The sequence below is a fragment of the Vibrio antiquarius genome (genome assembly GCF_000024825.1).
GTDB classification, from domain to species: Bacteria; Pseudomonadota; Gammaproteobacteria; order Enterobacterales; family Vibrionaceae; genus Vibrio; species Vibrio diabolicus.
This window is the reverse complement of record NC_013456.1, coordinates 2,997,254-3,054,924: the sequence shown is the minus strand read 5'-3', so window position 1 is coordinate 3,054,924 and position 57,671 is coordinate 2,997,254. Positions and strand designations below refer to the sequence as shown.

Sequence of the window (57,671 nt, the reverse complement as noted above, 5' to 3'; positions counted from 1 at the left end):
TCGGCACATTAGAAGAAGCGGTTGAAGATTGCAGTCTCGTGGTGGGCTCCAGTGCTCGCTCTCGTACATTAGAATGGCCAATGCTTGAGCCACGTGAATGTGGTGAGAAATTTGCGGTTGAGGGTAGAAAACACCCTGTCGCGCTCGTGTTTGGTCGTGAAAGAACTGGTCTAACAAATGAAGAGCTGCAAAGGTGTCACTACCATGTTTGCATTCCTGCTAACCCTGAATATAGCTCGCTTAACCTAGCGATGGCCGTACAAACTCTGAGTTACGAAGTACGAGTTGCGCATTTGAACTTAGAGCAAAGCCAGTTTGCCCCAAATGAGCCGGAAGAGTACCCACGTCATAGAGAGCTCGAAATGTTCTTCGAGCATCTTGAAAAGGTGATGGTTGAGACCCAGTTTATCAATAAAGAGCAACCAGGACAGGTGATGAATAAATTGCGTCGCTTGTTCTCTCGTGCTCGGCCAGAAACCCAGGAGCTCAATATTCTACGCGGCATTTTAACCTCGATAGAAAAGAAGTTCTGAATAAAGAATAACCGCTTTAGGTGTAAGGATGAATACCTGAGTAAAATGGTCAAATAAATACTTGACCAAATTACTCAGGTATGGAAAAATCTTAACCATTATAAACCATGTGGATACGGTGTGGTATGAAACTTACATCTAAAGGAAGATATGCGGTGACAGCCATGCTGGATGTGGCACTGCATTCGCAACAAAACCCTGTGCCTCTTGCTGACATCTCAGAGCGTCAGGGGATCTCGCTCTCTTACTTAGAGCAGCTATTTTCAAAATTGCGTAAAGCAGGTCTCGTTGCCAGCGTTCGTGGTCCTGGTGGTGGTTACCGACTTGGTGCCGAAGCACACAGTATAGCTATTGGTACCGTGATTGCAGCCGTTGATGAGTCAGTCGATGCAACCAAATGCCAGGGCAAAGGAGATTGCCAAGGTGGAACACGTTGCCTTACTCACACGCTATGGCGCGACTTAAGCTCTCGCATTAGTGACTTCTTGAATAACATCACTCTTGGTGAGTTGATGACAGACAATGAAGTCCTCGAAATTTCTGATCGTCAGGACATTGATCTGGCGGTAACCCATGGGCTATCAAACAAAAATACAACCGCCGCGCCCATCGGTGTAAACGTCCGCTCTTAGCGGTCAGCTTTTTACATTGGAGTAGAGAATGAAACTGCCGATTTATCTTGATTATTCCGCTACATGTCCAGTTGATCCACGTGTTGCTGAAAAAATGGTTCAGTACATGACAATGGATGGCACATTTGGCAACCCAGCGTCGCGTTCGCACCGTTACGGCTGGCAGGCAGAAGAAGCGGTCGATACTGCTCGTGAGCAAATTGCTGACCTTCTAAATGCAGATCCTCGCGAAATCGTATTTACATCTGGTGCGACAGAATCAGACAACCTTGCTATTAAAGGTGCAGCGCACTTTTACTCGAAGAAAGGCAAGCACGTAATCACTTGTAAAACAGAGCACAAAGCCGTTCTTGACCCATGTCGTCAACTTGAGCGTGAAGGCTTTGAAGTGACTTACCTTGAGCCAGAATCAAATGGCTTGATCGATCTAGAGAAGCTTAAAGCGGCAATGCGTGATGACACAGTGCTTGTGTCTATTATGCACGTAAACAACGAGATTGGTGTGGTTCAAGACATTACAGCGATCGGCGAATTGTGTCGTGAGCGTAAAATTGTTTTCCACGTGGATGCAGCGCAATCTGCAGGTAAATTACCAATCGACGTTCAAGAGATGAAAGTTGACCTAATTTCGCTTTCTGCTCACAAAGTTTATGGCCCTAAAGGCATCGGTGCACTTTACGTTCGTCGTAAGCCTCGTATTCGTCTTGAAGCGCAAATGCACGGTGGCGGCCATGAGCGTGGTTTCCGCTCTGGTACACTTCCTACCCACCAAGTCGTTGGTATGGGTGAAGCATTCCGCATTGCAAAAGAAGACATGCAAAAAGATTACGATCACGCTTTAGCGCTTCGTAACCGTCTTTTTGATGGCGTGAAAGACTTAGAAGCAGTGACGGTAAACGGTGACCTTGAGCAACGTGTACCACACAACCTAAACATCAGCTTCGCATTCGTAGAAGGTGAATCACTACTAATGTCGCTTAAAGATCTAGCGGTATCTTCTGGTAGTGCTTGTACGTCTGCAAGTCTTGAGCCTTCTTACGTTCTTCGTGCCCTAGGCATGGATGATGAATTGGCTCACAGCTCGGTTCGTTTCTCGTTTGGTCGTTTCACGACTGAAGAAGAAATTGATTACGCAATTGAACAAATCCGCGTTGCAGTGACTAAGCTACGCGACATGTCTCCTCTATGGGATATGTACAAAGAAGGGATTGATTTGAGCACTGTTGAATGGGCTCACCATTAATCTCAGGGATTGAAATAGAGGATTCGAGGTAATTTATCATGGCATACAGCGAAAAAGTAATTGATCACTACGAGAACCCACGTAACGTTGGTTCATTCGATAAAGAAGACCCATCAGTAGGTAGCGGCATGGTTGGCGCTCCAGCTTGTGGTGACGTAATGAAGCTTCAAATCAAAGTGACACCTGAAGGTATCATCGAAGATGCGAAGTTCAAAACATACGGTTGTGGTAGTGCAATCGCATCAAGCTCACTAGTAACTGAGTGGGTAAAAGGCAAGTCAGTTGATGAAGCAGCAGCAATTAAAAACTCTGAAATTGCTGAAGAGCTAGAGCTTCCACCAGTGAAAGTTCACTGTTCAATTCTTGCTGAAGATGCAATCAAAGCAGCGGTTGCAGACTACAAGAAAAAACACCAAGAATAATTATTCCGTAATATAATGGGAGCTTTGACGCTCCCATTCCAATCGAAATTTAGACAGACTAAGGTGCAGTATGGCCATCACAATGACAGAATCAGCGGCAAGTCGCGTAAGAGCATTCCTAGATAACCGAGGCAAAGGTATCGGTTTACGTCTTGGAGTGAAGACGACTGGTTGTTCAGGCATGGCATATGTACTTGAGTTTGTTGATGAGCTTAACGAAGAAGATGAAGTTTTTGAACTCTCTGGAGTGAAAATCATCATCGACAAAAAAAGCTTAGTGTACCTAGACGGTACCGAATTGGATTACGTGAAAGAAGGGTTGAATGAAGGTTTTGAATTCAACAACCCTAACGCGAAAAGTGAATGTGGTTGTGGTGAAAGCTTCAACGTCTAATTGATTGTCCTTCTGGGCAAGCGAGTCCGGAAGGCTTTACTAGGACCCGAACTTAATGAATCACTTTGAATTATTTGGGCTACCAAGTCAGTTTAAGCTGGATGGTAGCCTTCTTTCTTCTCAGTTCCGAGAACTACAAAAACGCTTCCACCCGGATAACTTTGCAACGGGATCTGAACGTGACCGTTTGATGGCGGTGCAAAAGGCAGCGCAAATCAACGATGCCTATCAAGTTCTGAAAAATCCTATCTCCCGTGCCGAGTACATCCTCGCAGAGCAGGGAGTTGAGATCCGAGGTGAACAGCAGACAATGCAAGATCCAATGTTCTTAATGGAGCAAATGGAGCTGCGCGAAGAACTGGAAGAAATTGCTGACAGCACCGATCCTGAATCGGCGCTTTTTGACTTCGATTCTAAGGTCAGCAAAATGTACAAACAGCATCTGGCAAGCGTCGAGCAAGAGCTTGATGATGGTCTTTGGGCTGAAGCCGCAGACCGAGTTCGTAAGCTAAAATTCATTGCCAAACTAAAGAACGAAATTGAACTAGTCGAAGACAAACTCCTCGGCTAGTTAGCGTGACAAGGACCTATCATGGCACTACTTCAAATCGCAGAACCGGGCCAAAGCTCGGCACCTCATGAGCATAAGTTAGCAGCGGGTATCGACTTAGGTACTACCAACTCTTTGGTTGCTTCTGTACGTAGCGGCGATGCAACTCCACTTGCGGACGAGCAGGGCCGTACTATTTTACCTTCAGTCGTTAATTACACTGAGGAAACGTTAACGGTTGGCCACGAAGCCAAAGCCAAAGCAGAGCTTGAACCAGAGAACACTATTATCTCTGTAAAACGTTTGATCGGTCGTTCATTAAAGGACATTCAGTCCCGTTACTCTTCACTTCCTTATCGTTTTAGAGAGAGTGAAAATGGTCTTCCAATCCTGCAAACGCCTCAAGGTGACAAAAACCCGATTGAAGTATCTGCGGACATTCTAAAAGCGCTAGGTAAGCGAGCAGAAGAAACGTTAGGTGGTGAGTTAGCGGGTGTTGTGATCACTGTTCCTGCTTACTTTGATGATGCTCAGCGTGCAGGTACGAAAGACGCCGCGAAATTAGCAGGTCTTCATGTGCTGCGTCTGCTTAACGAACCAACCGCCGCGGCAATTGCTTATGGCCTAGACTCAGGCCAAGAAGGGGTGATTGCGGTTTACGATCTAGGTGGCGGTACATTTGATATCTCTATTCTACGTTTGTCGAAAGGCGTATTTGAAGTATTAGCAACAGGTGGTGACTCTGCGTTAGGCGGTGATGACTTTGACCATCTGTTAGCGGATTACCTAATGGAGCAAGCGGGTCTCGAAGCCCCACTTTCTGCTGAAATAAACCGTACGCTACTGAACATTGCTACTGCGACTAAGATTGCTTTCTCTGAGCAAGACAGCGTTGACGTTGACGTGTTTGGTTGGAAGGGCACCGTTACTCGTGAGCAGTTCGAAGATCTGATTCGCCCATTAGTGAAGAAAACACTAATGTCTTGTCGTCGTGCATTAAAAGATGCTGATGTTAACGCAGACGAAGTACTCGAAGTTGTCATGGTTGGTGGTTCAACACGCACATTGCTGGTTCGTGAAATGGTAGGCGAGTTTTTTGGCCGCACACCGCTAACAAGCATTAATCCTGATGAAGTTGTCGCAATCGGCGCGGGTATCCAAGCCGACATTCTAGCGGGTAACAAGCCTGATTCAGAAATGTTACTTCTTGACGTGATCCCACTGTCGCTTGGTATTGAAACCATGGGTGGTCTGGTTGAGAAGATCATCCCTCGCAATACCACGATTCCTGTTGCGCGTGCGCAAGAATTTACCACATTCAAAGATGGCCAAACGGCCATGAGTGTTCATGTGGTACAAGGTGAGCGTGAAATGGTTGATGATTGTCGTTCACTGGCTCGTTTCTCATTGAAAGGCATTCCACCGATGGCGGCGGGTGCGGCACATATTCGTGTGACTTACCAAGTTGACGCTGACGGTCTTCTTTCTGTTACGGCAATGGAAAAGAGCACCGGTGTTCAGTCAGAGATTCAAGTAAAACCTTCTTACGGGTTAAGCGATAATGAAGTGGCGGATATGCTGCGTGATTCAATGACGCACGCTAAAGAAGACATGCAAGCTCGTGCGCTAGCGGAGCAGCGTGTTGAGGCCGACCGTGTGATAGAAGGTTTGATTGCAGCGATGCAAGCTGATGGTGACGAACTACTATCAGAACAAGAGAAACAAGACCTGATAAAAGCCATCGAAGCCTTGATTGAGCTGCGTAATGGTGATGATGCAGATGCGATTGAGCAAGGCATTAAAGATACCGATAAAGCGAGCCAAGATTTCGCATCGCGCCGTATGGATAAATCGATTCGAGCTGCGCTGTCAGGTCAATCAGTAGACGATATATAAGAGATAAGTAGTTATGCCTAAGATTATTGTATTACCACACGACGATTTGTGCCCAGAAGGCGCAGTGTTGGAAGCAAACACTGGTGAAACCGTTCTGGACGTAGCGCTAAAAAATGGTATCGGTATTGAACATGCGTGTGAAAAATCATGTGCTTGTACCACCTGTCACGTGATCATCCGTGAAGGTTTTGATTCGCTAGAAGAAAGTGAAGAGCTGGAAGACGACATGCTGGATAAAGCGTGGGGTCTAGAGCCTGAATCACGTCTAGGGTGTCAGGCGAAAATTGCGGATGAAGACTTAGTAGTAGAAATTCCTAAGTACACGCTGAACCACGCTTCAGAAGATCACTAAAACTATCTTCCCAATATAGGGAAGAAGCAAAAGGAAGATGAGCAATGAAATGGACAGATTCTCGCGATATCGCGATTGAACTTTGTGACAAGTTTCCAGATGTTGATCCGCAAACGGTGCGTTTTACCGATCTTCATCAATGGATCATGGAGTTAGATGAGTTTGAAGATGACCCAAACCATTGTAACGAAAAGATTCTGGAAGCCGTTATCATGTGCTGGATGGATGAAGCAGACTAAGTCTGTAAAACACAGCCTAGTTAACAATTCTTAATAAAAAAAGCGGACCTTTAGGTCCGTTTTTTTATCCAATTGACATTTTTGCCCTACATAATGCTAACATCCGTGAGTTATTAAAAAGAAGCAGCGTAGGCAACGCTGCTATAAGACAAGGAGAAACCATGTCTACACAGATGTCTGTATTTTTAAGTCAAGAGTCGGCAGCACCACATTGGGGTGAAAAAGCACTGCTTTCATTCGCTGAAAACGGCGCAACCATTCATTTAGGTGAAGGTCACGATCTTGGTGCAATTCAACGTGCAGCTCGTCAGCTAGATGGCCAAGGAATTCGTTCTATTTTTCTTTCCGGTGATAACTGGGATTTAGAGAGCGTTTGGGCTTTCCACCAAGGTTACCGTAACCCAAAAAAACATGGCTCGGTTGAGTGGTCTGCATTGTCTGAAGAAGATCAAGCAGAGCTTCAAGCGCGTATTACTGCGACTGATTTTACCCGAGATATCATCAATAAAACCGCAGAAGAAGTTGCCCCTCGTCAGCTAGCGACAATGGCCGCTGAATTCATCAAATCTGTTGCACCTAAAGGCACAGTGACAGCTCGTATCGTCAAAGACAAAGACTTGTTGGCAGAAGGTTGGGAAGGTATTTACGCCGTAGGCCGTGGTTCGGAGCGTACTTCTGCGATGCTCCAGCTAGACTACAACCCGACAGGTGACGAGAACGCACCAATATTCGCGTGTCTTGTCGGTAAAGGTATCACCTTTGATTCGGGTGGTTACAGCTTGAAGCCTTCTAACTTCATGAGCGCAATGAAAGCAGACATGGGTGGCTCAGGCACCATCACCGGTGGTCTTGCACTGGCGATTCTTCGTGGTTTGAACAAGCGTGTAAAACTGATCCTTTGTTGTGCAGAGAACATGGTTTCTGGTCGCGCACTCAAGCTTGGCGACATCATCACCTACAAAAACGGTAAAACCGTTGAAATCATGAACACCGATGCAGAAGGTCGTTTAGTGCTTGCTGATGGCCTTATCTACGCCAGTGAACAAAAACCTGAGTTAATCATTGATTGTGCAACACTAACAGGTGCGGCGAAGAATGCGTTGGGTAATGATTACCACGCACTAATGAGTTTCGATGACGAGTTATCGCATCAAGCGCTCACTGCGGCAAACCAAGAAAAAGAAGGTTTATGGTCGCTACCACTTGCTGACTTCCACCGTGGAATGCTGCCGTCAAACTTTGCTGACCTATCGAATATCAGTTCTGGCGACTACTCTCCGGGTGCAAGCACAGCAGCAGCATTCTTGTCTTACTTCGTAGAAGACTACAAAAAAGGCTGGTTGCACTTCGACTGTGCGGGTACATACCGTAAAGCCGCGTCTGATAAATGGGCTGCGGGAGCTACGGGTATGGGCGTTCGTACACTTGCTCGTTTCCTCAATGAGCAAGCTGGTAAATAAGATTGATTGCAGCACTCCTTGTTTGAGTGCTGCTCTTACCCAGTAAGTCACTTTAAAAACACAACTATTATTACAAGTACAGAAAGGAAACTTTATGGCTCTAGAAAGAACATTTTCAATCATTAAGCCGGATGCGGTAGAGCGAAACCTAATTGGTGAAATCTATAACCGTATTGAAAAGGCTGGCCTACGTATTGTCGCTGCTAAAATGGTTCACCTGACTGAAGATCAGGCAAGCGGTTTTTATGCAGAGCATGAAGGTAAAGAGTTTTTCCCTCCACTAAAAGAGTTCATGACATCTGGTCCTATTATGGTTCAGGTACTGGAAGGTGAAAATGCGATTGCACGTTACCGTGAACTGATGGGTAAAACTAACCCAGAGGAAGCGGCATGCGGTACGCTTCGTGCCGATTACGCACTTAGCATGCGTCACAATTCAGTTCATGGTTCCGATAGCCCTGAATCTGCAGCGCGTGAAATTGAGTTTTTCTTCCCTGAGTCAGAGGTTTTCTCTCGCTAATTAGGCGTGATACTGCACTTGTTAGTGATGCTCTGATACAGAAAAGCCTCGGAACTTTCCGAGGCTTTTTCATTTCATATGCCTAAGTTGAGTGGCAATGTTGACTGCATAAGTGATCTCTTACACGCTAACTAGTCTGACTATATAATGGGCTTTAAAACCCAGTAACGTGAGTTATTTTTAGTCTTTTCCCTTTACGATTTCTACGCTTTTACTTTTGATAGTGTAATAGCCACTTATAGCGCAAGAGGCGCTTAAAATTTAATCATTTTGATTTTAATGCCTTAGCAAACTCAGGGTTTTACACCCCTTGTTGTAGCTGCATAAAGGCTGTACAATTCGCGCCCTTATTCTTGTTTCAGTCATTGAGAGGCAACATGACCACTGAAAAAATCAATCTACTCGACTTTGATCGCAAAGGCATGCGTCAGTTTTTCGCAGAAGAACTCGGCGAGAAAGCGTTTCGTGCCGATCAGGTTATGAAGTGGATCTACCATTTCGGTGTAGATGACTTCGAAAAAATGACAAACATTAACAAGAAGCTGCGCGAAAAGCTTTTACACAAGTGCGAAATCAAGGCACCAACAGTCGCAGAAGCTCAGCACTCTTCTGATGGTACGATCAAGTGGGCGATGAACGTTGGTGATCAGGATGTGGAGACGGTTTACATTCCAGAAGATGATCGTGCAACGCTTTGTGTGTCTTCTCAGGTAGGTTGTGCGTTGGAATGTAAGTTCTGCTCAACCGCACAGCAAGGCTTTAACCGTAACTTGAAAGTTTCAGAGATCATCGGTCAGGTGTGGCGCGCTGCACGTGAAATTGGTCTTGAGAAAGAAACAGGTCGCCGCCCAATTACTAACGTCGTGATGATGGGGATGGGTGAACCGCTTCTAAACATGAAGAACTTGATCCCTGCATTAGAACTAATGCTGGACGATCTTGGCTTTGGTTTGTCAAAACGTCGTGTGACTGTATCTACATCAGGTGTGGTTTCTGGTCTTGATCAGATGACAGGCAAAATCGATGTAGCGTTGGCAATTTCCCTTCATGCGCCAAACGATAAGCTGCGTAGTGAAATCATGCCAATTAACGATCGTTGGGATATTCAAGATTTCCTAGCATCAGTTCGCCGTTACATCGCTTCATCGAATGCAAACCGCGGTAAGGTAACGGTTGAGTACGTACTTCTTGATCATGTGAATGATGACATGGACCATGCTCGTGAACTGGCTGAGCTGATGAAAGACACACCATGTAAGATTAACTTGATTCCGTTTAACCCGTACCCAGGTTCACCTTACAAGAAACCAAGTAACTCACGTATCGATCGCTTCCAAAAAACATTGATGCAATATGAGCATACAGTAACGGTTCGTAAGACTCGTGGCGATGACATTGATGCAGCGTGTGGTCAGTTAGTCGGTGATGTGATTGACCGAACTAAACGTACTGCAATGTTAAAAGCGTCGCGCGGTGCTGATACCATTGAAGTAAAAGCCGTATAAACGACCGGAATTCAAAAATAGCCAGAGCCATTTGCTCTGGCTATTTTGTTTAGCGATAAGAGCATTTCTGCCAAGATTTATGACGACAACTCTCCAACTCGAGGTTATTTGGGTATAATTTCGAATTCCTTTGTCAAAGTTTGGACAAAAGCTTGAGCTATCTGTTAGTTTGAGTGTAAAGAGTTTTTGTCTTCGTTACACATTCGCTTATCATGATATGTGACATTAACGATGACACCGATAATTCTCAGCATTTTCTCACATACGCTTTGCTGATTTTTGCAAAACGGGTATTCACACTCAAATCGCTGAGAGTTTCTTAAAATTATTATTTTGGTTAACGCGTTTAGGCTAGCTATCTTTTAAAGAGGCTTAAGAACAATAACGAAAATACATAACCACGTTAGCCACTAAAACAGATTAAATACCACCATTATGACAGAACACGAAAATACGAATGAAGTGCCACTTTCTATTGAAGCTGGCACATTACTGAAAAACAAACGCGAATCTCTTGGGATGAGTCAAAAGCAAGTTGCTGATCGCCTGAGGCTTCGCGTTTCTGTTATTGAAGATATTGAAAATAACCGATTTGAGTCTCAACAAGTTGCGACATTTACGCGTGGTTACTTGCGTTCTTACGCGAAGTTCGTGGGCCTTGATGAGAAGATGGTTTTGACTGCGTTAGAGCAGACAGCAGATGTACAGCCACAAGAGCAAGAAATTGAAATGCAGAGTTTCTCTCGCAAAACAAAAGATGAGAAGCACAATAGCCGTATCATGCTCCTGACTTGGGTTATCGGGTTGGTCATTATTGGTATTTCTGCAGCTTGGTGGTGGCAAAACCAGCAAGAGAATAGCCTAACGAAGGAAGTTACGGATTCAAGTGTTGAAGCGCCGAAGCCCACAGCGCAAGAGTTAGCTGATATCGATTTAATGACGGCTGAGGAATTAATCGCAAGTACTCCTGAAGACGTTGTTTCAACAAGTAATGATGTTGTTTCAACAAGTAATGATGTTGTTGAAACGAGTGAAGTACCAGTCGAGCAAGGTAGCGATCCTCTGCTTGCTGAAACTGAAAATACAACAAGCGTAGATTCTGAAGAACCTGTTGCCGTGATTGAAACTGCGGAAGAGGAACAGCCTGCGCCAGTCGTACCTGAAGGCATGACACTTCTTACTATGAAGTTTAAAGCGGACTGTTGGATTCAAGTAAAAGACACCAATGGTAAAACGCTGGTAAGTGGTACTCATAAACCAGGACAAGATGTAGAACTTACCGGAAAAGCGCCGTTTAAAGTGATATTAGGCGCACCGGAAGGGGTTACAATGACATTTGCAAGTGAACCTGTCGACCTTTCTGGGTATACTTCAGGCAAAGTAGCTAGATTCACTCTACCGTTATAAAAAATTATGCAACACGAATCTCCAATTATTCGTCGTAAATCGACGCGTATTTATGTGGGTGATGTGCCAATTGGTGATGGTGCGCCAATTGCCGTACAGTCAATGACTAACACTCGCACGACTGACGTAGAAGCGACAGTCGCTCAAATCCGAGCACTAGAAAAAGTCGGTGCAGATATCGTTCGAGTTTCTGTACCTACCATGGACGCAGCAGAAGCTTTCAAACTGATTAAACAGCAAGTTTCTGTACCATTAGTGGCTGATATTCATTTCGACTATCGTATCGCGCTGAAAGTGGCGGAGTACGGTGTTGACTGTTTACGCATCAACCCAGGTAACATCGGCAATGAAGAGCGCATTCGCGCTGTTGTTGACTGTGCTCGCGATAAAAACATCCCAATCCGTATTGGTGTCAACGGTGGATCTTTGGAAAAAGATTTACAGATGAAATACGGCGAACCAACGCCAGAAGCTTTAGTTGAATCGGCGATGCGTCACGTAGATCATCTCGATCGTCTTAACTTTGACCAATTTAAAGTTAGCGTGAAAGCTTCAGACGTCTTCCTTGCGGTGGATTCATACCGTCTGCTAGCGAAGAAAATCGATCAGCCTCTTCACTTGGGTATTACAGAAGCGGGTGGTGCTCGTGCTGGTGCTGTTAAGTCATCTGTTGGCTTAGGTATGCTGTTATCTGAAGGGATCGGTGATACGCTGCGTATCTCTTTGGCTGCCGATCCAGTTGAAGAAATCAAAGTCGGTTTCGACATTCTTAAATCTCTGCGTATTCGCTCTCGAGGCATCAACTTTATTGCTTGCCCAAGTTGCTCGCGCCAAGAATTTGATGTGATTGGCACGGTGAACGCACTTGAGCAGCGTTTAGAAGACATCATCACGCCAATGGATGTGTCTATCATCGGTTGTGTGGTAAACGGCCCTGGTGAAGCAGAAGTTTCTCACTTAGGTCTAGCAGGCAGTAACAAGAAGAGCGCATTCTACGAAGATGGCAAACGCCAGAAAGAACGCTTTGATAACGATGACCTTGTGAATCAGCTAGAAGCTAAGATCCGTGCGAAAGCCGCCATGATGAATGGCGAAAATCGCATCGAAGTTAAAGTACAAGATTAATCTCAACGAGAATTACGGTAAGTATTGTGGCAAAAACAATTCAAGCAATTCGAGGCATGAACGATTGCCTCCCAACTCAGTCGCCACTGTGGCAAAAACTAGAAAACACAGTGAAAAATGTAATTAGCGCATACGGTTATAACGAAGTGCGCATGCCAATCGTTGAAGAAACAAACCTATTCAGCCGCGCTGTTGGTGAAGAGACAGACGTCGTTTCAAAAGAAATGTACACCTTTGATGATCGTAACGGAGACAGCCTAACACTTCGCCCTGAAGGTACGGCGGGTTGTGTACGTTCATGTATTCAAAACAGCCTGATCAACCGTGATGAACAGCGTCTGTGGTACATGGGGCCTATGTTCCGTCATGAGCGTCCGCAGAAAGGTCGTTACCGTCAATTCCACCAGTGTGGTGTTGAGGTGTTTGGTCTAAATGGTCCAGATGTTGATGCAGAGCTTATCATGATGACGGCTCGACTATGGCGTGAGCTAGGTATCAATGAACATGTTCGTCTTGAGCTGAACTCTATCGGTTCTCAAGAAGACCGCGCAGACTACCGTACTGCACTGGTTGCATTCCTTGAGCAACATATCGATGTGCTAGACGAAGATTGTAAGCGTCGCATGCACACGAACCCACTGCGTGTTCTGGATACGAAGAATCCTGACGTTCAAGCTATTTTAGGTGATGCACCTCGCCTTTCGGAGTACTTAGGTGAAGAATCTAAAGCACACTTCGCAGGTCTATGTGAACTTTTAGACGCTGCAGGTATCGAATACACAGTTAACGAACGTCTAGTTCGTGGTCTGGATTACTACAACCGCACGGTATTTGAATGGATCACTGAAAGCCTAGGTGCTCAAGGCACCGTTTGTGGCGGTGGTCGTTACGATGGTCTTGTAGAGCAATTAGGTGGTAAACCAACACCAGCAGTTGGCTTTGCAATGGGCCTAGAGCGTCTTGTTCTGATGCTAGAAACACTAGAACTAACAGACGTTCGTCGCAGTGTGGATGTTTACGTAGTAACAGCAGGCGAAGGCACCATGATGGCAGGAATGAAGCTAGCAGAGCAGCTTCGTGAATCTATCCCTGGCGTTCGTGTGATGAATCACTTCGGTGGCGGTAACTTCAAGAAACAGTTTAAACGTGCAGACAAAGTTGGTGCTGTTATAGCATTAGTTCTGGGTGAAAACGAAGTTGCGGATAATACCGTAGTGCTGAAAGACTTGGCCGGTGGTGAGCAAGAGACTTACAACCAAGCAGAAGTTGCAGAAAAGATCGCAGCACTGATTTAAGTCTTTTAGTAATCTAACAAAATTACATCCTAGTTCGTAAGCTAAGGCTCCCAAATGTGGAGCCTTTAAACGAAATAGGAACAATGGCAGCTAAGCTGCCATTTACATGTTTTAAGAGGACAGGAAGTGGAACTTTACGATACTGAAGAACAACAAGTTGAAGCCATTAAAGACTGGTGGAAGGAAAACGGCAAAGCCGTCATCATCGGTGCGGTTGTTGGCTTAGGTGGTCTATTTGGCTGGCGTTACTACCAGGATTCTGTGATTCAGGCGAGTGAAGCAGCTTCTCAAAGCTACACGACAGCAATGAATGCTTTGCAAGATAAAGGTACTGATGCTCAAGCTGACGTGAAAGCTTTCATTGAGTCAAATGAAGTAAAAGAATATTCAGTATTGGCTGCGCTACAACTTGCTAAAGCACAAGTTGAAGCTCAAGATCTTTCTGCTGCATTGGAGCAATTGAAGTGGGCGCAAAGCAACACTCAAGATGCTGCGCTATTACCATTGATTAGTTACCGTATTGCACGCATTGAAACGGAAATGGGTAACTTTGACGCTGCAACGGCTGAGCTAAGTAACGTCACTGATGCAGCATGGACAGGGCGTATTGCTGAACTTCGTGGCGATATTGCGATTCGCCAAGGTGACAAAGATGCCGCATACGCTGCGTATACTGAAGCTCAGCAAGCGGCAGACGCAAGCCCGACGCTACAAATGAAATTGGACGATCTGGCGAAATAAGGACCGCATTGGATGAAAAGAGTCTTTAACAAAGCCTTGTTAGGGGTGTTAACAATGGGAGTGCTTGCCGGTTGTGCTGGTGAGAAAGATACCATTGTAATGGCGCCACTACCTCAGGTAGACAGTGAATTTACAACCAGTAGTGAGTGGAGCACATCGGTTGGCGATGGTGTTGGTCATTACTTTTCAAAGCTATCCCCTGTATTTGCGAATGATACATTGTTCGTGGCAAGTCGCGATGGCTTAGTAAAAGCGCTGGATCCTGAAAACGGTAAACAACGTTGGCAAACGGACCTAGAAGAAGATGTCATTGCTCGTCTCTCTGGTGGTATCACAGCAGCATACGGAAACCTTTATATTGGCTCTGAGAATGGTGAAGTCATCTCTCTTGACCAAGAAACAGGTGAAGTTGTTTGGCGTGTGAAAGTTGGTGGTGAGGTACTGGCGAAGCCAGTTGCAGATTCAGGCCTTATTATCATCAATACGAGCCGAGGCATGTTGATTGCCCTTAATGAGAGTACAGGTGAGCAACGCTGGGCATTGAGTACAGAAGTGCCGAACCTAACTTTACGTGGCGACAGTACTCCGACTGCAATTGGCGGCGGTGTATTTTGGGGAACGGCAAATGGCCGACTCGCAGCTGCTATCGTTGAGCGTGGTCAGCTGATTTGGCAACAGCCTGTTGGTACGCCAAAAGGCGCGACAGAAATTGATCGTTTGGTTGACGTTGATTCATCGCCAATTGTGCTAGGCGGTACTCTTTTCACCATTGGATACAATGGCCAACTTATAGCCATTGACTTGCGTTCAGCGAACCCGATTTGGAAGCGTAATTACTCATCTGCAACAGATATTTCTACAGATGGTAGCCGCATCTTTGTGATAACGGAAAAAGATCATGTTGTTGCCGTTGATTCACGAAGTGGGACTGAGTTGTGGGAAAACAGCTTGCTTGAGCACCGACAACTTACAGCGCCAGTTATTGTCGGCAATTATCTCGTTGTCGGTGACACGCTTGGTTACCTTCACTGGATGGATCGTTCAACAGGCGAATTTGTTGCGCAGCAGTTTATCGATGATAGCGGCTTGGCCGTTGGCCCGACGTTATTGTCGGATGGTTATGTGATTACAACTCGCAACGGCGATGTAAAGAAACTAACCATTAACGAATAATATCGTGATATAATTCACATTCGGCTCCTGGCTGGTGACAGCTAGGAGCCGTTTTGTTGTTTGAATTTATTAACCCTGACGTGGTTATAGGTAAAAAGCTGGTTTGATTTGGCATCGAGCAAGTCGTTACCTATAACTACAGAAGAAAGATTATTGTAGAGGTTGTTATGGTACCTGTTGTAGCTCTAGTAGGGCGTCCGAACGTAGGTAAATCTACACTATTTAACCGATTGACTCGCACTCGTGACGCGTTGGTTGCGGACTTTCCAGGCCTAACGCGAGACCGTAAATATGGCCAGGCGAGACTTGGTGAAGAGCACGAATTCATTGTGATTGATACCGGCGGTATTGATGGCACAGAAGAAGGCGTGGAAACAAAGATGGCAGAACAGTCATTAGCCGCGATTGATGAGGCTGATGTTGTATTGTTCCTTGTTGACGGTCGTGCTGGTCTGACTCCTTCAGATGCAGCAATTGCTGCGCATCTGCGTAAAATTGAAAAGCCAGCGATGCTGGTAGTAAACAAAATAGATGGTATTGATGCCGATGCGGCGTGTGCTGATTTTTGGCAGCTCGGCGTGGATGATATGTATCAGATTGCGGCCGCTCATGGCCGTGGTGTGACCGCTTTGCTTGAGCGTGCTTTATCTCCATTCTTTGATGATCTATTAACAAGTGAATCTGAAGAAGGTGAGATTGAAGACCTGACTGGATTCGAAGACGAAGAGCCTCTTGTTGAAGATTACACTGAAGAAGACGCAGAAGCTGAATTCAAGCGCCTTCAAGAGCAGCCGATTAAGTTGGCGATCATCGGTCGTCCTAACGTAGGTAAATCGACACTGACTAACCGTATTCTGGGTGAAGAACGTGTAGTTGTATACGATATGCCTGGTACAACGCGTGATTCTATCTACATCCCGATGGAGCGTGATGGACGCGAATACGTACTAATTGATACCGCAGGTGTTCGTCGTCGTGGTCGTATCAATGAAACGGTTGAAAAGTTCTCTGTTGTTAAGACGCTGAAAGCGGTAGAAGATGCAAACGTCGTTCTACTGGTGATTGATGCACGTGAAAATATTTCAGACCAAGACCTAAGCTTGCTTGGTTTTGCACTGAATGCTGGCCGCTCAATTGTCATCGCCGTTAACAAGTGGGATGGCCTAGACAGTGACGTGAAAGAAAGCGTGAAGAAAGAACTGGACCGCCGTCTAGGATTCGTCGATTTCGCGCGTATCCACTTTATCTCTGCGCTGCACGGTACTGGCGTTGGTCACTTGTTTGAATCTATCCAAGAAGCATATAACTCGGCGACAACGCGTGTGGGTACGTCAGTACTGACGCGTATCATGAAGATGGCAGTGGATGATCACCAGCCGCCAATGGTTCGTGGTCGTCGTATCAAACTCAAATACGCACACGCAGGTGGTTACAACCCACCGATCGTTGTTATCCACGGTAACATGGTTCGTGAATTGCCAGATTCGTATAAACGTTATCTGATGAACTACTTCCGTAAGTCTCTGGAAATTATGGGAACACCGATTCGCATTAACTTCCACAACAGTGATAACCCATACGAGAACCGTACGAATAAGCTTACGCTATCACAAGAGCGTAAACGCAAACGTATGATGTCGATGGTGAAAAACCGCAATAAATAATGAAATTCGAATACCCAAGTTTCTACTTGGGTATTTTTTTATCAAAAGTAATCGTAAAAATGACTATCACAGCAACAAAGACTCGTTTTTGTCATCAAACATGGCAATTAGAAGCACAAATACAGCTCGTTCAATCTACGGAAGAAGTGACTTACGTTATTACAGATGTCACGCCGTTCCATCCCGTTAGTCACATATGGCCGGATCACCCTGCAGACAAAGGAACGTTGAAGGTGAATGGGGCTGAGCATGACGTAGTAGATTGCCAAGTTGGAGCAGTGGAGCAGGAGAGTGGTGCTTTGTATGTGGGTAGTGACATCCCTGTAAAGCGTGATGCTGAAGGTTGGGTGTTTGTCGTCGTGCATGTTTTATCACGTACGGAATCACTTGCAATTAATGACTTGGTAATATTAGCGGTAGATAAAGACTATCAAAATGCTTTGAGCCGAGGTCACACTGCAGGACACTTAGCGTATTTGGCGTTGAATAAAGTACTAGCGGAAGACTATTGGCGAAAAGACGCAGACCGCAAAGACCCGCATGGTTATTATGACTTTAATAGCTATGCGCAAGTTACGAGTTATGTCACTCCAGACAAGTGCCTCGATACGTACCGTTTAGGCAAAACACTCCGTAAAAGAGGATTAAACAGTGCAGATATGCTGAATGACCTCCAGGCGATTGCAGAAAAAGTGAATGACCAACTGGTTGAATGGCTTCAAAGAGATGCGATGATCACCATGGAATGCCACGGCGATAGATTAACTGACTCTCGCTATTGGAAATGCGATTTAGGGGAAGGTCAATTAGCGGTAATCCCTTGTGGTGGAACGCATGCGAGCCATTTAAATGAGTTTGCTTTTATCCAAGTTAAACTCGTTGAGCTCGACGCTCAAACTATCGAAATGCACACCAATGTAAACGCGGCTTTCTGAATAAGATCTTTTTATTAAATTCTAATTTTTTGTTTAATTAAATTAACTTAAGGGTTTTTATTCTGTATTAAATTGGAATACAGAATATGTAACTTATGCTTTCGGTGTGTGGTTATATAAATATTCTTTTAAGGGGTGATCGCTGATCAAGGAGTAAATATCAGACGATCAGTATAAGATCCTACTTATCAAGTATGGTTAGCGCCTCGTGAAACTTGTTGGGGCGGTGATGAAGATCAACATACTTGTTCGTTATTTTGAGTAGCATGCGTTACTCGAAATTGCTTAGTTTAGAGAGAGGAACGGGATATGCAGCAGAACATTTGCCCGACTTGCAATGTCGAACTGGAATGGACAGGACAATACCATTGTGCACAGTGTGAATCGGATTTTAAAAAAGTAGGTTTTTGCCCTGATTGTGAGGCGGAGCTGGAGAAGCTGCAAGCATGCGGTGCTGCGAGTTACTTTTGTAATGTGTGTAATGAACTCAAATCAAAATCACGTGTCCGATTTGAGTTCCAGAAAATCAGTTAACCAGAGTTTGTATTCAGTTAACGGTAGAACGAACGTCGCCTTCGGCTAATCGAGTAATCAATACATCTCCCGATTTTACATCTGAAGATTGAGTAATCACTTTACCTTGCTCAGTTTGAGTAATTGAGTAACCTCGTTTCAATGTCGCTAGCGGGCTGACGGTGTCTAACTTCTCTGCAGCAATCGCGAGTTGATGGCGCATAGTCAGTAACTTGCGATCCATTGCATCCATGAGCTTTTGCTCAACACGTTCTAGCTTCGACTTCTGCTCGGCAAGGCGTGTTACAGGAGAATTTAATTGCAGCCGATAATGTTGACGCTCGATTCGCTGTTGACGCAAGGCAATAAAACGACTCATCGCTCGCTGTAAGCGCATGTCCAACTCATCTAACTGTTGCGTCTGACGCTGCAAGCGATAGCTTGGGTGCTGTCTCTCTAGACGGTGCACTAATTGCGCAGATTGCTGCTTTTGTTGTGCTAGGTAGTAACGCATCGCGCTCGCTAACTTATGCTGGCGGGTAACTAAAGCTTGATCTTTGTGGCTGTTATCACGGCTTACTAGCTCAGCTGCTGCTGATGGAGTAGGCGCGCGTACGTCGGCGACAAAATCAGCTATTGTCACGTCGACTTCATGTCCAACGGCGCTAATAATAGGAATTTGGCTTGCTGCAATCGTGCGAGCTAATATCTCGTTGTTAAAGCACCATAAGTCTTCCAATGAACCACCACCTCGGCCCACAATTAGCACATCACATTCATCACGGCTGTTAGCGCGACCAATGGCTTGTGCGATTTGAATGGCTGCATCTTCACCTTGTACCACTGTCGGATAAATCACAACGGGTAGGGAAGGATCACGACGTTTCAATACGTCTAAGATATCGTAAAGCGCGGCACCAGTTTTCGATGTGATGACGCCAACACGTTTTGGGTGTTCAGGCAAAGGTTGCTTATTGGTTTGAGCGAACAACCCTTCTGCGGCAAGCTTCATTTTCAGCTCTTCAAACTCTTGCTGAAGACGGCCGTCACCTTCCGGTTGCATGCTTTCGATGATCAATTGGTAGTCACCGCGAGGCTCATAAAGAGAAAGACGAGCTTTTACTAGGACTTGATTACCGTTAGTGGGCTTGAAAGTAACGCGGCGATTGTTACCACGAAACATGGCACATTTAACTTGAGCGCGAGAGTCTTTAAGAGTGAGGTACCAGTGACCAGAGACAGGAGCTGAAAAGTTGGATATCTCTCCGACGAGCCAAACGATCCCCATTTCGTTTTCAAGGAGTAAACGAACTTCTGCGTTGAGACGAGAAACAGTAAAGATGTTTTGATTGGTCTTGGAGAGCACAGCTAATCTCTTAGACGTGAGTATGGAAATTAGCGGCAATATAATACATAGCAAGGGGGTAATTGCAAGAAAAAAATTAAAAAATTTGTGGTCAAGCGATTGCGTTAACCGTATAATCCCTCCGCAATATCTAATCCAAATGTAGCTTGTTGCTAACACAGGTTACCCTCATTATGCGAAACGATGAGATTGGATTGTTCTTTTTACTCCTCTAATTGTGAGATATTGCAAATGCTAAGAATTGCCAAAGAAGCGCTGACATTCGATGACGTACTACTTGTGCCAGCACACTCCACCGTTCTCCCAAACACAGCTGATCTTCGCACTCAGCTAACTAAGAACATCACCCTAAACATCCCTATGATTTCAGCGTCTATGGACACTGTTACTGAAGCTCGTCTAGCGATCGCGCTAGCGCAAGAGGGTGGCATTGGCTTTATCCACAAGAACATGTCTATTGAGCAGCAGGCAGCCGAAGTTCGTAAAGTTAAGAAGTTCGAAGCTGGTATGGTGACTGACGCGGTTACAGTAAACCCTGACGCGACCATCGCTGATGTTGTTGCACTCACTGAAAAGCATGGTTTTGCAGGTTTCCCTGTTGTCACTGAGAGCAATGAGCTTGTTGGTATTATCACTGGTCGTGACGTTCGTTTTGTGACGGACCTTTCTAAGAAAGTATCTTCAGTAATGACGCCAAAAGAGAAGTTGGCAGCGGTTAAAGAAGGTGCTACACGAGAAGAAGTGCAAGAGAAAATGCACGAAGCTCGCGTAGAGAAAGTATTGGTTGTGAATGATGAGTTCCAACTAACCGGTATGATTACTGCGAAAGACTTCCACAAAGCAGAACGTAAACCAAACGCATGTAAAGATGAGCGTGGTCGCCTACGTGTTGGCGCAGCAGTTGGTGCTGGTGCTGGTAACGAAGAGCGAGTTGCTGCACTAGTTGAAGCTGGCGTTGACGTTCTACTTATCGACTCTTCACACGGTCATTCTGAAGGTGTTCTAAGCCGCATTCGTGAAACACGTGCAGCTTACCCAGATCTAGACATCATCGGTGGTAACGTAGCAACAGGTGCTGGTGCTAAAGCACTAATCGAAGCTGGCGTAAGCGCAGTGAAAGTTGGTATCGGCCCTGGTTCTATCTGTACAACTCGTATTGTAACGGGTGTGGGAGTTCCACAAATCACTGCAATCGCAGATGCGGCAGAAGTTGCTAATGATTATGGTATTCCAGTTATCGCTGACGGTGGTATCCGTTTCTCAGGTGATATCTGTAAAGCAATCGTAGCAGGCGCATCATGTGTGATGGTTGGTTCTATGTTTGCAGGTACTGAAGAAGCGCCGGGTGAAGTGATTCTATACAACGGCCGTTCTTACAAGTCTTACCGTGGCATGGGTTCTCTTGGTGCAATGTCTCAAGGTTCTTCTGACCGTTACTTCCAGTCTGACAACGCAGCGGACAAGCTAGTACCAGAAGGTATCGAAGGTCGTATCGCATACAAAGGCCGTCTAAAAGAGATCGTACACCAACAAATGGGTGGTCTACGTTCAAGCATGGGTCTAACTGGCTCTGCAACTATCGAAGATATGCGTACGAAAGCTGAATTTGTACGTATCTCTGGTGCTGGTATGCAAGAGTCTCATGTACACGATGTTCAAATTACTAAGGAAGCACCGAACTACCGTCTAGGGAACTGATTACTTAACGGAAACGTTTGCTTTTTCCTTGAAGCATTAAGAAGAGGCGAGTACACTCGCCTCGGTTTTAATCACTTAGCCTTAAAAAGACTGCTCAAAATGACTAAAAATATCCATGACCAACGTATTCTGATCTTGGACTTCGGTTCTCAGTACACTCAATTAGTAGCACGCCGCGTACGTGAAATCGGCGTTTACTGTGAACTATGGAGCTGGGATGTAGAAGAAGCGGATATTCGCGAATTCAACCCAGATGGCATTATCCTATCTGGCGGTCCAGAAAGCGTAACGGAAGAGAACTCTCCACGCGCGCCTCAATATGTATTTGACTCTGGTGTTCCTTTACTTGGCGTATGTTACGGCATGCAAACTATGGCGGAACAACTAGGTGGCAAAGTAGCAGGCTCTAACGAACGTGAGTTTGGCTACGCTCAGGTTAAAGTTTCTGGTGAATGTGCCTTATTTAAAGATCTTGAAGCAACTCAAGACGTATGGATGAGCCACGGCGACAAAGTAGTAGAGATCCCAGCCGATTTCGTAAAAGTTGGTGAGACAGACACTTGTCCTTACGCTGCGATGGCGAACGAAGAGAAGAAATACTACGGCGTTCAGTTCCACCCAGAAGTGACACACACAAAAGGTGGCCTACAAATGCTTGAGAACTTTGTTCTTGGCGTATGTGGCTGTGAGCGTCTATGGACATCGGAATCTATCATCGAAGACGCGGTTGCTCGCATTAAAGAGCAAGTGGGTGACGACGAAGTTATCCTAGGCTTATCTGGTGGTGTGGATTCATCTGTTGTTGCGATGCTGGTGCACCGCGCAATTGGCGACAAGCTAACGTGTGTATTTGTCGATAACGGTCTACTTCGTCTAAACGAAGGCCAACAAGTGATGGATATGTTTGGCGATAAGTTCGGCCTAAACATTATCAAAGTTGATGCAGAAGATCGTTTCCTTGAAGCTCTGAAAGGCAAGTCTGACCCAGAAGAGAAGCGTAAGACAATCGGCCACGTATTTGTAGATGTATTCGATGAAGAGTCGAAAAAGCTGAAAAATGCAAAATGGCTAGCGCAAGGTACCATCTACCCAGACGTAATCGAGTCTGCGGCATCTAAGACTGGTAAAGCGCACGTGATAAAATCACACCACAATGTGGGTGGTCTACCAGATGAAATGGAAATGGGTCTTGTTGAGCCACTACGTGAGCTGTTCAAAGATGAAGTTCGTAAGATTGGTCTAGAATTAGGCCTGCCTTATAACATGCTTTACCGCCACCCATTCCCAGGTCCAGGTCTAGGTGTTCGTGTTCTTGGTGAAATCAAGAAAGAATACTGTGACTTGCTACGTCGTGCTGATGCTATCTTCATTGAAGAGCTTCACGCTGCAGACCTATATGACAAAGTATCTCAAGCGTTCACGGTATTCCTACCAGTTCGCTCTGTAGGTGTAATGGGCGATGGCCGTAAATACGACTGGGTTGTATCACTACGTGCAGTAGAAACCATCGACTTTATGACGGCACACTGGGCGCACCTACCATACGACTTCCTAGGTAAGGTATCTAACCGTATTATCAACGAAGTTGATGGCATTTCTCGTGTTGTTTACGACATTTCTGGTAAGCCACCAGCGACAATCGAGTGGGAATAATTCCCCAACCGGAAACGTCTGGTACTAACAGGCACTAAATCATACTTAAGTCCGCGTAATTGCGGACTTTTTTTGTTTTTGGCTTAGTCATTTTTGGCAATGTCTGGCAACGCCAAGCACGGTTTGACCGTGGTATTTTGATGGGTATGATTCATCGGTAATGCCATGGATTACGCCCGATACCATGCTGAGTGTTTTTGATGGGGCATGGTATTAAATTTTTATATCTATCTGTTTTATAAAGATTAACCTCTTGTTTTTTTAGAGGCTTTTCAGCATGGTATCAAACAAGAATAAAAGGTCGAAACATGCTGACTGATACCAAGTTACGCAATCTCAAACCCAAAGATAAACTTTACAAAGTCAATGACCGTGATGGCCTCTATGTTGCCGTCACCACTGCAGGATCTATCTCCTTTCGCTACAACTACTCGATCAATGGCAGGCAAGAAACCATTACCTTTGGCCGCTACGGAGTAGGAGGCATCACGTTAGCTGAAGCTCGTGAGCGCCTCAATGAAGCGAAGCGAATGGTTACTGTTGGAAAGTCACCGGCCAAAGAGAAAGCCCGTGCTAAGGCGAGAATGAAAGATGCTGAAACCTTTGGTGCCTGGGCTCAGAAATGGCTGCGTGGCTATCAGATGGCAGACTCTACCCGGGATATGCGTCGCTCTGTCTATGTCCGAGAGTTAGAGGGCAAATTTGGCAATCAGAAGCTCACAGAAATCACCCATGAAGATCTGCGAGCACTGACTGACGCGATAGTAGAGCGTGGCGCGCCCGCAACGGCTGTACATACGCGTGACATTGTACTCCAGGTGTATCGATGGGCGATTGAGAGAGGGCAGAAAGTTGAGAACCCAGCAGACTTGGTGAGGCCCGCAAGTATCGCTCGATTTGAACCAAGAGACCGAACATTAACACCGGCTGAGATCGGTTTGATGTACCGCTACATGGAAAAGGTAGGTACAACCCCTTCGATTCGTGCTGCGGTAAAGTTGCTGTTGTTGACTATGGTGCGCAAAAGCGAGTTAACCAATGCAACCTGGAATGAAATTAACTTTAGTGAAGCGTTGTGGACGATCCCCAAGGAGAGAATGAAACGACGTAACCCGCACCTGGTATTTTTGTCACGCCAGGCTATGGACATTCTCATCGCCTTAAAGACATTTGCCGGTGGGTCTGATTACATTCTTCCTTCCCGTTATGACTCAGATGCCCCAATGAGCAGCGCAACGATGAACCGAGTTATGGATTTGACATATAAAGCCGCGCAAAAGGAAGGTCAGTCACTAAGTAAGTTTGGGCCGCATGACCTACGTAGAACAGCGAGTACACTGCTGCATGAAGCTGGATACAACACTGATTGGATAGAAAAATGCCTGGCGCACGAACAGAAAGGGGTTAGAGCCGTTTACAACAAAGCTGAGTATCGAGAACAAAGAGCATCAATGCTACAGGACTGGGCTGATATGATAGATGAGTGGACCGGTCAAAAATTTTAATTGTTTTCTATTTTACTGTGTCTTTGTAGATAATAATTCTTAAATTTTATGTTAGTAGTGGGATGAAAAGGATTTTATATCGCTAGTTCTGGTTGGGCCTAATTTGAGTTATGTTGAGTATTAAACCATTTTTAACGTAACTTATATGGCAGAACAGTTTAAAGCTCTTAGCTACGGTTAAGTATTATTACCAAAATTTCCAACATTTCTTAGGTTATGAAGTATTGAGGTATTCTGAGTTTTTACTTTTCGAGCTAAGAATTTTCTTATTTAAATAAAAATCGATACTAATATTTTACTGATAAAAAGTACACAAATACATTGTGTGTTTATGTCCTTTTAAAAGGAAGGTGATTCAAGTTTTTTGTGATTTTAAAAAATGGCTGTTAAGATTCCTAATATATCATTAGAACTGAATGTATATTTAATTGTTAGTCAAAGTTGAGCAACTAGCGATGTAATAAACCAGCTACTTTTCTCTATACCGTTTTAACGAACATTTAATTAGCAAATGTAAAGAGATATATGTTGAGTCGGCATGAGATGTACTAGCTTAAAATCACTGGATTACTTCTAAAGATACTGACTCCATCCTTGTAACCACCGCTGATGCTGCCTTATGAAAATTTTAGCCGCTAAATTTTTTGATAACTTTTCCGTAAGAGTTACATCTTAACTTAAAGTGTGAGTTTGGTTAATGATGTGAACTTCAAATGGAATATTTTTAGGTTTGATTTTAGCCGCTAAAATCCATTTTTAATTAATATTTATGATTGCTATTTTTTAATTTGTTTCTTTATTTTCGATATGTTGGTTATTTAATTTCGATATATCGTTATTATTGTAAATGATATTTTTGTTTTTAATTTATTGGTGTTTATTTTTTGTTTTAAAATTTAATTTTGTTGTTATTATTAAAGTCTCTTCTGGTATTAGGAGGCAAATAAATGCAAACACTGGAACATAAAACACTAATTAATAGGAAAGCACTTCTGGAAATGATTCCACTCTCAGACCGGACTATTTACAACTTGGAAAAACGGGGTGAATTTCCACGCCGTATTGTTCTCACAAGTAGAAATGTAGCCTGGGATTTAGCTGAAGTTGAGAAATGGATTGAAGAACGTAGAAGATCTCGAATTCAGGCTAAGAGACCTGGGTATTTTATAGGAGGCTAAAAATATGGGACTTGATCTTATGTCTGCATTTAATGAACTGCCTCCACCGATTGATTACGTGCTGCCCAATATGGCAGCGGGAACCGTAGGATCCATTGTTTCTCCTGGCGGCGTAGGTAAATCAATGCTGGCCCTTCAATTGGCAGCACAGATAGCGGGAGGGCCGGATTTGCTGGGCATAGGTGATTTGGCTAATGGCTCAGTGGCCTATTTGCCTGCCGAGGACCCGACTACTGCTATTCATCATAGATTACACGTTTTGGGAACATACCTCTCTCCCACACAAAAACAAATGGTGGCCCAAAGTCTGCTTATTGAGCCATTAATTGGTAGGTGTCCTGACATAATGACTTCAGAATGGTTCGAAGGCATCAGGCAGGTTGCTGAGGGGAGGCGACTATTGATTCTGGATACTCTGCGTCGCTTCCATATTGAAGAAGAGAATGCCAGTGGACCTATGGCACAGGTGATCGGGCGAATGGAGACTATTGCCGCTGAAACGGATTGCTCCATTGTGTTTCTACATCATTCCAACAAAGGATCGGTGATGATGGGGGCTGGGGACCATCAGCAAGCCAGCCGAGGATCGTCAGTGTTAGTCGACAATATCCGCTGGCAAGCCTATCTCGCAAGTATGACTCCCGCTGAAGCAGAAAAATTGGGTGTTGATAGCAACCAGAGAAAATATTTTGTCCGTTTTGGGGTGAGTAAAGCTAATTACGGTGACCCATTTTCTGAGTGTTGGTTTAGACGACATGATGGCGGTGTACTTAAACCTGCTGTTCTGGAACGGAGAAAAAGGCAGCCAGCGATAAAGCTTAAAACTGTGGTAGGGAATGTTGATGACAACTGGTAACAAGGTTGCACCTACCAGTACGGTGTTGCAGGCTCGAGTTATGATCTATCAGCCTAGCCGAAAGCCAGTACAGCGTATGGGTGAATGGATAGAAACCCGATTTGGTCGCTGTCGGGTTACAGGTCGATTAGGGCAGCGCCATGCGGATATTGTTGAGTCCATGCTGTATTTGGCTGAGCGTCGACGCGATATTTCAGACGGTGGTGTCGAGCTACTGGTTGATCCAGCAAAGTTGCGTCGAATTTTGTCCGAGAACCAATACAGTGATAACCGACTAAAAAAGCTAGTTCGTGAATTGCGAGCTGCTACTGTTGAAATTGTTACTCCGAAGCTGGAGTTGACGGGAGAGCGTATCATTGGCGGTTTAGTTGACCATGTTGTTCCGTCTTCTATGACTCGACATAACCCACTGACTGGAGGCCAGCGGAATCTGTGGCGTGTCCGGTTAGGAGTCGCTTTGGTAATGCTGCTTGAGCAGGACTTGTTTCTCTATTATGAGCCAACACTTATTGCTAGGTTGCAATATGGGATTAGCCAAGCTGTTGCTCGTTTTGTACTCACACATAAGTGCGATCCTGCCGGAGGTTGGCATCTAGACACGCTTATCAAGGCCGTGAGCGGTGATGAAGTAAGCAGTAAGACTATGAGCAATCACCGGACGAGGATAAAAGAAGATATAGATAAGTTGCTTTGCATCGGCATAGAGATAAATACTGAAAATCGGGTTAAACGACTCGCAGCGGCCCGATAGTACCTCATTGCGGCCCGGAAGGTCCTCATAGGGGCCCGTGTATGACTCACAGAGGCCCGATTTTTTGTCATTTTGTCAGGATATTTAGTATATCTCAGGATATTCAGGCGGTGGGACCGCCCGTTTTATACGGGCTTTACCCCTTAAAGTGATAAAGCCCTATGGCTTTATCGAACGGCCATAGGCCGTTGGTTTAACGCCAAGAGGTGAAGGAGCGAGATTCTCAGAAGCTCTTCTTTCTTGGAGTACAAACCGACCGAAGGGAGACAATACTTAAAATATTTTAATATGTGGATTGGCTGAAAGTGTCAATGAAAGGAGGTAAGCAGTTTTTTGCCTTTCTTTAACTAATTGAAATTAAAGACTGTGTGGTGATTTGGTTTTGTTGATTTCAATGTTTATTGACATTTGGGGGGCGGTCACTTGCTCAAACAAGGAGGGTGATAGGAAATTTGAGTTTTCTATTTAGTGACTGGAGAAAAATAATCGAGTTAAAACGCTATTTTATGACTATAAGTACGCTGAATTTTACTTTAAGACATTGTTTTTAAGGTGTAATGCTTGTTGTGCAAGTTTAAGCGGAACATTACAGATAATTGCAAAGACCAATGCAGGTGTTTTAGTAGTGAAAACAGGGCCGAAGTACGGGCAGGATAGGTGAAGTAGGCCCACCAACAAGTTGATGGTTCCTATTTCACTCGTCCTTTATTCGCACCTTCGGGCTCAACGGTCCCCTGCTCTACGAGGTCTCTAATTATCGACTTTAACCCTTGGAACTCCTAACCAGCTTTAAGGGGAATGACACCTATGTTTCAAAGCTCTGAGGCCGCGCGTTTTTAAGGTGTCGCGCAGGTCGGACGCCAGGATAGAAAGTGACAATTTATCTTTGTAGAGGTCCACATTCACCGCTGATTTTCAGTAGGGGTAAAGGCTCATATCTATAGATTTTGGGCCGATACAGGTTGGTGGGTGCAACTTAGTCACGACAATACTAAGGGCACTCAATTATGAACAACGTACGTATTTTAGCGGCTAAAATAACTACGGCCGCTATTTCATTAGCATTTATCTCTCCCATACCGGTAGTAGCAGGGATTCCGGTTGTTGATGGAACGAACCTGACACAAAATATTATGTCAGCAATGGAGTCTGTCACTCAAACAGCCAAGCAGATCCAACAGTACCAAACTCAGTTGCAGCAATATGAAAACCAACTGCAAAACACGATGGCACCAGCAGCTTACATTTGGGACCAGGCACAATCGACGATCGATGATTTGACTCATGCCACCAACACGCTTGCCTATTATCAAAACCAGCTTGGTAGCCTTGATGCTTACATCAGCAAGTTCCAGGATGTGGCCTACTACCGCAGTTCACCTTGCTTTAACGGTTCTGGAGGGTGTACGCCAGCAGAACAAGCCGCGATGGAAGAAAACCGTCGTTTAGCGTCTGAATCCCAGAAAACGGCAAACGATGCTCTATTTGAGAGCTTGAAGTTACAGCATGAAAACTTACAGGCCGACGCTCGTCAGCTGCACCGCTTACAGTCTGCAGCTCAGGGAGCTGATGGTCAGTTAGCTGCTATTGGCTATGCTAACCAACTCGCCAGCAATCAGGCCAACCAACTCCTTCAAATCCGTAGCTTATTGATTGCTCAGCAGAATGCTGAAGCCGCTAGGCTGGCGTCAGAGAGTGATGCACATGCCAGGGGAGAGGCTAGAGAAAAACAGTTACGCTCCTGGGAATTTCAGCCAAGTCCAATCGATGATTTTTAAGGAGAATTGGGTATGAAAAAGTCAATTTTCCCTATATTGGCTGTAGTGACTGTTTTGCTTATCGGGTGTGAAGATATTTCACCAGAAGCAAATAAAGTAACCTGTACTGGAGAAGCATATCGACAAGCTCTTTCCGAGATTAAAAGCGCAGCGAAACGCCAGGTATTTTCGAGTAAATGCGAGTCTTTTCGTAAAGCTCAGCAAATGGGCAAGTGGGAGTTTAATCCCAGTCCAGAAGATGACTTTTAACGGGGGTGCTATGAAAAATATTATGTTTGGTAGTTTTTTCGTGGTCGTGATTTTCCTGTTGCCTGGAGTAGCTGTTGCTGATGAATTGAGCAGCAGCGGAGTTATGAATGATGTGCTTAGCCGCTTTCACGGTGCTACATCGATGTGGGGGCCCACGATTGAGGCAGCAGCAACTCGGCTTTTTTGGACGTTAGTGATTATTTCAATGGTGATTACTTTTGGGTTCATGTTGCTACGCAAAGCCGATATCGGTGAGTTCTTCGCTGAATTCATACGCTTCACTCTTTTTACGGGTTTTTACTGGTGGTTACTATCCAACGCTACGCATGGGATGAATATCGCGGGAACAATTGTTGATTCATTGCAACAACTTGGGGCTGATGCCGGAGGGCTTAGCAGTAGTAAGCTCGGGCCATCGAGTATTTTAGATATGGGGTTTGAGCTTTATGACAAAACTGTCGAGGCTACTTCAGAACTCAGTTGGAGGCAGTTCCCTACAGCATTAATGATGGAACTTATGGCTTTAGCTGTGTTGGTTGTTTTGGCTATTGTTTCTGTCAACTTACTGCTTCTTTTAACGGCCAGTTGGATACTGCTTTATGCCGGGGTTTTCTTTTTAGGCTTTGGAGGCTCTCGTTGGACCTCTGACATAGCAATTAACTATTACAAAGCCATATTAGGTTTGGCTGCTCAATTGCTGGCGATGGTGCTGATCGTTGCCATTGGTAAGCAGTTTCTCGTGGATTATCACAGCCAAATGAGTTCTGAGAACATGGCAAGTCAAGAGCTGGCCGTTATGTTGGTTATATCTCTGATTTTACTGTTTTTGGTAGACAAGGTTCCCCCTATGCTTTCCGGCTTGGTATCAGGTGGCAGTGTCGGTTCTACAGGAATTGGCTCATTTGGTGCTGGTGCTGCTGTAGGAGCTACTATGACAGCAGCTAGTATGGGAATTTCAGGGGCTAAAATGGCAGGCTCTGCGGTGTTGGGAGGTGCCGCAAATGCTGTTGGTGGAGCGAATACCATCAAAGCGGCTGTTACTAAAGCCCAGTCTAGTTTGTCAGGGGAAGATATGTCGAGCTTTAGTAGCAGTAATTTTAATGATACTAGCGAAAGCTCGGGTCGCGAGGGTTCGAGCAGCGACTACGCTGGTACTGGAGAATCCCCATTTGCTCAAGCAGCAGGGTTTAGTCATGCTTCCTCTTTGGCTGCTGGCACTGCAAGCGAATTGGCTAAAGGGGTGGGAGCAAAGGTAGCAGAGAAGTTTCAGGACACAGTCAACCAGACGGCAGGCGGTCGTTTGGCCACCTCCATACGCGAGAGTATGGAATCTAATGGCGACAACAAAGAATCCGTGGAGGGCAACTCTTCACTGTCCTTTGATAGCGATAGCTTGAGTGGTGACAATGGCGGCTGGATAAACAAAACTGGTGGCTTTGATTCTCTGTCCAGTGAAGATCAGGAGAAAGCTCGCCAATCACACGCCGAATGGCAAGAACGTGACCCAGAAAAGCACGCTTCCAATGTCGAGGATTATGTTTCGTATGCCCAGGAACGCCAGCAGGAGCGCAACGAAGAGGTTGCCAGCTTTGTTAAAAAAGGCTGTATGGCATAACCAGTTAAGGATAATTGATTATGGAATTTCACTTTACTCCTTGATTTATCCGAGTAAACCGTAAACCAATTTTCTGATTTCAAACACTCCATGAGGTTAAATTATGTACTTTAATATAACCCCCTGTTATTGTTTTAAAAACGCTTTAGTTAATCAATTTCAAACTTTTAGTATTGAGTAACAGATTTATGGATATATTGAAGAATGTACTAAAACAGGATGATACCGTTCTTTTTATCGGTTCTGGTGTATCAATGTGGTCAGGATTACCCTCTTGGGGAAATATGATTTCTCAGCTGTGTGATTTCATTGAAAAGAACGGGGGGTGTGCTAGTTTAGTACGTTCTGAAGCTAAAGGGGGAGATCTTTTACAGGCCGCTAGCTATGGCTTTGAACAACTTACTAACTTACAAATTGGCGAGTTTATCAGGACAAGCTGTAAGTACGGAGTGGCTAAGCCATCGATTATTCATGAAAAAATTGTTTCTCTGGGACCGACAAGTTTCGTGACGACCAATTATGATAACCTAATAGAAGAAAGCGTTAGAAAATGGTTGCCTGATAAGTTTTTCCGCCCACCAGTAACTAACCGCCATCTTACCGAGACAGCAGGTATTGCTCACGCTAGATCTCGTGACTTTATATTTAAACCTCATGGTGATGCTGGAGATACTGAAAGTATAATTCTCACAAGGGAACAATACAGGATGCTTCTCCCTGGAGGGGAAAGACATGCTGCATTAGAAACGGTTAAACTTCTACTTGCCAGTCGCCCACTAGTTTATATTGGTTTTGGGTTAAGAGATCCTGATTTCCTTTATTTAAGAGATTTATTAGCGAACACTTATAAAGGTGGTGTCAGAGACCATTACGCATTAATGGCTGATGTTACTGACAGTGAAGTTAGTTACTGGAGAAACAACTATGGGATTCATCTAGTTAACTATGATACATACGAAGATGAGAGTGGGAAAAGGAGTCATCACTACCTATTAACACTATTAGATCAATTGCAAGAATATACAGAAACAACATATCCAGAAAATCAAATCCCAGAAGATAGTCAAACTTTCTCACCACAAAATATCCTTTCTTTAGCTCGACATGCAGGGAGATTATTAGCTTTTACATCAGTTAATCCTGAGTTAAAAATAAGAGCAACGCTGACACGGTCTGGAGTTGATGGAGAACAATCAAATAAGCTAAATAAGTATATCGGTTATAATGAGTATTCTGTTGATAAAGTGCTAGGGAAGGATGGGCCAAATAGGGCAATAGTTACAGGTTTGCCTGGCGCAGGAAAGTCCTACTCGATGAAAAAATCAGCATCCGTTCTTGCCGCTAACCTAAATAAAGCATGTTTAGCCGAAGAATTTTGCCCTGAGGATATAGTAGTTCCAATATATGTAGATTTGAAGCTCTATGACGGAGATATAAAAGATTTAGTATCTAAGTCATTGGCATCAACTTTGAGTTTTGACGAGTTGGATAAAAGGTTTAGAGTTAGGTTATTTCTAGATTCATTTAATGAAATACCTCGAAACTTTATAGAAACAGGAGATTATGAAAAAGATATATTTAACTTCATAGATAATCTAAATAATAGTGATGTGATTATTGGTTCGAGAACAAATGATGGTTTATTAAAGTTAAATTTACCGATATATTGCCTAGAAGATATTGATTACTCTTATGTCGCTTCTGAAGTTGAAAGTAAAGGAGTATCTTTTGATAAACGCTTCAAAAATGAAATTATTTCTATGCTCCAAAAACCATTTTTCTTCAACTTATTTGTTAATGAAAAAGTGGAATTGCCTGAAAAGTTTAATCCGATAGATCTCTATGACTCTTATTTTGAAAATATAGAGTATTCTTTCGCCAAAAATTATGGTTTTCATTTAGATCTAAGAGCTTGCCTTTCGGGCATTGCATACGAAGCTCTTAATAATGGAGTGGAGGCACAACCACTTCAAGTAGTTCTTCATTTTTTGAAAAATCAACTAAGCAAACAAGATATAAGCAGTGTTTGTGAATCAGAAATTGCTAACTGGTTAGTGTCGACAGACTTACTTATTCCTTATGTTAACAATAAAGTTGCGTTTTTTCATCAATCAATAACAGAATATCTAGCAGCTACTGAGTTGTCATGCAAGTATCAGAAAAATCCTGAAGTATTGAGAGAGATCTTAAGTCATACGCGTTGGGATCAAGCTTTATTTTTTACATTGCCATTGCTATGTGATGAGCTCTCTGAAAAGTTTTTAGAGCATGTTATGGATATCGATCTTCGCCTTGCAATAAGAGCGTCAAAATATATGGAGACAGGGAAATCTGAAATAGTAAGAAAGCTATTAGAAAGGATTGTCTCTCGATACAAACAGCATGGTAATGAATTCGATGGAATTGAAAGTGCAATGACTAATAGTTTAGTCGTTGATAGTTCACATACTGAATTACTGTATGAAATTTCTGGGTTCAATAACAGTATCGGAGGTGCTGCAATTCACCTGCTAGATAGTATAAAGGGTGAAGAGTTAAAAGAGTATTGTTTTGAGCTAATGTATACCTATAGGCATGACTACAATTTTATAGCTAATGGAGTGTCTATTATTTTAAAAAAATATATAACTAACAAAGATATTGATGACATACAAAATTTAATAAATAAAGTTGATGAGTCTGAAATTGATGGTAATGGTTTGGAAGGGTTCATTTCAGGTGTTGCAAACCTATTAAGTTCTATCGATTTATCTGAAGTAAAAGAAAGATTTTTTACCTCTAAAAAAGATAATCTTCCTAGATTAAATGGATTTATATTATCAAGGTTGTTATATAGTGAAAGTAATAATGAAAAATTAGAGTTTGCTGTCGAGCTACTTAAGTATGATCACAAAGCCATAGTGTCATTATATTTTATTTGTACTTTTGTGGAAGAAAATATTTTAGATTTTAGTGTTTTTAAAGAAGAACAACTTGAGCAACTAATACATCATGCATTAGTTCCTGAATCATGGGCTATAAGTACTATTCAAACTATCTGTAAAAATAGTCCAGAATTTAAATCTTTAGTAGTAAAAAAAATTGATACAGTTGAGAATTCTTTGATTAAGGTAGTACTGCAATCAGTTATCTCAAATGATCCTAGTCTTGTAATCGAAGCTATGAAGGAACTGAGCAATAAACCAACAGAAATCCTGTCTAGTGAACCGTTACATTTATTTGAGCAAATAGATGTCGATTGGGTAGGTCATGAAACCGACATTATGGAAATTTTGAGCCTTGGTAAAATGGAAATTTCAAAAGTACTCTTGGAGCAAATTAGACATAAAAGCTTAGGAGAGTTACCAATTGAAGATGTGGTGCCATGGCTTGACATGTTTAGTGATTATAATACAGACGGAAATATAAATTGGAACACATATCTATTCGCTGAGTTATTAGGACGGTGCTTATCTAAAGAGAAAGAAAAACTATTTATTGACGAATTTAATTCCACAAATTCGAAATATAGAGGATTGCTGTCGGAGCTAATATTAGTTCAATTTGATAACTTATCGACAGATGACTTTTCTGATAGTGCTATTTCTTACCTTCTGTCAAAGTTAAATAAAAATGGGCATGGGTTCAACTTTAGGAGCCCTTTACTAGGTAACACCTGTACCAAAAAGTTTGTGAACGAGAACCTGCTTCCATTACTGAATATTGAAGAACAACCTCTAGCTAGAAACTTGCGTCAAGTATTGTTATCTGCAGGTCAGAGACATGGAAAACGCTATATCTCTTGTTGATTGTTGAATAATATTAACAGACGAATACCTATCAATAGAGCGGCGATATTTAGTTGCTCTATACAATATTTATCACTGTGATACGTACAAAACAGTATTAAAAGAATTGATAATTTTAGCTAGGTAAACGCATATTGGCTGAATATAAATTGGCTTTTATTCTAACGAATAGAGCGTAAAAGCTAATTATGGGTTTTGGCAACAAGAGTCAGTACCACTTCCTCTGACTCGATTTTGGGATACCGTTATTTGGTGGAGGATTTACTCGGCTTTAGGCCAGGAGTGTTTCCTGGCGTTTTCTTGTTGTCACGTCGACGCTGATCTGGCTTGCCAGTCGACTTGGCTATTGGTTTTGGTCCTGGCTTCAAACCCATAATTTGATCCTTTTATTTAATGAGGTTATTCCTCGTTGTATAATCTTTGGGCACCATTGATTGCTTTCAAGATGTGTATGAAAAATAATCAAAAAATATACCCTAAATTTTCTGCTGGTAACTGACGTTTTGACGAGCAGCTTAAAATGTATGGTGACCAGTTGGAGGTACAAGGTGGATAGAACTACATCAGGACCGCGAATGCTTACTACCGAAGAGAAAAAAGAGCTTCGTCATGATATGGCAGCATCCTCCGCCTGGGCCAAAGCTGAACTAAAACGTCGACGAGCCGCAAAAAATCAAAAAAATTCTGCGCATGGTATAGATGATGGTATCGATAATGACCATATTTCTAACTAGCTGTTATATAGGTATATTTTCTTATTATTGATATTCGAGTGGGAATAATTTTCCTCTAGACTGTTGAGTTTATAAGAACCAGCCTCCGGGCTGGTTTTTTTGTGCTTCAAATTTGTGAAGAGGGGACTCAACTTTTTTATAGGAGATATATACATGCGATAAAATTAAATATATATTCATTTTAATTATTTGAATATTATAAATGGTATTGCTATGGAACAGGCTGAAGTTACCTCTCTCATTCCCATCCTTATTACTCTTTTCCTCGCTCTGACGACGAGAAATGTCGTCGTTGGTTTATTCGCTGGTGTGGTCAGTGGCGTCGCTATGCTTGAAGGGACATTTGTCGAAAAAGGACCACTAGACTCGTTTAGTGCGTTGATGAAAAGCTATCTACTGCCGCAACTTACCGATAGCTACAACGCTGGTGTGATTTTGTTATTAGTGTTCATTGGTGGTTTCGTTGCGCTGATGGAAAAGTCTGGTGGTGGCGTTGCTTTTGCTAAAAAGGTCACTCAGTGGGTGGCGAGTAAATGCCAAGCTCAACTGTCCGCATGGTTCGGTGGTGTGGTTATTTTCTTCTCTGACCTTGGTACACCGTTGATTGTTGGTCCTGTTTTTCGTCCTTTATTTGATAAGTTAAAAGTATCACGCCAAAAATTAGCTTTTATTATCGATTCTACTTCCTCTCCCGTCGCAATCTTGATTCCTTTTATCGGATGGGGCGTTTATATCATGGGATTGATTCAAAAAGAGTTTACTGCCCTGAATGTCAGTATGAGTGACTGGGATGCTTTCATTGGCGCGATCCCGTATCAGTTTTACGCCTTTCTTGCGATCGCGATTGTGCCGATTGTCTCTTTCTTCAAATTAGATTTCGGACCGATGGCGAAGGCTGAGCAGTTAGCAGAACAGGGCTCCGACTTTGGGAAAGTGCAGGAGTCTATGAATGTATTTACGCATAAAAATGCAAAATCTAGTTTTGTATGGGCGCCTTTGCTCGTTATGCTAGTGGTTCTATGTACCATCCTCGTGCCACACGGTTTTCCATTTCAAAAAGTGGCAGGATCAACGTTTAGGGCTGCACTTTCTTCTGCATATTTCTTCGCGGCCTTCACTTTAATTGCGCTGATGGCGTTTTATGGCGTAAGAAAGCTTTCGGATGGTATTCAGGTTTATCTGAAAGGGATGTCAAACATGATGTCAGTGGCGGTGATTCTGGTATTGGCTTGGGCGCTTAGCTCGGTTGGGAAAGAATTAGGTGCAGCTGCATACATTGCTGAACAAGCTCAAGCGGGTTTCCCTTATTGGCTATTGCCAGCGGTTGCCTTTTTGCTTGCTGGTATTATCTCGTTCGCGACGGGATCGTCGTGGGGAACGTTCGCCATCATGATGCCATTAGTGATCCCAACCGCTGTTGCGATTGACGCTCCTTTGTTGGTTTGTATTGGTGCGGTGTTATCTGGTGGTCTGTTTGGCGACCACTGTTCTCCAATCTCTGAAACGACGATTTTGTCGTCGACAGGGGCAGGGTGTGAGCAGTATGAGCACTTCCGTACACAGTTGCCTTACGCATTACTCAATGGAATGATTGCATTAGGGTGTTTCCTTTTAGCTGGAATCAACGCCTCGCCAGTGATTGTGCTTGCCGCTATTGTTGCTCAGTGTGTGGTTTATTTTGTGTTGTCTAAACAAAAATCAACCGCGAAGCTAGACGTGGTTTCGGGAGAACAATAAAGATAGAAATATCATAAAGCGGAGGCTCATTGGGTCTCCGCTTTTCTTTTGAGTCAAGGTAACATTTTTCTTGTGACAAAATGTGTGCGAGGACTTATTTATTCATTTTGTCTCGCAGAATCAACGCACTTAGCTCGGCGTTTTGTATATATGATCCACTATATGTCTAGTTATTCCTTGTATATTGTATTGTTAAAATCCGGAGACTAGACATGTTTGCACTCAAACATCTTCCTCTTGCATTGAGTTGTGTCCTAGCTGCACAAGCGAATGCGAGTATGAATATCCAGCCCGATCCGCAGAATCCAAACGGTTATGTCATTGCTCGTGGTGACGTTCAAGCCGTAGAGCAAAGCAAAACCTCTGACCCTATGTATGCCATTTGGTCACAAGCATTAGAGACGCGCCCGAACTCAGTGGTGGAGGCGATTGTTCCAGGAGCGGCAACCAATCCAGAAAACGTGAAGCGTGTAGAGCGTGTGTTCCCTGAAAGTGAGTGGGACTTCCTGACTCAAATGGCGGCACCTGAATACACTTACACGCGTTTCCTACGTGCAATTGGTAAGTTCCCAGCATTCTGTGGTGAGTACACGGATGGTCGAGATTCGGATGCGATTTGTAAAAAATCGATCGTGACAGCCTTTGCTCACTTTGCGCAGGAAACTGGTGGTCATATTTCGATTGATAACGTATCGGATAACCCTCTTGGATTGGAAGAGTGGCAGCAAGCTTTGGTTCATGTGCGTGAAATGGGCTGGTCAGAAGGTCAAGAAGGTTACACGACCGGTTGTGGTCAGAATGACTGGCAAAATAAGCGTTGGCCATGTGAACCAGGACAAGGTTACTTTGGACGTGGTGCTAAACAGCTTTCTTACCATTTTAACTATGGCGCGTTCTCTGAAGTGATGTTTGATGGTGATGCATCTGTATTGCTAAAAAATCCAGGCTTGGTTGCGGATTCATGGCTGAACTTGGCATCGGCTATCTGGTTCTTCCTAACGCCACAAGCACCGAAACCTGCAATGCTGCATGTGATTGACCGTACTTGGGTGCCTTCACAGCGTGAGCTTGATGCTGGCATTGGTTACGGCTTTGGTACCACCATCAACGTGATCAATGGTGGTATTGAGTGTGGTGAGCAAAATAAGGATAAAGGTCAACCTGTTAACCGTATTCGTTATTGGGAAGGTCTTGCCGCCCATTATCAAATTCCAATTGAAGCTGATGAAACAAACACTTGTTGGCAGCAGACGCCTTACGGCAGTCTGAACCTAAATGGTGCGACAGACGTGCTTTACACCAACTGGGATGGTAACTGGAAATACTACTCAGATCGCCCTGGAGGCCATTCGTTTGAATGTGAGTTGGTTGGTTTCCAAACGGCTTACTCTGCGCTAGTTGCGGGTGATTACGAGAAGTGCGTAACTAACTTCTACCAATCTCATGCGGGGTGGCCTGAAGTTCGTGTGGTTGAAAAACTAGACCCTGTTGATCCGGTCGATCCGCCTGTAGGAGGCGTGGCAGCTTGGGATGCAGGCAAAGTGTACAACACTGGTGATCAAGTCTCTTACCAAGGTGCTGTTTATGAAGCGAAATGGTGGTCACAAGGTAATGAGCCAACGAAAGGAGACCCGTGGAAGCTGGTTTCAGGCACACCTACTGAGCCGCCTACAACAGAACCTGAACCACCGGTGACTGAGCCAGAGCCGCCCGTCACAGAACCTGAGCCGCCAGTAACCGAGCCAGAACCACCAGTGACAGGCAATTTTATTCAGTGGGAGCCGGGTGTAACGCAAGTCGCTAACGGCGATAAAGTGACGTACCAAAACAAATGCTTTGTCGCAAAAAACGGCCCTGGAGTGTGGGAAAGCCCAACGCAGAGCAACTGGTTCTGGGACGAGATTTCTTGCCAGTAATCGAGTGAAAAATAACCTAACCATATATAAAGACTCTGCTTTTTCGCAGGGTCTTTTTTTATATATGTAGTGGTTTATTTATGGAATCTAAGTTTTCAATAACAGCTTTTCTCTTTTGTTCTGGGGCCCATTAAAATTCGCGCGCATTTTTTATCAACATTTTTGAAAAAAGGTATTTGTACATGTCGACAAAACTGGCTAACCCAGCACCGCTAGGTCTAATGGGTTTCGGTATGACCACTATTCTGCTTAATATTCATAACGCAGGATTTTTCCCAATTGACTCTATGATTCTAGCGATGGGCATCTTTTACGGTGGCCTTAGCCAAGTAATCGTTGGCATCATGTGCTTTAAACGCGGCGACACGTTCGGCACAACTGCGTTTACTTCTTACGGTCTATTTTGGCTAACACTAGTAGGCTTGATCGTAATGCCTCACATGGGTCTTCCTGCAAGCCCAGCAAGCTTTATGGGTTGGTACCTAGCGTTATGGGGTATCTTCACTGGTTTCATGTTCATTGGTTCTCTATGCTACCCAACAGCGAAGCAAGTGGTATTTGGTTCTCTAACTATCTTGTTCTTCTTGCTTGCTGCTCGTGATTTCACTGGTAGCGAAGTGATCGGTGCTATCGCTGGCTTCGAAGGTATCTTCTGTGGCGCAAGTGCAATTTACTTCGCAATGGCGCAAGTACTAAACAACGAATTTGGTCGTGAAGTTCTACCTGTAGGTAAAGCAAAAATCGCTCGTAAAGTTGAAGCTGTCGCTGCTTAATCCTTTACACATAATGCAGAAAAGGGGATTAACCAATGGTTAATCCCCTTTTTTATGCCCTTAAACGGACCACTGCTTTTTCTTGTTTATGCGTTAAGGCTATGTTGATGGTTGTTCAACAGTTTCTGTAGTACTGTTGTCTGCCGTTGGTGCCTTACCCGTTTTACGCTTGTACTTATCTTCCCAGTAATCTGCGCCTTTAATGCCTAGCGCTACAGGGTTGAATGTAAAGTCGGTCACACCACGTTTTTGTTGTTCTTCGTAATCGTTCAATGCTTTGAGAGCTGGTTTCGACATAAAGAAGATGATCAAAATACCGACGATGTTAAGCCATGCCATTAGACCGACACCTACATCACCCATCGCCCAGGCTAAGTTGGCGGTTTTCACGGTTCCGTAGAACACGGATGAAATAATAATGACTTTCAGAATAAACATCAGCCCATTTACTTTGAATGTACGACGAATGTAAGCAATGTTCGTTTCTGCAATGTAGTAGTAAGCCAGAATGGTTGTAAACGCAAAGAAGAAAAGTGCGATTGCGATGAATGGTTTACCCACGCCAGGTAGTGCACTTTCGATCGCCATTTGCGTAAATACAGGACCATTAGCACCAATATCAGCTGGTAGGTTTTGAATTAGGAACGTTCCTTCAACTGCACCATTTACGTTGTACGCGCCAGTGATAAGAATCATAAACGCGGTTGCTGAACACACAAGTAGTGTATCGATGTAAATAGAGAAAGATTGAACAAGACCTTGCTGAGCTGGGTGATCAACACTCGCTGCAGCTGCAGCGTGAGGACCTGTACCTTGACCCGCTTCGTTGGAGTAAACGCCACGTTTTACACCCCAACCGATTGCCGCACCAACACCTGCCATTGGTGTGAACGCGTCACCAATGATCATGCCGAAAATGCGTGGAACCTCACCAATGTTTAGTAGGATGATGACAAATGCAGTGATGATGTAAGCCAGCGCCATAAATGGCACAACGATTTGGGTAAAGTTTGCAATACGTTTTACGCCACCGAAGATGATGAAGGCCAGAATGACACAGACAACCGTACCAGTGAAAATTTTAGCAAAACTGAAGGTACCAATAGCGGTTTCAATCATGTCACCTGAGCCAAATGCTGCTTCTACTGCGTTACCGATGCTGTTCGATTGAACGCCAGGAAGTAGAACACCACATGCAAAGATGGTCGCGATAGCGAAGATCCAAGCGTACCATTTTTGTCCCATTGCTTTTTCAATGTAGTAAGCAGGACCACCACGGAATTCACCTTCGTCTTCTTCTTTATAGATTTGCGCAAGTGTCGACTCTGCGTATGCGGTTGCCGCACCAAAGAAGGCAACGACCCACATCCAGAATACGGCGCCTGGGCCACCGAAACCGATAGCGGCAGCAACACCAGCAATGTTACCTGTACCTACACGGCCAGATAGTGAAACGGCAAGTGCCTGAAATGATGATATCCCTTTTGTTGAACTCTTCCCTGAAAGTAATAAGCGCCACATCTCAAAGAAGTGACGAATTTGTACAAAACGCGTCATGATTGAATAGAACAAACCTGCACCAAGGCACAAATAGATCAGTACCGGGCTCCAAATAATTCCATTCAGAAAATCAACTAATGACTGCATGAGTATTTTCCCTGTTAGTTGTGTTTGTGGTTGTTTTTCACACAATACATTACCCTTTATGTAATGCAATTGTTAACTTTTTTGGCTATAAATCCTTTGTAGCGTGATGGTGAACACAGAATGGAGAGTGATTGTTAAAATTTAGTTCTTGTTGCTTATTTGCTCCTTTGAGGTATAAGATTTGTCTGATGATTAAATATGCAGCACATTGTCATTAAAATGTGCTGCACATTTGATGAGTTAAAAATGCCAAATACTATGCATTTTGTGGAGTAAAGGCCTGTTTGTTTTTTATGCAGATATGTCCTTATGCATAACGGCAAAGGTTAAGCTCTGTGTCATCCATCACTTTCGCTTTTTCACCAGCCATAATGCTCGCTAGTAATTGACCAGAACCACAAGCCATAGTCCAACCCAGAGTACCGTGTCCAGTGTTAGTAAAAAGGTTATCGTATTTGGTCGCGCCGATAATCGGTGTGCCATCAGGCGTCATTGGTCTAAAGCCACTCCAAAACTCGGCTTGGTTAAAGTCGCCGCAGCGAGGGAAAAGATCACGGATGACCATTTCGATGGTATTTTTTCGTTTTTGCGGAAGGGAGGCATCAAACCCTGCTAATTCTGCGGTGCCCGCTACGCGAATTCTGTCATCAAACCGAGTCATGGCGACTTTATAGGTTTCATCCATCACAGTAGAGCGAGGAGAGAAGTGCTCATCTTTCATTGGGATGGTGAGCGAATAGCCTTTTACTGGATAGACAGGAATTTCAATGTCGATTTGCTTGAGTAGCGCTGTAGAATAGCTGCCAGAGGCAACCACATATTGGTCCGCTTTAAACTGTCCTCGGTTCGTTTGGACACCCATGATCTTTTTGCCTACTGTAACCCAATTGCTTACTTCGGTGTCGAACTCGAACCTGACGCCATGGGCCTTAGCGAGCTCTGTTAGTTGTTGGCAAAACTGATAGCAATCGCCTGTTTCGTCATCTGGCAGGTGCAAGCCACCAACCAGCTTATCTTTCACAAGATCCAGTCCAGGTTCTTGTTCAATGCAGCGTTCTACGTCCATCAACTCAAACCGAGTCCCGCTTTGCTCTAGAAGCTGCATATCCTTTTCAATGGCTTGCAGCTGTTGAGGCGTTCGAAATACTTGCAAGGTGCCGAACTGGCGACCTTGATATTCAATGGCATGTTCTTGACGTAATTGTTCCAGACACATACGACTGTGGTTAGCTATCGAAAGCATGCGAGCTTTGTTGACTTGGTAGCGAGACAGGGTGCAGTTGGCCACCATCTTACTTGCCCAACTGATCATATCGGCATTGAGGGTTGGTTTGATTTTGAGTGGAGCATGCTCTTCCATTAACCACTTTATGGCTTTAACAGGAACACCAGGCGCAGCCCAAGGCGAAGAATAGCCATACGAGATCTGCCCAGCATTGGCGAAACTTGTTTCCATTGCACTGCTTGGTTGACGGTCAATAACGGTAACTTGATAGCCTGCTTGAGATAAATACCAAGCAGAGGTTAAGCCGATGACGCCGCTGCCTAATACGATGACTTCCATTGATGTACTCCACACATTTATCAGAGTGGTTAGTTTCTTTTCTTTACCTTTTGTTAACAATCGATATAAATTACATACAGCGTTTAGAAAAACTATAGGCTCAAGGATGAGAAGTAATTTAATAAGTGGCTTGTGTCTGTTTAGCCAAGTCGCGGAACACAGCAGCTTTACTGGCGCGGCTAAGTTTTTGCACCTCACTACGGGAGCCGTGAGCCAACAAATTATTCATTTGGAAGAGTTATTAGGTTTTACTTTATTTGAACGCCATTCCCGCGGTATTCGTTTAACCGCTAAAGGCACTCAGTTACACCAAGCGACGCAGTTTCACTTTTCAGAGCTGAGCAAACTGCTTGATGAGCTCAAAGTAGAAAAGCACACCAATGAGATTCGCTTAAAATTAACGCCTTCTTTTGCTTTTAAATGGTTAGTCCCAAAGCTGGAAAGTTTTCATCACGAGAACCCGGATATCCAAGTGCAAATCTTCGCGGAAGGGGCGTTAGTGAATAGTGAGATAAAAGATTATGACGTCGCGATCGATTATGGTCTTCACCCTTACCGAAATGCTAACGCGGAGTTGATTTTGGATGAGCAACTGCTGCCCGTAATGAGTCCGAAGTACCTTGAGGATCATGGTTGGCTAAAAGCGCCTTTCTATGAACAAGAATCCTTAATGTCAGTGAAGAAATGGCAGGAGGCGACGCTACTACACGATGCTATGCCATGGGAAAAAGCGACGCGTGACTATGAGTGGCTATATTGGGCGTCAGCAATGGGATTGGATTTTAAAACCGATGTTGGACACTTTTTCAATAGAACGGATATGGCGATGTCTGCGGCGGAAGCAGGAGTTGGGATTGCGATGGCACGAATGGCACTGATTGAGGATGAATTGACGACAGAGCGTTTAGTTTCTCCCTTTCAGCCGGTTCCAGCCAATGCAGGGTACTACTTGATCATGAACACACGAAGCCAGTCCACAAACAAGTTTCGTACTTGGTTATTACAGCAAGTGGCGAACAAATAGATAAAGTGCTTGGTGAGTCAGATAGAAAACACCGCCTCGATAACGGCGGTGTTTTATTTTGGATTACTGTCGTTGATAAACCGATTCGCCTCGGCTGATGGTTTCTTCCACGTTTAGGTCTTTTAGCGCCTTAGGTTCAATCTTCATCGGGTTGTTATCGAGGATGATTAAATCCGCATTCTTACCCACCTCGATAGAACCTTTATACGACTCCTCAAAGTGTTGGTAAGCCGGCCAAATCGTCATGGCTTGCAGTGCGGTATACGTGTCAACGCGCTGATCTGGCCCCAGTACTTTATCGGTTCTGGTGGTGCGATTGACGGTCGCATCCAATACTCGGAATGAACTTGGCAGCGCCACAGGTGCGTCATGGTGTGTACTGAATTTTAACCCCGCCTTTCTCACCGCTTGAGTTGGTGAAATGAAATCGGCACGAGGATGGCCGAGTACCGAGTCCACATGCCAGTCACCCCAATAGAAAGTATGCATTGGGAACAAGGAAGGGAAGATGCCTTGCGCCGCTAAGCGATCTACTTGGTCTTGGCGTATGGTTTGGCCGTGAATGAGTACAGGTCGGCGGTCTTGCTTTCCTAGCTTTTCATTTGCTTTGGTCACTGCGTTGATAAATTGCTCGATCGCCGCGTCACCATTGGCATGCGTCAGCACTTGCCATTCATTTTTAAAGGCTGTTTCTACGTAATTGTAAGCTTGTTGATCTTCGAAAGTTGGGTAGCCAGCGTAGTCTTTATCTTGTCCATGTGGCGGGTGGAAGTAAGGCTGACTTAGCCATGCCGTTTTACCTTGTGGAGAGCCATCAAAGTTCAGCTTTACGCCACCGATGCGGAAATGGTTTGTGTACTCTGGCGTGTTGTATTCCGAGTCCATAAAATCGCTGCTCGATACCATATCGGCGTACGCAACCAAGTCGATCATCAACTTGTCGTTTTTCGACGCGCGTTTCATCGCTTCATAACCTTCTGATGTTGCTCGTCCTTCTTGAGCCGTGGTATAGCCATATTTCGCGTACATACCTTGCGAGGCTTCTAACATGCGATCTTGAAGTTCTGAATCAATCAACTTATTGAGGTTGAACAGCATTGCAAAGTGCGCGTTTTCTTCTAGGACCCCATTTGGTTCTTGGCTGTTTTCCATTCGGCGGATAATGCCACCTTTTGGATCTTCCGATTCTGATGTGATGCCTGCTAGCTCTAACGCTTTACTGTTTGCGACACTCAAATGCCCCGAAGTATGGATGATTAATACAGGCTTATCTGTGCTGACTTTATCGAGATCCGCTTTGGTAGGGTAGTAATCCAGTTGGGCGTCGTCGTAACCAAAACCTAAAATCCATCCGGTTTTCTCAATGAATAGGCGTTGCGTATTATTGTTCTCGGCATTTTTCAGAGTTTCTATGATTTTCGCAACGGTATCGGCTTCGCCATCAGGAGATGGCAGCACGTTTGCGACCATGGCTTGCAGACCAACACCATACACATGACTGTGCGGATCAACAAAGCCAGGCAACATAGTTTTGCCTTTTAAGTCGACCAACTGTGTTTTACCGAACTTGTGTTCCATCGCTCCATCTTTGCTGCCGACATAAATGATTTTCTCGCCTAATGTCGCGACGGCTTCGGCGTACTCTGGTTTATCGCCTGCCATGGTTAGGATGTCGCCACCATAATAAATTTTGTCTGCGGCGGTTACTTTGAGTGGCTCGGCGACGGCTTCTACTTCTTTCGCTTCTTCAGAAAAACACCCCGTTAAAGCAAGCCCAGATAGGGCAATGGGGATCCAGTTTTTGTTCATCGGTCATCTCCATACAGAGTAAGTTTTTTGCCTATTGCTCCCATCTCAATGAGTTTGAGAACTCAATAGGTCAAATTCACTTTAGTTCATATTGAAGGAGGATTATCAACAAGATTAAAGACTTTCAATCAAGCGCAAGTTATACCTATCGATGAATATCAAAAATGTTACCTTTTCCCATTTCATAAACGTTTCTGGACTTGGGCAATGTGACCCATAACGAGGTTCTGTGGTTAAAAAGTCGGCATGATAAGTCCACGATTTATCTCGATGACGCTCAAGGAAGAACATGAAAGACGAAACGCTATCCATCCATTTTGGTTACGAAACTGACCCTACCACTAAATCTGTCGCGACACCGATTTATCAAACGGTCGCGTACGAGTTTGATAACGCGCAGCACGGCGCTGATCTGTTTAACTTGGAAGTACCGGGGAATATCTACACTCGCATCATGAATCCGACTAACGATGTTCTGGAAAAACGCATGGCGGCGTTAGAAGGCGGCATTGCCGGGTTGGTCGTGAGTGCGGGGAGTGCAGCGATTAACTATGCGATTCTGACCTTAGCGCAAGCGGGCGATAACATCGTTTCTACGCCGCAACTTTATGGCGGTACTTACACCTTGTTTGCGCACATGCTGCCAAATCAAGGTATTCAGGTGAAGTTTGCTAAAGATGACAAGCCAGAAAGCTTGGCCGAGTTAATTGATGAAAATACCAAAGCGGTGTACTGCGAGAGCATTGGTAACCCAGCCGGTAATATCATTGATTTAGAACGCGTAGCGGAGCTTGCTCACGCACAAGGCGTACCTGTGATTGTGGATAACACCGTCGCGACACCAGTACTATGCAAACCCATCGAATTCGGTGCGGATATCGTCGTTCACTCCCTCACTAAGTACGTTGGTGGACACGGCACCACATTAGGTGGCGTGATTGTGGATTCCGGTAAATTCCCTTGGGCGCAGCACAAAGACCGCTTTCCCGTTTTCAACCAACCAGAACCTTCTTACCACGGCGTGGTGTATACCGAAGCGTTTGGTGAGGCGGCATTTATCGGGCGCGCGCGTACCGTACCATTGCGTAATACCGGATCGGCATTATCACCGATGAATGCATTTATGCTTATGCAAGGGCTAGAAACGTTACCGCTGCGTATGGAGCGCCATACCGAGAACACTCTCAAAGTGGCTGAGTTCTTGGAACAGAATGACAAAGTCAGTTGGGTGAGTTATGCCGGATTGCCAAGTTCTGAACACTTCCATCTCGCCGAAAAATACATGAAAGGTAAGCCTTCTGCGATTTTGTCGTTTGGTTTAAAAGACGGCTATGACGCAGGTGTGCGCTTTTATGACGCTCTGAAAATCTTTAAGCGTTTGGTGAATATTGGCGATGCAAAATCATTGGCTTGCCATCCAGCATCGACGACTCATCGTCAGTTGAGCGAAGCAGAACAAAAACAAGCTGGTGTGTCACCAGAGATGATTCGTTTATCTGTAGGTATTGAGCATATTGACGATATTCTAGCCGATTTAGAACAGGCACTAAACGCGTAAACGATTCTGTTTTTAGCTTTTGGTTACCCATAGGCCAGCCTTTAAAAAAGCTGGCCTGTTTTTATTTTATTATTTAAATATCAAAGGCTTTGGTTCTTTTGGTTTGTAGTATTCCAAAAACTCATAGAGGGTGAAATTTATTCCCTTGTCACGTTTGGGTTTGTTCCTGATGATGTGTGCAAATCTTATACATTGGAAGGGACTCAAATGTCTTACGTATTTCACCGTCATTGCCATGCCACGCTGCCAATCATCGATAAAGGTGAGGGTGTTTATCTATTCGATAAACAAGGGAAACAGTATCTCGATGCTTGTGGCGGCGCTGCGGTATCAAACCTTGGCCACAGTCATCAAGCCGTTAAAAAAGCCATGTTGGAACAGCTCGAGCGAGTGCCGTTTGCTCATACTGGATTTTTTACTAGTGACAGCGGTGAGCGACTAGCGGAATTGATTTGTCAGTACATGCCTGAGCAGTTCAACCATGTGTATTTAGTCAGTGGCGGGTCAGAAGCGGTGGAGTCGGCACTAAAAATGGCGCGGCAGCATTTTGTGGAATCAGGTAAGCCAGAGAAGAAGCAATTCATCGCGCGTCAGCAAAGTTATCACGGCAATACGTTGGGAGCCCTGGCGGTCGGTGGTAATGAATGGCGACGTGAACCGTTCAAGCCTATCTTGCATCCGAGCCATCACATTGCCCCTTGCTATGCTTATCGGTATCAGCAGACTCATGAGTCGGAATTGGATTACTCATTGCGAACGGCGAATGAACTTGAGGCAAAAATTCTTGAGTTGGGGGCTGAGAATGTAATGGCTTTTGTCGCCGAGCCTATTGTGGGAGCCACCGCTGGAGCTGTACCTGCGACTCAAGGTTACTTTAAACGTATTCGCGAAATATGCGACCAATACGATGTGCTATTGATCTTGGATGAAGTCATGTGTGGCGTTGGGCGAAGTGGCAGTTTCTTTGCATTTGAGCAAGAAGAGGCAGAGCCCGATCTGGTTTGTATGGCTAAAGGGCTTGGTGCGGGTTATCAACCTATTGGCGCGGTGGTTGCGAATGATCGAGTCTATCAAGCTATTGCTGATGGAAGCGGTTTTTTCCAACACGGTCATACCTTTATGGCGCACCCTGTGGCGTGCGCTGCCGCCGTGGCAACCATTGAAACCATCTTCCAAGATGATTTATTAACGGCGGTGAATCAGCATAGTGTTTTGCTGCGTAATGAGCTTACTTCTGCATTGGCCCATTTACCGTACATTGGCGACATTCGTGGTAAAGGCTTGTTTGTTGGCATTGAGCTGGTGGCGGATAAAGAAAGCAAGTCGCCTCTGAGTAAAGCCACATTGGCAGACAAACGCATCAAACAGCGAGCAATGGAAAATGGCTTAATGTGCTACCCAATGGGCGGAACGATTGATGGCGTTAATGGGCACCATATTTTGCTCGCACCGCCTTTCATTGTTCAGCCTCACCATATTGATGAACTAGTCGGCAAACTCTCACTGACGTTAAAAGAGGTGGCGGAGACATGGAAGTAGCAAACCAATATTTGCGAGAACCTATCGCCATTATCGTGGCTCCAAACGGCGCAAGAAAAACCAAGCATGATCACGCCAACTTACCCATGACAACGGACGAACTGGTTGCAGAGGCTATCGCTTGTCAAACGGTAGGAGCTGCCATGATCCATTTGCATGCTAGAGACGCCAAGGGACGTCATTCATTAGACATCGACGACAACATGGAAATTTACCATGCCGTGAAAGAGGCGGTGGGAGAAACCATGATGGTTCAGCTCACCACAGAAGCGGTGGGTTTATATTCTCCGCCACAACAGAGGGCGTTAGTCAAAGCTGTGAAACCTGAAGCGGCTTCTTTCGCATTGAGGGAGTTAATCTCCGATCGCGCAAGTGAGAAAGAAGGGCATGCCTTTTTCCATTGGGTGGCTGAAAACAACATCGTGAGCCAAATTATTCTCTACGATGCAACCGACATTGAACGTTATTTCCAACTGCGTGATGCGGGCGTGTTACCTAAAACACATCAGCATGCATTAGTGGTGTTAGGGCGTTATCACCAAGCTCAGCAGTCTTCACCATGGGATTTACGAGGTTTGAATTTGGCGCGTTTTGTCGAGGAAGAAATTCGATGTGCCATTTGTGCTTTTGGCGCGCGAGAGCAAGACTGTTTAGCGAGTGCGATGTTACTTGGATTCGATGTGAGAGTGGGATTTGAGAATAACCACTTCGATGTGGCAGGCGAATTAGCAATCAGTAACGCGGCTCAGGTGGAAGCTCTACGCGATGTGGCGCATCGCTTTGCGATTCCTTTACACAGTGCGCAAAGTTTGCGTTCAGCTTTGAAGTAAATCTGCTCGCAGCAAGGAAAATAAAGAAGAAAGTAAAAAGGCTCCATCGGAGCCTTTTCGGTATTTGTCGTTAGTTTTCGGTTTGCACTACAGGTTGACGCGCGGGATGTTTGATAAACACCGCGACAACAGCCGCTATCGCTAATGCAAAACAGTAGTAAGAATTAGCAACTACTTCAAGTGGCGATAGGTTGAATACGGAGCCTAGCAGCAGTACTTGAGCTCCGTAAGGCAACACGCCTTGCACCACGCATGAGAAAATGTCTAACAAGCTTGCTGAGCGGCGAGGAGAGACATTATTCTCTTCCGCCAGTTGTCGAGCAACGCTGCCCGATACAATGATTGCGACTGTATTGTTCGCCGTACAGCCATTGACCATCGACACCAAGCCAGCGATACCTAGCTCGCTCGCGCGGCTGTTGGCATGCTTAGAGTGGCTAGAGCCAAACGCGTGGATAAGGCTGCTAACGAAATTGGTTAGGAACGCAAGACCGCCTTGACGACGCATCAGTTCACTCAAACCTCCAATTAGCATGGATAACAAGAAGATCTCTTGCATGTTACCAAAGCCTTTATAAACGTCTTGGGCTAGATTAGTCAGTCCGTAATTGTCAATCGATGCCAAGCTCACGCCGCCAGCCAAAAGGATACCAATCGACAGAACCACAAACACATTCACACCAGATACCGCTAGGATCAAAATAGTGATGTACGGCAAGACTTTTAGCCACTCAATATCGCCAGTTGCAGGCACTTGAGTCGCTGTACTGTTGAAAGCGAACACTGCAATCGCGATCAACGCCGCAGGCAAAGCAATACGAATATTCTCTTTAAACTTATCTTTCATCTCACAACCTTGAGAGCGTGTCGCCGCGATGGTGGTGTCAGAGATGATAGAAAGGTTATCACCAAACATAGCGCCGCTCAGCACAACGCCTGCGGTTAACGGTAAGCTCATTCCTGCTGATTCAGCAATCCCCAACGCTACGGGGGCAACGGCTGCGATGGTACCCATCGAAGTGCCCATCGCTGTTGCGATAAAAGCAGAAATCAGAAAAATGCCCGGCAAAATCATGCTGGTTGGAATTGCGGATAAACCAAGGTTCACCGTTGCATCAACACCGCCAGAGGCTTTTGCTACCGCAGCAAAAGCACCAGCAAGCAGATAGATCATACACATTGCGATGATGTCTGGGTGGCCAACACCACGCATGAAGTGTTCGATTGAGCGGTTAAGTTTCTCTTTACTTAAAAGAAACGCAATGATGATGGCTGGTAATACCGCGATGGGTGCAGGCAGCTGGTAGAAGGCAAATTCAACGCCTTGCAAAGATAAGTAAGTGCCTACGCCAATAAACAGCGCAAGGAATACAATCAATGGGATCAGTGCGACCGCAGAAGGTGCAACTGTTTTAGTTGTTTGTTGGGAACCGGACATGTAAACGACAATGTTAATAATAAGAGAGAAGAGCAGACTAATATCACATTTACGCATTGTCAACGTCTAGACGTCTAAATGGCTGTTTAAATTTTGCACGTAAAGAAAAAGATAAAAGCTCGTATTACGTATCTCACTGATACCACGAGCTTTAGTTATGCACTAATGAAGGGACTGTCGTTATTGCATTGATTTGGCTTTTTTGCGTTTAACAATACCTAAAACCATCCACGTAAATAAGACAGCAGCAAATGCCCATACCAGATATTTGTATTCGGTGTACAGGTTGGTCAACACGCTTAAATGTTCAAATGCAAAGTGAGTTAACAAGCTGAATACCAATACCCAAACCGTCGCCGCGAGGGCGTTACCGAGCAAAAACTCTCTACGTGGCATTTTCGCGATACCGCATGCAAGAGGCATAAATTGCTTCATTCCTTCAATAAAGCGACTGACGACCAAGCACGTAGGGCCGTATTTCTGGATAGTCAGTTGAAGTGTTTGCATCTTCGGGCCAGAGATATAGCCTTTTTTATCCAACCAGCCTTCAAAGTAATAACCGATTAGGTAACCACAGGTATTCCCAAAAAAGCAGCTTAGCCACGATACCATCATAACCATACTTAGGTTCATGACTTGTTCTGAAGAGAGCAAAGATGCCGCGATCATCAGCGATTGACCAGGCATCGGTACACCTATCCCTTCTAGAAATATACTGACAATCAGCGCCAAGTAGCCGTATTGCTCGAGCAAAGGCTTCATTGACATGAGAAGTTCGTTAATGTGTTCCAAAAGCTTTCCCCTAATAAAAGCGGAACGAAGTTGGAGTGATACTCCGAATGTCCTACTGGGTCAATTCTTGTTTCTCACCGCTGAGAAAAACTGACATGCCTCTGATTATTGTGCGGAATCAATCTGCTGCTTGTTTTATTCGCCGCCACGCTCCCGTGTGGCGGCGAATAAGGCACACCATTATGACTCTTTAGCTTTAGTAAATGCGCCATACAAATCAAGACGTCGGTGACGTAAGTTGGTTACTGAACCCTCGGTATTAAGTTGCTTCAACTTAGTCAAATCAACATCGGCGAAGATCATCATTTCGGTGTTGGCGCTTGCTTCTGTCAAGGTCGCATCGTGCGGGAAGTAGATATCCGACGGTGAGAATACGGCAGATTGTGCGTACTGGATGTCCACGTTATCAACACGAGGTAAGTTACCAACACTGCCACCAATTGCAACATAGCATTCGTTTTCAATGGCACGCGATTGGGAACAAATTCGTACTCGTTGATAGCCATTTTTTGTGTCCGTCCAGAAAGGAACGAATACAATTTGTGCGCCTTGTTCTGCTAACATTCTTCCCAATTCAGGGAATTCGCTGTCATAACAAATCAGTATGCCGACTTTGCCCGCATCGGTTTCGAAAACTTGAACATTGTCACCACCGTCGATCACCCAGTCTCTTTGTTCATGAGGCGTGATGTGGATTTTATATTGAGCGTTAATTTCACCATCTCGTTGCAGCAAGTAGGCCACATTATACAGTTTGCCATCTTCGATAACGGGCATACTGCCTGCAATAATGTTGATGTTGTAGGTGACTGCCATCTGCGAGAAACGGTTTTTGATCTCTTCCGTAAAGCTAGCCAAAAAGCGGATTGCTTCAACGGAATTTTTGTCGTTTTGCAAGCCCATCAGCGGTGCGTTAAAGAACTCAGGGAATAGGGCGAAATCGGCCTTGTAATTCGCAAGAGAAGAAATGAAGAACTCAGCTTGATCGAGCAAATCCTCCAGATCATTCATCGCGCGCATTTGCCACTGTACAACACCAATTCGAATCAGAGTCTTTTCTACATCGTGTACGGATTGAATATCCTCTTCGTAGAAAAAGTTATCCCACTCCAGCAGTGTCGCGTAACCTTTAGAAGCGCTATCCTCTGGTAAGTAGCCGCGCATGATTCGTTTTACATCGAAGTCGTTAGCAAGCTGAAAAGACAAAATAGGGTCATGAAGCTCACGGCGTTTTACTTTGTCGATGTACTCTGCAACGCTCAGTTCATCTGCGTATCGGTGGTAATTAGGAATGCGGCCACCGGCTAAAATGGCTTTGAAGTTCTTACTCCGGCAAAGCTCTTTACGCGCATCATACAAACGTCGACCCAAACGTAGCCCTCGATAGTCCGGGTGGACAAATACATCGAGACCATACATTGCATCACCGGTTACTTGATTCTGTATGACGTTGTTTTCGGTAATGATGTCGGTATATAGGTGAGGAAGAGAAAAGCGGTTGTAGTCCACTTTAATGGTTAATGCTGCACCGACTATTTTGCCGTTATCTTCAATACAGATTTGGCCATCAGGAAACTGATGAATGAGATCCATAATAGTCAGCCGTGGCCATGAGCCGCCAACATCAGGAAACACTAAGTCCATTAGTTCTGCAAGCTCAGGGTAATCCGTTGGCTCAATGGTACGTAATGAGAGTTTGGGCGAATTGCTGTCCATATCTTTCAATCCATTTATCCTTTTGAAACAGTGTTAATGAGAATGCCACAATTTGGAGCAGACAGATACTGAAGTCTTTGAGTTGTTTGGGTTACCAAAAGCATATCAAGAAAACAATATTAGCTTAGTTTGCTCTTCAACCATTCGTAAAACGCCGCCACTTTCTTAGCCGATAGGCGATAATTTGGGATCATCACGTAATAACCATAACCACTCTGTAAAGATAGGTTAAGAATACGTTGGATATCCCCTCTTAAAATAGAATTCTGCGCCATAAAATCAGGAAGTAAGGCGAGTCCTTTTCCCATTTTGACGGCTTCGTAAGCTAGGTAAAAATGTTCAAAGCCTACAGAGTGATAGGTAACGGTTGATTCTACTGCATGCGCAGCCTTAAATTGCTCCCACAACTGAGGACGAGTGATTTGAGGTATCAGCGGATAGTCGCTAACAGCGTGCACATTCTTGAGTGCAGGAGCGTTAGTACAACCGACCAATAGTAGAATTTCTTCGCATAGTAAGTGGCTGTATTCATAATGCGTGGACAATGGAAGACAACGAATATGCAAGTCGCTTTCACCGCTTGAACCTTTTACGTTCCCATCTCCGGTACAGATTCTTACACGGATATTGGGATGTCGCTGGTGGAAGTCATCAATATGAGGTACCAACCAAAGGCTAGCGAAAGAAGGAGTAACATCCACGGTGAGCAATTCTTGCTTTGAATCTGATTGTATTAAGTTGGCGGTTGCATTCTGAATAAGTTCTAGTGCTTCTGTGACTTGCGGTAGGTAGCGTTTTCCTTCCTCAGTTAACTCAATACCATTCGAGCCTCTTTGTATTAAAGGTAAACCCACTAGTTGTTCAAGCGCGGCAATTTGTTTGCTTACTGCACTTTGTGTAATGCATAGGGCATCCGCCGCTTTTGAGAAGCTGAGGTAATTTGCAACCGCGACAAACGTCCTTAATGCTCGGATAGAAGGGTACTCACTGCCTTTTAACATACTTCAGTCCCATGGAGATAGCCTATTCACAGAGTAGGAGATTTACCTATTGAAGCAAAGAGAGAAAAAGCCGATGTGTGATTACCTTCCTTACTCGTTCATAAAGAACCCAGACCAAAAATTAAGAATCCTAAATATAATGGGTATGTAAATAATTGATGATTGGGGTTTGTTTATTGATTTTCCCTATCTTTTGAAAAAACTACAAATAAAATAGAATGTTTTACATCATTAGTATTTACACAAATCTAATATTGTTTTCTCAAGGTAAATAAAACGGTATAACTTTTATTTTTGTTGTTTTAATTTCAAAATGATGTCAATTTTTTATAAAGTAGAAAATGTTTTTCATTAAATTAAAATTGGCATTGCATTTGCTTTGTATAATTCGAACTTTCAATGGCACTTATATTAGGAGAACGAAATGAAAAGCAATGTTGTTACTTTGATTGGCCTTTTTTCTTTAGCAACGTTTAGTACTTTATCTCACGCAGCGGACTCCAAAGATCATGGTGTTTATGTCGGCGCCAACTATGGTTACTTAAAAGTTGATGGACAAGATGACTTTGATGATGACAGCGATGCTATTCAAGGTTTGGTTGGTTACCGTTTTAACCCTTACTTAGCGTTAGAGGGCGGTTACATTGATTTTGGTAGCTATGGTAATAACCTAGCAAATGCCGAAACGGACGGTTACACCGCAGCACTAAAAGTTACAGCCCCTATTGCTGATCGTGTCGATCTTTACGCAAAAGGTGGTCAAATGTGGTACTCGACGGATTACAACGTTGCGGGCTTCCAAGGCAACAAAGATGACGAAGGTGTATTCGCTGGTGCCGGTGTTGGTTTTAAAGTTACTGATAACTTCTTAGTTAACGCAGAATATATGTGGTACGACGTAGAACTGAATGCAGAGAACGTCGCGAATGGTGCAAGCACAAAAACTGATTTTAACCAAGCATCGCTAGGTGTGGAATATCGTTTCTAATATTGTTAACCATGTTTAACCCAAATAAAAATGCGAAGCTAAATGGCTTCGCATTTTTTGAGCTCAATCTAGTTGAGGCTAATAGAGCTGTTTTTAGAATAATTGTTAGTGTCTTTTACTGTCACTCTACTATATTTAGAGCATTTCTAACATGACTGTCTAACCTTCTTACTAGTCTCGAAAAACAAAGTTTTATCACTCTATAAGTAATACTCGATAGGTCGATCGCTGCGCTACCTGACATTACATTCATGTGACCTAAAATACCGCGGACGTGTTCTGTATACTCGTTTTTTAGTTTTGAAATGTACGCCATAGCTTTAGCTAGTTGATCCCAAGCAGTAAGGCCTACGGTTGCTATTTGTTGTATTATATGACCCAGACCTGAAATTCTTAGTAAGGTCAAAATTGAAGAGACTATTTTACTTACCCAACCATCAGTCATTCGAGCATTATATCTATTGTTGAAGTCAAGAAATACGTTGCGTTCTAGGTAAGTTTGAGATTTGGGTTGTAGTGCCGACCACTCATTACTTGTAGCGGTATTGACATAACCCGGAACAGATTTTTTTCCTAGTCCATGAGCGCAGAAGTAGATGCCAGAACTTCCATCTAGCCGATACTCAATACCACCGTGAGTAAATGGCCAAAGAGGAGACATCGGAACTGGATCTGCACCATGAGTGCAGCGATATGAAGAATCTAAATCCCTTCTTGCGTATGGTTTAAAGCCAACTTTTGGTGCGCCAAAAGTATATAGGTGTACGCTATAGCCGTACTGACTCTTCACCCAATCTGCCGCTAATGAAGCAAGAGCACCACCTAAACTATGACCTACACAGTGTACTGCCTTCGGTGCTTTCATGTTCTTTTTCGAATAACCAGCGATGTATGCTGCAAGTTGTGGCTTTATCGTATTGAAGAGATTTACAAAACCTGCATGTACCCTGTAACCGGATGAGGTACCTGATATCCCAATGTTTCCATCGGTCATAATGTCGCCGATGTTTGCTTGAGTGCCTCGGAAGGAAAATACTAAAGTATCGGCAAACTCGCCCTTACCTCGACCTATCGCTACAAAATCTGATGTCATTCCACCAAATCCCATAAAGCCACTTGTCGTTCCTTTTTTGACATCATTCCTTAGATCAAATGTAAAAAACTTTGCTATATAACCACTAACGTTACGAACATTAGTTGCGAATACAGAATAAGGGATTTCTGCGATTCTAGATGATAGCTTTGGTGAGAGTGATTGCATTCTTTAATTTCCATATAAGTCAGAGTCAATATATCCAAATAAATCACATTGACTATTTACGTAGTAGTCATCGTTTTCGTCATCATCAATTGAAAAAGCAAAGTACTTAAGAGGGTTTGCTGCATCACAGACTAGATTAGCCATATTGTTTTTTACGTAATCCTCTATTTCATAGCCATCGAACGAACCTTCCCAAATAATAACGCTTTCATCAATATCTAGTTCTGTGGTTAAAACAATAGTTACATAATGTTCAATAAGCGGGATCTTAACGCTCTCTTTGTTCTCATACACAGGAGAAAATTCAA

Annotated in this window: 50 protein-coding genes and 1 pseudogene (2 of these 51 running past the window's edge); 40 read left to right on the top strand and 11 right to left on the bottom strand. The window is 44.2% G+C overall.

Annotation, left to right across the window (positions count from 1 at the left end):
• The 20 genes from trmJ to VEA_RS14055 all read left to right on the top strand — a co-directional run.
• Nucleotides 1-533, top strand: the 3' portion of a protein-coding gene (trmJ, locus tag VEA_RS14150) for a tRNA (cytosine(32)/uridine(32)-2'-O)-methyltransferase TrmJ (protein WP_006741887.1). 187 nt of this gene lie to the left of the window's left edge; 533 of the gene's 720 nt are visible here — the last part of the coding sequence; its start codon lies beyond the left edge, outside the window; it ends in the stop codon at nucleotides 531-533.
• A gap of 125 nt (nucleotides 534-658) precedes the next feature.
• Complete coding sequence (gene iscR, locus VEA_RS14145) at nucleotides 659-1,165, top strand: Fe-S cluster assembly transcriptional regulator IscR (protein ID WP_041852989.1); 507 nt, start codon at nucleotides 659-661, stop codon at nucleotides 1,163-1,165.
• Between the two features lie 28 nt (nucleotides 1,166-1,193).
• Complete coding sequence (locus VEA_RS14140) at nucleotides 1,194-2,408, top strand: IscS subfamily cysteine desulfurase (protein WP_006741886.1); 1,215 nt, start codon at nucleotides 1,194-1,196, stop codon at nucleotides 2,406-2,408.
• A 38-nt stretch (nucleotides 2,409-2,446) separates the two neighbouring features.
• Nucleotides 2,447-2,830 carry a Fe-S cluster assembly scaffold IscU gene (gene iscU, locus VEA_RS14135; RefSeq protein WP_005381718.1) on the top strand — a complete coding sequence of 128 codons (384 nt, stop codon included), beginning with the start codon at nucleotides 2,447-2,449 and terminating at the stop codon, nucleotides 2,828-2,830.
• A gap of 70 nt (nucleotides 2,831-2,900) precedes the next feature.
• Entirely contained in the window at nucleotides 2,901-3,224 is a 324-nt protein-coding gene (iscA, locus tag VEA_RS14130) for an iron-sulfur cluster assembly protein IscA (RefSeq protein ID WP_005391554.1), read from the top strand.
• Between the two features lie 55 nt (nucleotides 3,225-3,279).
• Nucleotides 3,280-3,795 (top strand): co-chaperone HscB, encoded by a 516-nt coding sequence (hscB, locus tag VEA_RS14125; protein WP_012842113.1) that lies wholly within the window; start codon nucleotides 3,280-3,282, stop codon nucleotides 3,793-3,795.
• A gap of 21 nt (nucleotides 3,796-3,816) precedes the next feature.
• Nucleotides 3,817-5,670, top strand: coding sequence for a Fe-S protein assembly chaperone HscA (hscA, locus tag VEA_RS14120; RefSeq protein WP_006741885.1), 1,854 nt, complete (start codon nucleotides 3,817-3,819; stop codon nucleotides 5,668-5,670).
• 13 nt (nucleotides 5,671-5,683) lie between these two features.
• The gene (gene fdx, locus VEA_RS14115; protein ID WP_005391548.1) at nucleotides 5,684-6,022 is read left to right on the top strand and encodes an ISC system 2Fe-2S type ferredoxin; all 339 of its coding nucleotides are present in this window, start codon (nucleotides 5,684-5,686) and stop codon (nucleotides 6,020-6,022) included.
• Between the two features lie 44 nt (nucleotides 6,023-6,066).
• Nucleotides 6,067-6,261: a Fe-S cluster assembly protein IscX gene (gene iscX, locus VEA_RS14110; RefSeq protein ID WP_005391546.1), complete on the top strand. Its 195-nt coding sequence runs from the start codon at nucleotides 6,067-6,069 to the stop codon at nucleotides 6,259-6,261.
• A 161-nt stretch (nucleotides 6,262-6,422) separates the two neighbouring features.
• Complete coding sequence (gene pepB, locus VEA_RS14105) at nucleotides 6,423-7,721, top strand: aminopeptidase PepB (RefSeq protein ID WP_006741884.1); 1,299 nt, start codon at nucleotides 6,423-6,425, stop codon at nucleotides 7,719-7,721.
• 94 nt (nucleotides 7,722-7,815) lie between these two features.
• Nucleotides 7,816-8,241 carry a nucleoside-diphosphate kinase gene (gene ndk / locus VEA_RS14100; RefSeq protein ID WP_005391542.1) on the top strand — a complete coding sequence of 142 codons (426 nt, stop codon included), beginning with the start codon at nucleotides 7,816-7,818 and terminating at the stop codon, nucleotides 8,239-8,241.
• Between the two features lie 377 nt (nucleotides 8,242-8,618).
• Nucleotides 8,619-9,746 (top strand): dual-specificity RNA methyltransferase RlmN, encoded by a 1,128-nt coding sequence (gene rlmN, locus VEA_RS14095; RefSeq protein ID WP_005391540.1) that lies wholly within the window; start codon nucleotides 8,619-8,621, stop codon nucleotides 9,744-9,746.
• Between the two features lie 435 nt (nucleotides 9,747-10,181).
• On the top strand, nucleotides 10,182-11,153 hold the full coding sequence (gene rodZ, locus VEA_RS14090) for a cytoskeleton protein RodZ (RefSeq protein WP_006741883.1): 972 nt from the start codon (nucleotides 10,182-10,184) through the stop codon (nucleotides 11,151-11,153).
• A gap of 6 nt (nucleotides 11,154-11,159) precedes the next feature.
• Nucleotides 11,160-12,278, top strand: coding sequence for a flavodoxin-dependent (E)-4-hydroxy-3-methylbut-2-enyl-diphosphate synthase (gene ispG / locus VEA_RS14085; RefSeq protein WP_005391537.1), 1,119 nt, complete (start codon nucleotides 11,160-11,162; stop codon nucleotides 12,276-12,278).
• A 26-nt stretch (nucleotides 12,279-12,304) separates the two neighbouring features.
• Nucleotides 12,305-13,573 carry a histidine--tRNA ligase gene (gene hisS / locus VEA_RS14080; RefSeq protein ID WP_006741882.1) on the top strand — a complete coding sequence of 423 codons (1,269 nt, stop codon included), beginning with the start codon at nucleotides 12,305-12,307 and terminating at the stop codon, nucleotides 13,571-13,573.
• Nucleotides 13,574-13,699: 126 nt separating this feature from the next.
• Nucleotides 13,700-14,314, top strand: a complete 615-nt coding sequence (locus VEA_RS14075) for a YfgM family protein (RefSeq protein WP_005391529.1) — start codon at nucleotides 13,700-13,702, stop codon at nucleotides 14,312-14,314.
• Between the two features lie 12 nt (nucleotides 14,315-14,326).
• A complete protein-coding gene (gene bamB, locus VEA_RS14070; RefSeq protein WP_006741881.1) occupies nucleotides 14,327-15,487 on the top strand; it encodes an outer membrane protein assembly factor BamB in 1,161 nt (386 codons plus the stop codon).
• 167 nt (nucleotides 15,488-15,654) lie between these two features.
• Nucleotides 15,655-17,151 (top strand): ribosome biogenesis GTPase Der, encoded by a 1,497-nt coding sequence (gene der, locus VEA_RS14065; protein WP_005391527.1) that lies wholly within the window; start codon nucleotides 15,655-15,657, stop codon nucleotides 17,149-17,151.
• Nucleotides 17,152-17,210: 59 nt separating this feature from the next.
• Nucleotides 17,211-18,086: an alanyl-tRNA editing protein gene (locus VEA_RS14060; protein ID WP_041853054.1), complete on the top strand. Its 876-nt coding sequence runs from the start codon at nucleotides 17,211-17,213 to the stop codon at nucleotides 18,084-18,086.
• Nucleotides 18,087-18,395: 309 nt separating this feature from the next.
• A complete protein-coding gene (locus VEA_RS14055; protein ID WP_012842112.1) occupies nucleotides 18,396-18,620 on the top strand; it encodes a zinc ribbon domain-containing protein in 225 nt (74 codons plus the stop codon).
• Between the two features lie 13 nt (nucleotides 18,621-18,633).
• Here the strand turns inward: VEA_RS14055 and xseA are convergent, their stop codons facing one another.
• On the bottom strand, nucleotides 18,634-19,965 hold the full coding sequence (gene xseA / locus VEA_RS14050; RefSeq protein WP_012842111.1) for an exodeoxyribonuclease VII large subunit: 1,332 nt from the start codon (nucleotides 19,963-19,965) through the stop codon (nucleotides 18,634-18,636).
• A 231-nt stretch (nucleotides 19,966-20,196) separates the two neighbouring features.
• Between xseA and guaB the strand changes: the two genes are divergently transcribed.
• From guaB to VEA_RS14000, 11 genes and pseudogenes are all read left to right on the top strand, one after another.
• The gene (guaB, locus tag VEA_RS14045; protein WP_005391524.1) at nucleotides 20,197-21,663 is read left to right on the top strand and encodes an IMP dehydrogenase; all 1,467 of its coding nucleotides are present in this window, start codon (nucleotides 20,197-20,199) and stop codon (nucleotides 21,661-21,663) included.
• A 99-nt stretch (nucleotides 21,664-21,762) separates the two neighbouring features.
• Nucleotides 21,763-23,316: a glutamine-hydrolyzing GMP synthase gene (gene guaA / locus VEA_RS14040; RefSeq protein WP_005391523.1), complete on the top strand. Its 1,554-nt coding sequence runs from the start codon at nucleotides 21,763-21,765 to the stop codon at nucleotides 23,314-23,316.
• A gap of 308 nt (nucleotides 23,317-23,624) precedes the next feature.
• Nucleotides 23,625-24,821: a tyrosine-type recombinase/integrase gene (locus tag VEA_RS14035; protein WP_006741877.1), complete on the top strand. Its 1,197-nt coding sequence runs from the start codon at nucleotides 23,625-23,627 to the stop codon at nucleotides 24,819-24,821.
• Between the two features lie 947 nt (nucleotides 24,822-25,768).
• On the top strand, nucleotides 25,769-25,999 hold the full coding sequence (locus VEA_RS14030) for a helix-turn-helix transcriptional regulator (RefSeq protein WP_041852988.1): 231 nt from the start codon (nucleotides 25,769-25,771) through the stop codon (nucleotides 25,997-25,999).
• A gap of 19 nt (nucleotides 26,000-26,018) precedes the next feature.
• Nucleotides 26,019-26,855 (top strand): helicase RepA family protein, encoded by an 837-nt coding sequence (locus tag VEA_RS14025; protein ID WP_244265468.1) that lies wholly within the window; start codon nucleotides 26,019-26,021, stop codon nucleotides 26,853-26,855.
• Complete coding sequence (locus VEA_RS14020; RefSeq protein WP_012842110.1) at nucleotides 26,842-27,606, top strand: hypothetical protein; 765 nt, start codon at nucleotides 26,842-26,844, stop codon at nucleotides 27,604-27,606. Before VEA_RS14025 ends, VEA_RS14020 begins: the two co-directional genes overlap by 14 nt.
• A 1,007-nt stretch (nucleotides 27,607-28,613) precedes the next feature.
• Entirely contained in the window at nucleotides 28,614-29,384 is a 771-nt protein-coding gene (trbJ, locus tag VEA_RS14015) for a P-type conjugative transfer protein TrbJ (RefSeq protein WP_006741874.1), read from the top strand.
• A 12-nt stretch (nucleotides 29,385-29,396) separates the two neighbouring features.
• On the top strand, nucleotides 29,397-29,633 hold the full coding sequence (gene trbK / locus VEA_RS14010; protein ID WP_012842109.1) for an entry exclusion lipoprotein TrbK: 237 nt from the start codon (nucleotides 29,397-29,399) through the stop codon (nucleotides 29,631-29,633).
• Nucleotides 29,623-30,588 (top strand): annotated as a pseudogene (gene trbL, locus VEA_RS24640) (P-type conjugative transfer protein TrbL); the annotation flags it as partial. The gene trbK and the pseudogene trbL, both read left to right, overlap by 11 nt.
• Before the next feature lie 462 nt (nucleotides 30,589-31,050).
• Entirely contained in the window at nucleotides 31,051-31,248 is a 198-nt protein-coding gene (locus VEA_RS24635) for a conjugal transfer protein TrbL (RefSeq protein ID WP_326570069.1), read from the top strand.
• A gap of 188 nt (nucleotides 31,249-31,436) precedes the next feature.
• Nucleotides 31,437-35,036, top strand: a complete 3,600-nt coding sequence (locus tag VEA_RS14000) for an SIR2 family protein (RefSeq protein ID WP_006741872.1) — start codon at nucleotides 31,437-31,439, stop codon at nucleotides 35,034-35,036.
• Nucleotides 35,037-35,281: 245 nt separating this feature from the next.
• Here VEA_RS14000 and VEA_RS24605 read toward each other — a convergent pair whose 3' ends face one another.
• Nucleotides 35,282-35,410, bottom strand: coding sequence for a hypothetical protein (locus VEA_RS24605; protein ID WP_004395831.1), 129 nt, complete (start codon nucleotides 35,408-35,410; stop codon nucleotides 35,282-35,284).
• Nucleotides 35,411-35,611: 201 nt separating this feature from the next.
• Here VEA_RS24605 and VEA_RS24470 point away from each other — a divergent pair, with 201 nt between their 5' ends.
• The 4 genes from VEA_RS24470 (at nucleotide 35,612) to VEA_RS13985 (ending at nucleotide 40,196) form a co-directional block, all read left to right on the top strand.
• Nucleotides 35,612-35,770: a hypothetical protein gene (locus VEA_RS24470; RefSeq protein WP_012842107.1), complete on the top strand. Its 159-nt coding sequence runs from the start codon at nucleotides 35,612-35,614 to the stop codon at nucleotides 35,768-35,770.
• 213 nt (nucleotides 35,771-35,983) lie between these two features.
• The gene (locus VEA_RS13995) at nucleotides 35,984-37,507 is read left to right on the top strand and encodes a Na+/H+ antiporter NhaC family protein (RefSeq protein WP_006741871.1); all 1,524 of its coding nucleotides are present in this window, start codon (nucleotides 35,984-35,986) and stop codon (nucleotides 37,505-37,507) included.
• 212 nt (nucleotides 37,508-37,719) lie between these two features.
• Nucleotides 37,720-39,423: a chitinase gene (locus tag VEA_RS13990; protein WP_005391520.1), complete on the top strand. Its 1,704-nt coding sequence runs from the start codon at nucleotides 37,720-37,722 to the stop codon at nucleotides 39,421-39,423.
• 182 nt (nucleotides 39,424-39,605) lie between these two features.
• Nucleotides 39,606-40,196, top strand: a complete 591-nt coding sequence (locus VEA_RS13985; protein ID WP_005391518.1) for an acetate uptake transporter — start codon at nucleotides 39,606-39,608, stop codon at nucleotides 40,194-40,196.
• A 99-nt stretch (nucleotides 40,197-40,295) separates the two neighbouring features.
• On the opposite strand, the gene VEA_RS13980 is transcribed toward VEA_RS13985, so the two are convergent.
• Together VEA_RS13980 and VEA_RS13975 are read right to left on the bottom strand one after the other, a co-directional pair.
• Nucleotides 40,296-41,843, bottom strand: a complete 1,548-nt coding sequence (locus VEA_RS13980) for an alanine/glycine:cation symporter family protein (RefSeq protein ID WP_012842106.1) — start codon at nucleotides 41,841-41,843, stop codon at nucleotides 40,296-40,298.
• 307 nt (nucleotides 41,844-42,150) lie between these two features.
• Nucleotides 42,151-43,407 (bottom strand): D-amino acid dehydrogenase, encoded by a 1,257-nt coding sequence (locus VEA_RS13975; protein ID WP_006741869.1) that lies wholly within the window; start codon nucleotides 43,405-43,407, stop codon nucleotides 42,151-42,153.
• Between the two features lie 106 nt (nucleotides 43,408-43,513).
• Between VEA_RS13975 and VEA_RS13970 the strand changes: the two genes are divergently transcribed.
• Entirely contained in the window at nucleotides 43,514-44,431 is a 918-nt protein-coding gene (locus VEA_RS13970) for a LysR substrate-binding domain-containing protein (RefSeq protein WP_012842105.1), read from the top strand.
• Nucleotides 44,432-44,494: 63 nt separating this feature from the next.
• On the opposite strand, the gene VEA_RS13965 is transcribed toward VEA_RS13970, so the two are convergent.
• Nucleotides 44,495-46,240 carry an amidohydrolase gene (locus VEA_RS13965; RefSeq protein WP_006741867.1) on the bottom strand — a complete coding sequence of 582 codons (1,746 nt, stop codon included), beginning with the start codon at nucleotides 46,238-46,240 and terminating at the stop codon, nucleotides 44,495-44,497.
• A gap of 289 nt (nucleotides 46,241-46,529) precedes the next feature.
• On the opposite strand from VEA_RS13965, the gene VEA_RS13960 reads away from it, so the two are divergent.
• The 3 genes from VEA_RS13960 to VEA_RS13950 all read left to right on the top strand — a co-directional run bounded on the left by VEA_RS13960 (nucleotide 46,530) and on the right by VEA_RS13950 (nucleotide 50,167).
• Complete coding sequence (locus tag VEA_RS13960; RefSeq protein WP_005391505.1) at nucleotides 46,530-47,798, top strand: O-acetylhomoserine aminocarboxypropyltransferase/cysteine synthase family protein; 1,269 nt, start codon at nucleotides 46,530-46,532, stop codon at nucleotides 47,796-47,798.
• A 207-nt stretch (nucleotides 47,799-48,005) separates the two neighbouring features.
• Nucleotides 48,006-49,337, top strand: coding sequence for an aspartate aminotransferase family protein (locus VEA_RS13955; RefSeq protein ID WP_012842104.1), 1,332 nt, complete (start codon nucleotides 48,006-48,008; stop codon nucleotides 49,335-49,337).
• Entirely contained in the window at nucleotides 49,328-50,167 is an 840-nt protein-coding gene (locus VEA_RS13950; protein WP_006741865.1) for a beta-keto acid cleavage family enzyme, read from the top strand. The genes VEA_RS13955 and VEA_RS13950 overlap by 10 nt, the downstream gene beginning before the upstream one ends.
• 70 nt (nucleotides 50,168-50,237) lie before the next feature.
• Here the strand turns inward: VEA_RS13950 and VEA_RS13945 are convergent, their stop codons facing one another.
• The 4 genes from VEA_RS13945 to VEA_RS13930 all read right to left on the bottom strand — a co-directional run bounded on the left by VEA_RS13945 (nucleotide 50,238) and on the right by VEA_RS13930 (nucleotide 55,114).
• Nucleotides 50,238-51,605, bottom strand: coding sequence for a Na+/H+ antiporter NhaC family protein (locus VEA_RS13945; protein ID WP_012842103.1), 1,368 nt, complete (start codon nucleotides 51,603-51,605; stop codon nucleotides 50,238-50,240).
• Between the two features lie 180 nt (nucleotides 51,606-51,785).
• On the bottom strand, nucleotides 51,786-52,373 hold the full coding sequence (locus tag VEA_RS13940; RefSeq protein ID WP_006741863.1) for a DedA family protein: 588 nt from the start codon (nucleotides 52,371-52,373) through the stop codon (nucleotides 51,786-51,788).
• A gap of 204 nt (nucleotides 52,374-52,577) precedes the next feature.
• Entirely contained in the window at nucleotides 52,578-54,113 is a 1,536-nt protein-coding gene (locus tag VEA_RS13935; protein WP_006741862.1) for a bifunctional GNAT family N-acetyltransferase/carbon-nitrogen hydrolase family protein, read from the bottom strand.
• Between the two features lie 119 nt (nucleotides 54,114-54,232).
• A complete protein-coding gene (locus VEA_RS13930; protein ID WP_006741861.1) occupies nucleotides 54,233-55,114 on the bottom strand; it encodes a LysR family transcriptional regulator in 882 nt (293 codons plus the stop codon).
• Between the two features lie 424 nt (nucleotides 55,115-55,538).
• Between VEA_RS13930 and VEA_RS13925 the strand changes: the two genes are divergently transcribed.
• On the top strand, nucleotides 55,539-56,102 hold the full coding sequence (locus tag VEA_RS13925) for a porin family protein (protein ID WP_012842100.1): 564 nt from the start codon (nucleotides 55,539-55,541) through the stop codon (nucleotides 56,100-56,102).
• A gap of 121 nt (nucleotides 56,103-56,223) precedes the next feature.
• Here VEA_RS13925 and VEA_RS13920 read toward each other — a convergent pair whose 3' ends face one another.
• Nucleotides 56,224-57,363 carry a lipase family protein gene (locus VEA_RS13920; RefSeq protein WP_006741859.1) on the bottom strand — a complete coding sequence of 380 codons (1,140 nt, stop codon included), beginning with the start codon at nucleotides 57,361-57,363 and terminating at the stop codon, nucleotides 56,224-56,226.
• 3 nt (nucleotides 57,364-57,366) lie between these two features.
• A protein-coding gene (locus VEA_RS13915; protein ID WP_230198191.1) for an Ig-like domain-containing protein crosses the window boundary here: on the bottom strand, nucleotides 57,367-57,671 show its 3' portion. It continues 247 nt past the right edge of the window; 305 of the gene's 552 nt are visible here — the last part of the coding sequence; its start codon lies off the right edge, out of view; its stop codon occupies nucleotides 57,367-57,369.

What these genes read in the sequence shown, in the direction of transcription:
- pepB (WP_006741884.1), top strand. Translation starts at nt 6,423, where the DNA reads ATGTCTACACAGATGTCTGTATTTTTAAGTCAAGAGTCGGCAGCACCA.
- VEA_RS13955 (WP_012842104.1), top strand. Translation starts at nt 48,006, where the DNA reads ATGTCTTACGTATTTCACCGTCATTGCCATGCCACGCTGCCAATCATC.
- guaA (WP_005391523.1), top strand. Translation starts at nt 21,763, where the DNA reads ATGACTAAAAATATCCATGACCAACGTATTCTGATCTTGGACTTCGGT.
- rlmN (WP_005391540.1), top strand. Translation starts at nt 8,619, where the DNA reads ATGACCACTGAAAAAATCAATCTACTCGACTTTGATCGCAAAGGCATG.
- VEA_RS13930 (WP_006741861.1), bottom strand. Translation starts at nt 55,114, where the DNA reads ATGTTAAAAGGCAGTGAGTACCCTTCTATCCGAGCATTAAGGACGTTT.
- VEA_RS13975 (WP_006741869.1), bottom strand. Translation starts at nt 43,407, where the DNA reads ATGGAAGTCATCGTATTAGGCAGCGGCGTCATCGGCTTAACCTCTGCT.
- hscA (WP_006741885.1), top strand. Translation starts at nt 3,817, where the DNA reads ATGGCACTACTTCAAATCGCAGAACCGGGCCAAAGCTCGGCACCTCAT.
- VEA_RS14020 (WP_012842110.1), top strand. Translation starts at nt 26,842, where the DNA reads ATGACAACTGGTAACAAGGTTGCACCTACCAGTACGGTGTTGCAGGCT.
- trbK (WP_012842109.1), top strand. Translation starts at nt 29,397, where the DNA reads ATGAAAAAGTCAATTTTCCCTATATTGGCTGTAGTGACTGTTTTGCTT.
- iscR (WP_041852989.1), top strand. Translation starts at nt 659, where the DNA reads ATGAAACTTACATCTAAAGGAAGATATGCGGTGACAGCCATGCTGGAT.
- VEA_RS13985 (WP_005391518.1), top strand. Translation starts at nt 39,606, where the DNA reads ATGTCGACAAAACTGGCTAACCCAGCACCGCTAGGTCTAATGGGTTTC.
- VEA_RS14140 (WP_006741886.1), top strand. Translation starts at nt 1,194, where the DNA reads ATGAAACTGCCGATTTATCTTGATTATTCCGCTACATGTCCAGTTGAT.
- der (WP_005391527.1), top strand. Translation starts at nt 15,655, where the DNA reads ATGGTACCTGTTGTAGCTCTAGTAGGGCGTCCGAACGTAGGTAAATCT.
- VEA_RS13995 (WP_006741871.1), top strand. Translation starts at nt 35,984, where the DNA reads ATGGAACAGGCTGAAGTTACCTCTCTCATTCCCATCCTTATTACTCTT.
- VEA_RS13935 (WP_006741862.1), bottom strand. Translation starts at nt 54,113, where the DNA reads ATGGACAGCAATTCGCCCAAACTCTCATTACGTACCATTGAGCCAACG.
- VEA_RS14025 (WP_244265468.1), top strand. Translation starts at nt 26,019, where the DNA reads ATGTCTGCATTTAATGAACTGCCTCCACCGATTGATTACGTGCTGCCC.
- ispG (WP_005391537.1), top strand. Translation starts at nt 11,160, where the DNA reads ATGCAACACGAATCTCCAATTATTCGTCGTAAATCGACGCGTATTTAT.
- iscU (WP_005381718.1), top strand. Translation starts at nt 2,447, where the DNA reads ATGGCATACAGCGAAAAAGTAATTGATCACTACGAGAACCCACGTAAC.
- trbJ (WP_006741874.1), top strand. Translation starts at nt 28,614, where the DNA reads ATGAACAACGTACGTATTTTAGCGGCTAAAATAACTACGGCCGCTATT.
- fdx (WP_005391548.1), top strand. Translation starts at nt 5,684, where the DNA reads ATGCCTAAGATTATTGTATTACCACACGACGATTTGTGCCCAGAAGGC.
- guaB (WP_005391524.1), top strand. Translation starts at nt 20,197, where the DNA reads ATGCTAAGAATTGCCAAAGAAGCGCTGACATTCGATGACGTACTACTT.
- iscX (WP_005391546.1), top strand. Translation starts at nt 6,067, where the DNA reads ATGAAATGGACAGATTCTCGCGATATCGCGATTGAACTTTGTGACAAG.
- bamB (WP_006741881.1), top strand. Translation starts at nt 14,327, where the DNA reads ATGAAAAGAGTCTTTAACAAAGCCTTGTTAGGGGTGTTAACAATGGGA.
- VEA_RS13990 (WP_005391520.1), top strand. Translation starts at nt 37,720, where the DNA reads ATGTTTGCACTCAAACATCTTCCTCTTGCATTGAGTTGTGTCCTAGCT.
- VEA_RS13980 (WP_012842106.1), bottom strand. Translation starts at nt 41,843, where the DNA reads ATGCAGTCATTAGTTGATTTTCTGAATGGAATTATTTGGAGCCCGGTA.
- VEA_RS13925 (WP_012842100.1), top strand. Translation starts at nt 55,539, where the DNA reads ATGAAAAGCAATGTTGTTACTTTGATTGGCCTTTTTTCTTTAGCAACG.
- VEA_RS14030 (WP_041852988.1), top strand. Translation starts at nt 25,769, where the DNA reads ATGCAAACACTGGAACATAAAACACTAATTAATAGGAAAGCACTTCTG.
- VEA_RS13920 (WP_006741859.1), bottom strand. Translation starts at nt 57,363, where the DNA reads ATGCAATCACTCTCACCAAAGCTATCATCTAGAATCGCAGAAATCCCT.
- VEA_RS13950 (WP_006741865.1), top strand. Translation starts at nt 49,328, where the DNA reads ATGGAAGTAGCAAACCAATATTTGCGAGAACCTATCGCCATTATCGTG.
- VEA_RS14060 (WP_041853054.1), top strand. Translation starts at nt 17,211, where the DNA reads ATGACTATCACAGCAACAAAGACTCGTTTTTGTCATCAAACATGGCAA.
- VEA_RS14000 (WP_006741872.1), top strand. Translation starts at nt 31,437, where the DNA reads ATGGATATATTGAAGAATGTACTAAAACAGGATGATACCGTTCTTTTT.
- VEA_RS13945 (WP_012842103.1), bottom strand. Translation starts at nt 51,605, where the DNA reads ATGTCCGGTTCCCAACAAACAACTAAAACAGTTGCACCTTCTGCGGTC.
- VEA_RS13965 (WP_006741867.1), bottom strand. Translation starts at nt 46,240, where the DNA reads ATGAACAAAAACTGGATCCCCATTGCCCTATCTGGGCTTGCTTTAACG.
- VEA_RS14035 (WP_006741877.1), top strand. Translation starts at nt 23,625, where the DNA reads ATGCTGACTGATACCAAGTTACGCAATCTCAAACCCAAAGATAAACTT.
- VEA_RS13970 (WP_012842105.1), top strand. Translation starts at nt 43,514, where the DNA reads ATGAGAAGTAATTTAATAAGTGGCTTGTGTCTGTTTAGCCAAGTCGCG.
- VEA_RS13960 (WP_005391505.1), top strand. Translation starts at nt 46,530, where the DNA reads ATGAAAGACGAAACGCTATCCATCCATTTTGGTTACGAAACTGACCCT.
- VEA_RS14055 (WP_012842112.1), top strand. Translation starts at nt 18,396, where the DNA reads ATGCAGCAGAACATTTGCCCGACTTGCAATGTCGAACTGGAATGGACA.
- VEA_RS13940 (WP_006741863.1), bottom strand. Translation starts at nt 52,373, where the DNA reads ATGTCAATGAAGCCTTTGCTCGAGCAATACGGCTACTTGGCGCTGATT.
- VEA_RS24470 (WP_012842107.1), top strand. Translation starts at nt 35,612, where the DNA reads ATGCTTACTACCGAAGAGAAAAAAGAGCTTCGTCATGATATGGCAGCA.
- hscB (WP_012842113.1), top strand. Translation starts at nt 3,280, where the DNA reads ATGAATCACTTTGAATTATTTGGGCTACCAAGTCAGTTTAAGCTGGAT.
- ndk (WP_005391542.1), top strand. Translation starts at nt 7,816, where the DNA reads ATGGCTCTAGAAAGAACATTTTCAATCATTAAGCCGGATGCGGTAGAG.
- iscA (WP_005391554.1), top strand. Translation starts at nt 2,901, where the DNA reads ATGGCCATCACAATGACAGAATCAGCGGCAAGTCGCGTAAGAGCATTC.
- VEA_RS24605 (WP_004395831.1), bottom strand. Translation starts at nt 35,410, where the DNA reads ATGGGTTTGAAGCCAGGACCAAAACCAATAGCCAAGTCGACTGGCAAG.
- rodZ (WP_006741883.1), top strand. Translation starts at nt 10,182, where the DNA reads ATGACAGAACACGAAAATACGAATGAAGTGCCACTTTCTATTGAAGCT.